The organism is Alloalcanivorax gelatiniphagus (assembly GCF_005938655.1).
GTDB lineage: Bacteria > Pseudomonadota > Gammaproteobacteria > Pseudomonadales > Alcanivoracaceae > Alloalcanivorax > Alloalcanivorax gelatiniphagus.
Genome location: NZ_VCQT01000001.1, coordinates 1 through 56,759 on the forward strand (window position 1 = coordinate 1; position 56,759 = coordinate 56,759).

At 57.6% G+C, this 56,759-nt stretch carries 52 protein-coding genes and 1 tRNA gene (1 of these 53 running past the window's edge); 24 read left to right on the forward strand and 29 right to left on the reverse strand.

What is annotated here, in order from left to right; all coding sequences use genetic code 11:
- Positions 1-129: 129 nt before the first annotated feature.
- Positions 130-489 (reverse strand): hypothetical protein, encoded by a 360-nt coding sequence (locus FGS76_RS00005; RefSeq protein ID WP_138770583.1) that lies wholly within the window; start codon positions 487-489, stop codon positions 130-132.
- A 441-nt stretch (positions 490-930) separates the two neighbouring features.
- Here FGS76_RS00005 and FGS76_RS00010 point away from each other — a divergent pair, with 441 nt between their 5' ends.
- The 3 genes from FGS76_RS00010 to FGS76_RS00020 all read left to right on the forward strand — a co-directional run bounded on the left by FGS76_RS00010 (position 931) and on the right by FGS76_RS00020 (position 2,990).
- Entirely contained in the window at positions 931-1,119 is a 189-nt protein-coding gene (locus tag FGS76_RS00010; protein ID WP_205717139.1) for an AlpA family transcriptional regulator, read from the forward strand.
- Positions 1,120-1,227: 108 nt separating this feature from the next.
- Complete coding sequence (locus tag FGS76_RS00015) at positions 1,228-2,154, forward strand: metallophosphoesterase (protein WP_138770585.1); 927 nt, start codon at positions 1,228-1,230, stop codon at positions 2,152-2,154.
- 23 nt (positions 2,155-2,177) lie between these two features.
- A complete protein-coding gene (locus FGS76_RS00020; protein WP_138770586.1) occupies positions 2,178-2,990 on the forward strand; it encodes a hypothetical protein in 813 nt (270 codons plus the stop codon).
- A gap of 105 nt (positions 2,991-3,095) precedes the next feature.
- Here FGS76_RS00020 and FGS76_RS00025 read toward each other — a convergent pair whose 3' ends face one another.
- A complete protein-coding gene (locus FGS76_RS00025) occupies positions 3,096-4,670 on the reverse strand; it encodes a DUF726 domain-containing protein (RefSeq protein WP_138770587.1) in 1,575 nt (524 codons plus the stop codon).
- Positions 4,671-4,816: 146 nt separating this feature from the next.
- Positions 4,817-7,600, reverse strand: a complete 2,784-nt coding sequence (locus FGS76_RS00030) for a PKD domain-containing protein (protein WP_138770588.1) — start codon at positions 7,598-7,600, stop codon at positions 4,817-4,819.
- A 257-nt stretch (positions 7,601-7,857) separates the two neighbouring features.
- On the opposite strand from FGS76_RS00030, the gene FGS76_RS00035 reads away from it, so the two are divergent.
- The gene (locus FGS76_RS00035) at positions 7,858-8,190 is read left to right on the forward strand and encodes a helix-turn-helix transcriptional regulator (RefSeq protein ID WP_138770589.1); all 333 of its coding nucleotides are present in this window, start codon (positions 7,858-7,860) and stop codon (positions 8,188-8,190) included.
- Positions 8,191-8,192: 2 nt separating this feature from the next.
- On the opposite strand, the gene FGS76_RS00040 is transcribed toward FGS76_RS00035, so the two are convergent.
- Positions 8,193-8,636: a hypothetical protein gene (locus tag FGS76_RS00040; protein ID WP_138770590.1), complete on the reverse strand. Its 444-nt coding sequence runs from the start codon at positions 8,634-8,636 to the stop codon at positions 8,193-8,195.
- Positions 8,637-8,943: 307 nt separating this feature from the next.
- On the opposite strand from FGS76_RS00040, the gene FGS76_RS00045 reads away from it, so the two are divergent.
- From FGS76_RS00045 to FGS76_RS00055, 3 genes are all read left to right on the forward strand, one after another.
- Entirely contained in the window at positions 8,944-9,912 is a 969-nt protein-coding gene (locus FGS76_RS00045) for a helix-turn-helix transcriptional regulator (RefSeq protein ID WP_240692324.1), read from the forward strand.
- A gap of 112 nt (positions 9,913-10,024) precedes the next feature.
- A complete protein-coding gene (locus FGS76_RS00050; protein WP_138770592.1) occupies positions 10,025-10,738 on the forward strand; it encodes a hypothetical protein in 714 nt (237 codons plus the stop codon).
- 22 nt (positions 10,739-10,760) lie between these two features.
- The gene (locus FGS76_RS00055) at positions 10,761-11,036 is read left to right on the forward strand and encodes a hypothetical protein (RefSeq protein ID WP_138770593.1); all 276 of its coding nucleotides are present in this window, start codon (positions 10,761-10,763) and stop codon (positions 11,034-11,036) included.
- Between the two features lie 471 nt (positions 11,037-11,507).
- Here the strand turns inward: FGS76_RS00055 and FGS76_RS00060 are convergent, their stop codons facing one another.
- From FGS76_RS00060 to FGS76_RS00080, 5 genes are all read right to left on the reverse strand, one after another.
- A complete protein-coding gene (locus FGS76_RS00060) occupies positions 11,508-12,224 on the reverse strand; it encodes a hypothetical protein (RefSeq protein ID WP_138770594.1) in 717 nt (238 codons plus the stop codon).
- A 1-nt stretch (position 12,225) separates the two neighbouring features.
- Positions 12,226-15,096, reverse strand: a complete 2,871-nt coding sequence (locus FGS76_RS00065) for an HsdM family class I SAM-dependent methyltransferase (RefSeq protein ID WP_138770595.1) — start codon at positions 15,094-15,096, stop codon at positions 12,226-12,228.
- Positions 15,097-15,143: 47 nt separating this feature from the next.
- Positions 15,144-15,350 (reverse strand): hypothetical protein, encoded by a 207-nt coding sequence (locus tag FGS76_RS00070; RefSeq protein WP_138770596.1) that lies wholly within the window; start codon positions 15,348-15,350, stop codon positions 15,144-15,146.
- A gap of 668 nt (positions 15,351-16,018) precedes the next feature.
- On the reverse strand, positions 16,019-16,564 hold the full coding sequence (locus tag FGS76_RS00075) for a hypothetical protein (protein ID WP_138770597.1): 546 nt from the start codon (positions 16,562-16,564) through the stop codon (positions 16,019-16,021).
- Between the two features lie 197 nt (positions 16,565-16,761).
- On the reverse strand, positions 16,762-17,652 hold the full coding sequence (locus FGS76_RS00080; RefSeq protein ID WP_138770598.1) for a helix-turn-helix transcriptional regulator: 891 nt from the start codon (positions 17,650-17,652) through the stop codon (positions 16,762-16,764).
- Positions 17,653-18,192: 540 nt separating this feature from the next.
- Between FGS76_RS00080 and FGS76_RS00085 the strand changes: the two genes are divergently transcribed.
- The 8 genes from FGS76_RS00085 (at position 18,193) to FGS76_RS00120 (ending at position 30,667) form a co-directional block, all read left to right on the forward strand.
- Entirely contained in the window at positions 18,193-19,416 is a 1,224-nt protein-coding gene (locus FGS76_RS00085; protein WP_138770599.1) for a tetratricopeptide repeat protein, read from the forward strand.
- Positions 19,413-22,223: a helicase-related protein gene (locus FGS76_RS00090; RefSeq protein WP_138770600.1), complete on the forward strand. Its 2,811-nt coding sequence runs from the start codon at positions 19,413-19,415 to the stop codon at positions 22,221-22,223. Before FGS76_RS00085 ends, FGS76_RS00090 begins: the two co-directional genes overlap by 4 nt.
- Positions 22,224-22,515: 292 nt before the next feature.
- Positions 22,516-23,139, forward strand: coding sequence for a hypothetical protein (locus tag FGS76_RS00095; protein ID WP_138770601.1), 624 nt, complete (start codon positions 22,516-22,518; stop codon positions 23,137-23,139).
- A gap of 154 nt (positions 23,140-23,293) precedes the next feature.
- Entirely contained in the window at positions 23,294-23,773 is a 480-nt protein-coding gene (locus FGS76_RS00100; RefSeq protein ID WP_138770602.1) for a HEPN domain-containing protein, read from the forward strand.
- 53 nt (positions 23,774-23,826) lie between these two features.
- Entirely contained in the window at positions 23,827-25,536 is a 1,710-nt protein-coding gene (locus tag FGS76_RS00105) for a class I SAM-dependent DNA methyltransferase (protein WP_138770603.1), read from the forward strand.
- Positions 25,529-26,851 carry a restriction endonuclease subunit S gene (locus tag FGS76_RS00110; RefSeq protein WP_138770604.1) on the forward strand — a complete coding sequence of 441 codons (1,323 nt, stop codon included), beginning with the start codon at positions 25,529-25,531 and terminating at the stop codon, positions 26,849-26,851. The genes FGS76_RS00105 and FGS76_RS00110 overlap by 8 nt, the downstream gene beginning before the upstream one ends.
- On the forward strand, positions 26,848-27,519 hold the full coding sequence (locus FGS76_RS00115; protein ID WP_138770605.1) for an abortive infection family protein: 672 nt from the start codon (positions 26,848-26,850) through the stop codon (positions 27,517-27,519). The genes FGS76_RS00110 and FGS76_RS00115 overlap by 4 nt, the downstream gene beginning before the upstream one ends.
- Positions 27,512-30,667 carry a type I restriction endonuclease subunit R gene (locus tag FGS76_RS00120; RefSeq protein WP_138770742.1) on the forward strand — a complete coding sequence of 1,052 codons (3,156 nt, stop codon included), beginning with the start codon at positions 27,512-27,514 and terminating at the stop codon, positions 30,665-30,667. Before FGS76_RS00115 ends, FGS76_RS00120 begins: the two co-directional genes overlap by 8 nt.
- Before the next feature lie 127 nt (positions 30,668-30,794).
- Here the strand turns inward: FGS76_RS00120 and FGS76_RS00125 are convergent, their stop codons facing one another.
- Positions 30,795-31,214 (reverse strand): hypothetical protein, encoded by a 420-nt coding sequence (locus FGS76_RS00125; protein WP_138770606.1) that lies wholly within the window; start codon positions 31,212-31,214, stop codon positions 30,795-30,797.
- A 158-nt stretch (positions 31,215-31,372) separates the two neighbouring features.
- A complete protein-coding gene (locus tag FGS76_RS00130; protein ID WP_138770607.1) occupies positions 31,373-31,873 on the reverse strand; it encodes a JAB domain-containing protein in 501 nt (166 codons plus the stop codon).
- A gap of 616 nt (positions 31,874-32,489) precedes the next feature.
- Between FGS76_RS00130 and FGS76_RS00135 the strand changes: the two genes are divergently transcribed.
- Complete coding sequence (locus FGS76_RS00135; RefSeq protein ID WP_138770608.1) at positions 32,490-32,930, forward strand: hypothetical protein; 441 nt, start codon at positions 32,490-32,492, stop codon at positions 32,928-32,930.
- A 58-nt stretch (positions 32,931-32,988) separates the two neighbouring features.
- Entirely contained in the window at positions 32,989-34,185 is a 1,197-nt protein-coding gene (locus tag FGS76_RS00140; RefSeq protein ID WP_170214366.1) for a PDDEXK-like family protein, read from the forward strand.
- Between the two features lie 257 nt (positions 34,186-34,442).
- On the opposite strand, the gene FGS76_RS00145 is transcribed toward FGS76_RS00140, so the two are convergent.
- The 5 genes from FGS76_RS00145 to FGS76_RS00165 all read right to left on the reverse strand — a co-directional run bounded on the left by FGS76_RS00145 (position 34,443) and on the right by FGS76_RS00165 (position 38,053).
- Positions 34,443-35,096: a hypothetical protein gene (locus tag FGS76_RS00145; protein ID WP_138770610.1), complete on the reverse strand. Its 654-nt coding sequence runs from the start codon at positions 35,094-35,096 to the stop codon at positions 34,443-34,445.
- A gap of 86 nt (positions 35,097-35,182) precedes the next feature.
- On the reverse strand, positions 35,183-36,166 hold the full coding sequence (locus FGS76_RS00150) for a hypothetical protein (RefSeq protein ID WP_138770611.1): 984 nt from the start codon (positions 36,164-36,166) through the stop codon (positions 35,183-35,185).
- 8 nt (positions 36,167-36,174) lie between these two features.
- Positions 36,175-36,495, reverse strand: a complete 321-nt coding sequence (locus FGS76_RS00155; protein ID WP_205717131.1) for a hypothetical protein — start codon at positions 36,493-36,495, stop codon at positions 36,175-36,177.
- Between the two features lie 81 nt (positions 36,496-36,576).
- Positions 36,577-37,794, reverse strand: a complete 1,218-nt coding sequence (locus FGS76_RS00160; RefSeq protein WP_138770612.1) for a coiled-coil domain-containing protein — start codon at positions 37,792-37,794, stop codon at positions 36,577-36,579.
- A 10-nt stretch (positions 37,795-37,804) separates the two neighbouring features.
- Complete coding sequence (locus FGS76_RS00165; protein WP_138770613.1) at positions 37,805-38,053, reverse strand: hypothetical protein; 249 nt, start codon at positions 38,051-38,053, stop codon at positions 37,805-37,807.
- Positions 38,054-38,562: 509 nt separating this feature from the next.
- Between FGS76_RS00165 and parS the strand changes: the two genes are divergently transcribed.
- On the forward strand, positions 38,563-39,012 hold the full coding sequence (gene parS, locus FGS76_RS00170; RefSeq protein ID WP_138770614.1) for a type II RES/Xre toxin-antitoxin system antitoxin: 450 nt from the start codon (positions 38,563-38,565) through the stop codon (positions 39,010-39,012).
- A complete protein-coding gene (locus FGS76_RS00175; RefSeq protein ID WP_138770615.1) occupies positions 39,009-39,473 on the forward strand; it encodes an RES family NAD+ phosphorylase in 465 nt (154 codons plus the stop codon). Before parS ends, FGS76_RS00175 begins: the two co-directional genes overlap by 4 nt.
- On the opposite strand, the gene FGS76_RS00180 is transcribed toward FGS76_RS00175, so the two are convergent.
- From FGS76_RS00180 to rpsU, 6 genes are all read right to left on the reverse strand, one after another.
- Complete coding sequence (locus FGS76_RS00180; protein ID WP_138770616.1) at positions 39,474-40,676, reverse strand: tyrosine-type recombinase/integrase; 1,203 nt, start codon at positions 40,674-40,676, stop codon at positions 39,474-39,476.
- A 206-nt stretch (positions 40,677-40,882) separates the two neighbouring features.
- Positions 40,883-40,959 (reverse strand) — tRNA-Ile (locus tag FGS76_RS00185).
- Between the two features lie 163 nt (positions 40,960-41,122).
- A complete protein-coding gene (gene rpoD / locus FGS76_RS00190) occupies positions 41,123-43,042 on the reverse strand; it encodes an RNA polymerase sigma factor RpoD (RefSeq protein ID WP_138770617.1) in 1,920 nt (639 codons plus the stop codon).
- Positions 43,043-43,187: 145 nt separating this feature from the next.
- Entirely contained in the window at positions 43,188-45,110 is a 1,923-nt protein-coding gene (dnaG, locus tag FGS76_RS00195) for a DNA primase (protein ID WP_138770618.1), read from the reverse strand.
- A gap of 56 nt (positions 45,111-45,166) precedes the next feature.
- A complete protein-coding gene (locus FGS76_RS00200) occupies positions 45,167-45,613 on the reverse strand; it encodes a GatB/YqeY domain-containing protein (protein WP_138770619.1) in 447 nt (148 codons plus the stop codon).
- Between the two features lie 39 nt (positions 45,614-45,652).
- Positions 45,653-45,868, reverse strand: a complete 216-nt coding sequence (rpsU, locus tag FGS76_RS00205) for a 30S ribosomal protein S21 (RefSeq protein ID WP_014993329.1) — start codon at positions 45,866-45,868, stop codon at positions 45,653-45,655.
- 196 nt (positions 45,869-46,064) lie between these two features.
- On the opposite strand from rpsU, the gene tsaD reads away from it, so the two are divergent.
- Positions 46,065-47,096 (forward strand): tRNA (adenosine(37)-N6)-threonylcarbamoyltransferase complex transferase subunit TsaD, encoded by a 1,032-nt coding sequence (gene tsaD / locus FGS76_RS00210; protein WP_138770620.1) that lies wholly within the window; start codon positions 46,065-46,067, stop codon positions 47,094-47,096.
- A gap of 80 nt (positions 47,097-47,176) precedes the next feature.
- Here tsaD and plsY read toward each other — a convergent pair whose 3' ends face one another.
- Positions 47,177-47,755, reverse strand: a complete 579-nt coding sequence (gene plsY, locus FGS76_RS00215; RefSeq protein ID WP_240692328.1) for a glycerol-3-phosphate 1-O-acyltransferase PlsY — start codon at positions 47,753-47,755, stop codon at positions 47,177-47,179.
- Between the two features lie 82 nt (positions 47,756-47,837).
- Here plsY and folB point away from each other — a divergent pair, with 82 nt between their 5' ends.
- Complete coding sequence (gene folB / locus FGS76_RS00220) at positions 47,838-48,194, forward strand: dihydroneopterin aldolase (RefSeq protein WP_138770622.1); 357 nt, start codon at positions 47,838-47,840, stop codon at positions 48,192-48,194.
- Complete coding sequence (gene folK, locus FGS76_RS00225; protein ID WP_138770623.1) at positions 48,194-48,685, forward strand: 2-amino-4-hydroxy-6-hydroxymethyldihydropteridine diphosphokinase; 492 nt, start codon at positions 48,194-48,196, stop codon at positions 48,683-48,685. Before folB ends, folK begins: the two co-directional genes overlap by 1 nt.
- Positions 48,686-48,688: 3 nt before the next feature.
- Here the strand turns inward: folK and FGS76_RS00230 are convergent, their stop codons facing one another.
- From FGS76_RS00230 to FGS76_RS00250, 5 genes are all read right to left on the reverse strand, one after another.
- Entirely contained in the window at positions 48,689-49,627 is a 939-nt protein-coding gene (locus tag FGS76_RS00230; RefSeq protein ID WP_138770624.1) for a hypothetical protein, read from the reverse strand.
- A 159-nt stretch (positions 49,628-49,786) separates the two neighbouring features.
- The gene (locus FGS76_RS00235; protein ID WP_138770625.1) at positions 49,787-50,713 is read right to left on the reverse strand and encodes a hypothetical protein; all 927 of its coding nucleotides are present in this window, start codon (positions 50,711-50,713) and stop codon (positions 49,787-49,789) included.
- Positions 50,714-50,794: 81 nt separating this feature from the next.
- Entirely contained in the window at positions 50,795-51,673 is an 879-nt protein-coding gene (locus FGS76_RS00240) for a hypothetical protein (RefSeq protein ID WP_138770626.1), read from the reverse strand.
- 334 nt (positions 51,674-52,007) lie between these two features.
- Complete coding sequence (locus tag FGS76_RS00245) at positions 52,008-52,745, reverse strand: pteridine reductase (protein WP_205717132.1); 738 nt, start codon at positions 52,743-52,745, stop codon at positions 52,008-52,010.
- Positions 52,742-53,974 (reverse strand): multifunctional CCA addition/repair protein, encoded by a 1,233-nt coding sequence (locus tag FGS76_RS00250; protein ID WP_138770627.1) that lies wholly within the window; start codon positions 53,972-53,974, stop codon positions 52,742-52,744. Before FGS76_RS00250 ends, FGS76_RS00245 begins: the two co-directional genes overlap by 4 nt.
- 158 nt (positions 53,975-54,132) lie before the next feature.
- Between FGS76_RS00250 and FGS76_RS00255 the strand changes: the two genes are divergently transcribed.
- Positions 54,133-55,056 (forward strand): DMT family transporter, encoded by a 924-nt coding sequence (locus FGS76_RS00255; RefSeq protein ID WP_138770628.1) that lies wholly within the window; start codon positions 54,133-54,135, stop codon positions 55,054-55,056.
- Positions 55,057-55,118: 62 nt separating this feature from the next.
- Entirely contained in the window at positions 55,119-56,096 is a 978-nt protein-coding gene (locus FGS76_RS00260; RefSeq protein WP_138770629.1) for an NAD(P)H-dependent flavin oxidoreductase, read from the forward strand.
- A 122-nt stretch (positions 56,097-56,218) separates the two neighbouring features.
- Here the strand turns inward: FGS76_RS00260 and FGS76_RS00265 are convergent, their stop codons facing one another.
- A protein-coding gene (locus FGS76_RS00265; RefSeq protein WP_138770744.1) for an ABC transporter ATP-binding protein crosses the window boundary here: on the reverse strand, positions 56,219-56,759 show its 3' portion. Its footprint extends 503 nt past the window's final position; only the last 541 of its 1,044 coding nucleotides appear in the window; its start codon lies beyond the right edge, outside the window — the gene reads right to left on this strand; the stop codon is at positions 56,219-56,221.

Genomic DNA, 56,759 nt, shown 5'->3' on the forward strand with positions numbered 1-56,759 from the left:
TGCGGGGGCAATGGACTGTACCGCCGCCCACAGCGACGGGTATTCGCCACGGTGCTCCTGCACCAGGCGTACCGCTCGCTCTCGAACCTCAGGGGAAAACTTTTTGGATTTGGTCATGGCTCCATTCTCTCAGATACTGGAGCCTCCTCGATACCCGGGGCGGTTCACATAGCCTGCAAAGTAGCCCTTGGTGAGCAACGCGCAGGACTCCACCAGTCGTGTCTTCTCGTTGCGGATGCGCTTTATTAACCCCTGGCCGGTTTCCTGGCGTCGACTGATGACCAGTCGCTTCTTGTGGAGTAATTCGTCGAGCAGTTTGGTGACGTCCCGCAGAGCCTCTGCCGAATGCGGTGGATTCACGAGGTAGGTGGTGTCCGCGTTGTCGTTTGGGTTGTAGACGTCCAGACCCTTGTCTCGGGTTAGATGGAAGTGGCTTAGAGCATCAAGTTGGCGCTGCGCTTCAGGCGATATGTGGTGCTGTTCGCACATACCTGTCTCCAGATTCCGATGGTTTGTTGAGATCGCTGGGTAGTCAGAACAGGCCATTGAGGAGGGGGCTTTTACAGATAAGCGGGATAGAGAAGTCATCATTTATATTAATCGAAATTAAAGAATAGATAGGTCCTGACTTTTAATGCGCCTGTTTGGTTCTGAGAGCCCCATGAATGCTGGTTCCCCCTCTCTATACTATGGGGATCCGGTGTACGTTCTTACGCAGCGGGCCGGGCACTGGCAAAAGGCCTGGCCTGCCGTCGGGCATGGGCCGATATTGGTGCTGTCCGCTAAAGGGATAGAGTAAAATGCCGCTATTTCCGCTACCTGTAGCGGAAATAGCAGGTTTTCTTAAACAGGTACCGTGGTTTTCCGGTTTTGCGCTGATTGTCTGGCTGGCCATGTGCCCGGATTATGGAGAGGCACCGAATGCGATTCATGCGTCTATCGGAAGTGATTGCTATAACCGGGCTTTGCCGGTCCTCTATTTACAATCGAATGGCGCTCGGCCAATTCCCAAGATCCGTTTCTTTGGGTGGGCGCGCTGTTGCCTGGGTGTCGGACGAGGTCGACCAGTGGATGGCCGCCAGGATAGAGGAGCGGGATAGTCACAAAAACGGTGACTAATCTACTTTACCTGCTCCGATTCGCGACCTGTTCGTCCGTTCAGTCTTCACCCTCCACCGCCAACCGCCTAAGCTCTGCCCCGGACAGGACGTCATTTTGGGGGAAGTCGTGTACGACATTATTGGGGATATCCACGGTCACGCAGGGTCGTTGAAGCGGCTGCTGGATCGGCTGGGCTATGTGGAGTCCGCCGGCGTGTGGCGCCACCCTTCCCGCCGCGCACTTTTCCTGGGCGATTACATCGATCGGGGGCCGGAGCAGGTGGAGGTGGTGCGTATCGTGCGCGCCATGGTGGATGCCGGCGAGGCGCTGGCGATCATGGGTAACCACGAATTCAATGCCGTGGCTTGGGCTACGCCTGATCCGCACCAGCCCGGTGCCTACCTGCGCCCGCATTCCGCCAAGAACCGACACCAACACAGGGCATTTCTGGACCAGGTGGAAGAGGACTCCCGCCTCCACCGCGAGATGCTGGACTGGTTTCGTACCCTGCCGCTCTATCTGGAGCTCCCTGAACTGCGCGCCGTCCACGCCTGCTGGCACCCGGAGCAGCTCGGGCGCCTCAGGCCCTATTTGGACCGTGGCGGCCGGTTGCGCGACAACGCCTGGGTCGCCGCTGCCACCAAGGGCGAGCCTCTGTTCGAGGCGGTGGAAACCGTTCTCAAAGGCCTGGAGGTGGCATTGCCGGACGGCGCGGCTTTCCATGACAAGGACGGCCACCCACGCCGTGAGATCCGCACGCGCTGGTGGCTGGACTCGCCTGCCAGCTATCGAGACCTGGCTCTGGTTCCCGAGATCACCCTGGCCAGCGTCCCGGATACGCCCGTCGCCGATGGGCTGCTGCCTGGTTATGACGGCGAGAAGCCGGTTTTCATTGGTCATTATTGGTTGCGTGGCGAGCCGCGCCCGCTCACGGCGGACGTGGCTTGCCTTGATTATAGCGTCGCCGCCCGGCAAGGGGGCCGGTTGGCGGCGTATCGGTGGGATGGCCGCCACCCGTTGAGCTCGGAGAGGTTCACCTGGGTGGAGGCCTGATAAACGCCGCCGGACAGGCGGCAATGGAAGTTGATAACCATAAAAAGGAGAACGCAATGAAGGTGTTAAATGCACTCGGCAAAACGCTCTGGGCCGTGCCTCTGGTTGTGGGGCTGGTGGCCTGTGGTGGCGACAGTAGCGATTCGAACGGCATGCTGCCCGACACGAGCGACCCGGCGCCAGAAGGCTTTTACGCGGGGACCAGCGACCTTGGCGCGCAACTGATCGGCGTGGTGCTGGATAATGGTGATTACTACGTCCTGTACGGCGAGGACAGTGGCGGCATCTATCAGCTTCAAGGGGTTGTTCAAGGCCGGGGCACCGCTCGCGGGGACCGCTTCACTTCGTCAAACGCCCGAGACTTCAATTTCGTGGACGGCCAGGTATATGAAGGTAGCCTGGATGCGACCTTTACGCGCAAGCAGAACCTTACCGGTGAGGTCGTGGAGGACGGAAGCGGGGACGAGGTCGGGTTCAGCTTGGCCTATGAAGACAGTTACGAGCAGACTCCGGACCTGACCGAGGATGCTGGCACCTATGAGGGTACGGCCCTAAACCCGGGCGGCCAGGGCGATGCCGAGGTTGATATCGATACTCAGGGCAACTTCTCAGGCGTGGACGACTTCGGATGCACGTTCAACGGCACAGTGGCCCCTCGCGAAAGTGGCGACGTCTATAACCTGAACGTAACGTTTGAAGGTGGTACCTGTACCTATGATGGAGAGACACTGCAGGGCATCGCGATTGCGCAGGATGGGGATTTGATTGCCGTGGCGCCCACTGCGGATCGGACCGGCGGTATCTTCTTTATCGGTCAGATCCCGCCCGTGATTTGATCGTTGACCGGCCCCGTTCAACCGGGGGCGGCTACTTACTTTGCACGGCGAAGCCTCAGGCCGCTCTGCCATGAGAAAGCGGCTTACCCGCACGTACGAGTGAAGTTAGTTCACCTGCAGCCGAGCGAGCACTTCTTTCAGGTTGGGCTTCCAAGCGTTGTGCCCATCAATGAGGTCGGAAAAATCGATGTTCCGGACCGAATCATACGAGCAGGATGCGGGGCCGAGCCCAGCGGGCTTCGAAAGGCCTGCGTTCGCACCTTGATACAGAAGCTGGAGCACCCGGTCTCTATTGGAGTAGCAGTTATAAATTCCCTCCGAGACCGCAGACGCAGCCGAATCCCAGGATTCCACATCAGTTCGTCCAACCGCGCCACCCATGAGAATGACTTTATCAACAAAGCGTTTCTCGGGATCTTTGGTGGCCAGGGCCAGCAGCGCAAAGAAAACCACGCGGGCACCCAGAGAGTGACCCATGAGTGTGAATGTCTGCCCTTCTGTGCGGCTTATGGCTTCGGCTAGCAAAGTGCCGGCCTTCTCGGCGTTTAGCATCGCTGAGTGCCAAGGATTGCTGGCGAGCTCGCTAACCGTGAGAGCATTGGTCACAAAAGACAGCCTTTTGGCTACTTGTTTGGAAGCCAAGCCGGCTGCTTTGGCGGCCACAGACCCCGACAACCAGTGCCCGCCAGTGCCTGAGAAGGTCTTACCTAGTTTAAGCAGTGTTTTGGATTCCCAGGACAAATACCAAAGCCCACTGTCCTCGGAATAACCTTCCAGACCTTCGCACCAGTCATGGCCGTCTTTATCTTCCTCCGTCATAAAGCCGTTTACGACGACTATCCGGTGGCCGCTGTCCTTTACGGGAGCCCGCCGATAAAAAAAGTCGTAGTCCGGGATGTCCTTAAGGTAGGAATTGGCGATGCCGAAACCGGCACGCCCCCCCAACCCCGCTCCGGTCGCTGTGATAATACTCAATCCCGCTGGCCCGATGGCGGACAACGAGGCACTGGTGAGCGCTGCGCCACTCAGGCTTGAAATTGCCGTTCCTGTACTGGCGGCCCCCAGAATGCCGGCGGAGCCCAGAGCCGCTGCTATACCGGGAGCCACCACGGCAGCGCCGGTGCCCACAGCCGCCACGCCACCAACGATCATGCTCGCGTTCTTGGCGAGTCCGTAGAGGTTGCGCGATTTGGGCTCCATCAATCGCCTGAACTCACCGAGCTCTCTGATTTTATCGTGGGCGCGCTCGAAGTTCGGTATGCTGCCGTCATGTTCCGCGCAAAGCTCGTGGTTCCAGTTATCTTTTAAGAGCTTGGCTATCCTGCTTTTCTTATTTTCGGATGGCTCTGAATCCTCTGTCTTTGAGGCAGCTTTGGCCATGTTCTTACAGTGCCGGCACCGTATTGTATTCAGCTCACAGTTTTGACAGACGTATGTAGATCGGCCCACGGTGCGTTTAACGCTTAAAACATGATCGCCATAGGTGCCGCACCAAGAGCACCATGAGGTGAGGGTCTTGGCCGGTTCCTCTGTGACCTTGTCACGAACACCTTCATAGACTCCGTCCACGGAGTTCCTGCCGATCTCGTAGGCGCCTTCCGCGCGGTCCTTTGCTTCATCGTAGACTTGGCCAGCGGCCCGTTGGGCAGCAGTTAGGCCTTTTTTGGCTTTATCGAGCACGATTTATCCCCCTGTGGAGTACTCACTGGATTATTATTGGCTTCTTTTAAAGACCGAAAAATATAGCTCTGGTGTCCACCGTTATCAAATAGAGGTCGGTACGTAGCGGTTAGGGCCCCATGCCAGTGGCATGAGGCCTATCACTGCTAGCGTAAATTAAGGGTGTAGCGGCTACTGAAGGCGTCGCCGGTCTCATCCACCCGGAAGGCGAACTCGACCTGCACGGACGCGTCAACGTGCTCCACCAGCAGGCTGAACGACAGCGTCTCATCGGCCTCGATGGTTTGCCCGCTGCTGATTCCGGAGAAGCGAGCGTTCAGGCCGGCCGGTAAAGGCCCGCCGTCGACTCTTGTCACCTGGACATTCCTGAGGCTATAGCTCTGGCCTTGGGCTTCCAGTCGGAACCGGGCCAGCTCGATGGTGCCGCAGGTGCCGGCACAGGTCCGGTTGATGGAGCTGTTACTGGTGTAAGGCAGGCCCACGTTTCTCCAGGAGGGAGGATTGAACACATCGCCTTCGTCGTATTGCTCCATGGCCAAAGCCGGTTCCAGAACGGTGATGCGGACGGTGTCTTCCTCGCTGTTGGCCTCCCCGTCATTCACGGTCAGCTTGGCCACGTAATCCCCCGCCACATCGGGTGTGAAGGAGGGGCGCGCCGTGGCGGCATCGCGTAATGACACCCCGCTGCCGGCGGGCAGGCTGCTCAGTGACCAGGCGTAGGTCAGGGTGTCGCCATCGGCGTCGGAGCTGCCGCTGCCGTCGAGCTCAACGCGGTTGCCGGTGTAGACCGTGGCATCTGCCCCGGCGTCGGCAACCGGAGCGCTATTGGCGGTTTCCGAGGTCACCTGGACCCGGTCAGTGCCTTCCAGCTCACCGTCGTCGACCACCAACTCCAGCACATACGTACCGTCCAGGTCTGGGGTGAACGCAGGCGTGGCAGAGGCCCCATCCACCAGTGTCGCGGCGCTCCCGGATGGCCGGGAGACAAAGCTCCACTGATACACCAGAGTGTCGCCGTCCGCATCGCTGCTGTTTGAGCCATCCAGAGTGACAAGCGTGCCGGTCATGGCATTCTGGTCACGGCCGGCGTCGGCCACTGGCGCCGTATTGGCTTCCGCAGCGGTCACGGTGATTCGATCCTCCGCACTGTCCTTCTCGCCATCGTTGACGACCAATGCTACGAGGTAGCTGCCAGCGACATCAGCGGTGAAGGTTGGGGCCACGGCGTCGGTGTCGGAGAGGGTGGCCGCGCTGCCACTCGGCGTGGATACGAAACGCCAGGTATAGGTGAGGGTGTCGCCGTCCGCGTCGCTGCTGGCACTGCCATCCAGGGTAACGGTTGTCCCCGCTACCACCGCCTGATCGGCGCCGGCATCAGCCACCGGCTTCACGTTAGCGCGGGTGGCCGTGATGGTCGTTGTCTGCGCAATGCTGTCGAGCTCCCCATCATTGACAACCAGTTCCAGCACGAAGGTGCCGGGCTGATCCGCAACGAACTCCGGGGACGCGCTGCTGGGATCGCTCAAGGACGCGGAACTGCCGTCGGGCCGGCTGACGAAGCGCCATTGGTATGACAGCTCGTCACCGTTCGCATCGGAGCTGGCGGACCCGTCCAGTCGCACGGTCTCACCTTCCACCACCTCCTGGTCGTCGCCAGGGTCGGCGATGGGCGCAGCGTTACGCTCGGTGGCAGTGACCGTAACCCGGACTGCTTCGCTCTCATCCTCGCCATCGCTGACCACCAGGCTGATCACGTAGCTGCCGGGCAGATCCGCCTCGAAAGACGGCGCCATGGTGTCAGCGTCCTCCAGGGACGCCAGGCTGCCATCGGGAGTGGACACAAACTGCCACTGATAGGTCAGCCGGTCACCATCCGCATCCTGGCTGTCCTGACCGTCCAGCGTGACCCGGTCGCCTGCGACAACGGCTTGATCGGCGCCGGCATCCGCGACGGGCACCGAGTTTGCTTCCGCAGCGGTAACGGTCACGTTATCGGGGGGGCCGTCGGCTTCCCCATCGTTGACGATCAGTTCAATCACGTAATCACCGGCGGCGTCCGCCTGGAAGCTGGGCCGAGCGGTCTCGGTATCACCCAGCGTGGCGGCGCTGCCACCAGGGCGTGACACGAAACGCCAGTGATAGCTGAGGGCGTCGCCGTCCGCGTCGCTACTATTGCTGCCATCCAGGGTCACGGTGTCACCTTCGACGACGTTTTGATCCGATCCCGCGTCCGCGACCGGAGCGCTGTTGGCAGTGGTGGCCATAATGACGACCTCATCCGCGCTGCTATCGACCAGGCCGTCGTTGACCACCAGGGCGAGGCGATACTCGCCATCCTGATCCGGCGTGAAGGAGGGCTGGACGGTGTCCGCTTCCTGCAGGTCTGCGGTGCTGCTCGCGGGGCGGTGGGTGAAGGACCACTGGTAGGTCAGGGTATCGCCATCTGCGTCGCTGCTGTCGCGGCCGTCGAGCTGGACGGCTGCTCCCGTGGCGACATTCTGATCCGGCCCGGCATCCGCGACCGGGGCGCTGTTTTGGACGGCAGCCACCACCTCAACCGAAGCGGCTTCGCTATCGGCCTGGCCATCGTTGACCACCAGGGTGACGACATAGCGGCCCGCCGCGTCCGCAGGGAACCGGGGTTTGGGAGTACTTACTTCCGTCAGCGTGGCGGCGCTGCTCTCCGGTAGCGTGGTGATTTCCCAGTGGTAGCTGAGAGTATCGCCGTCGGGGTCCCGGCTGGCACTGCCATCCAGCGTGACGGTGTCGCCGACTTTGACGTTCTGATCGGCCCCAACCTGAGCAACCGGGGCGTTGTTTGAGGTGCCGGAACCGCCGTCTGGCGCAGGCGCGCTCGAATCCGAGCCCCCGCCACCGCAACCGCTCAAAATCAGGCCCGTAAGCAGGCCGTAACCGATCCTTCGAATCATTGTTATTGCTCCCTATTTTATTGCGTTTCGGGTTTCAGTTATGCGCCGGCCGGGCTCAGCCCGGGCGCACGAACCCATGCCGGGAGTTCCCGGTTGGGTTAGGAGTGCTCTCGGATGCTCTGATATGAGCGGCGGGTCACAATCCCCAAACTCTAAAAGTATGGATTTACCACACATTAAGAGTCAAGATAACCTGTACGACAGAGGTTCGGGCGTGCCGTACTTTGTGAGGGCTGATCGATACCGAGGCCCCGCTCATGTCAGGTTTCCAGGAACGTCTCAAGTCCGCTCGACAGCGGTTGGGTTTGACCCAGGAAGCGCTGGCCGAGGAGCTTAATGTCACTAAAGCGTCCGTCTCCGCATGGGAGAACGGCCGCGAGAAGCCAGGCTTCCGGTTGCTGCCGAAGCTCAGGGTTGTTCTTGATGTCTCTTTGGACGATCTGATCTGCGGCCTGGATGCCGACCGAGAATTGCCGACCGAGCAGCCCTTGGTCGCCCGCAATGAAGGTGAAGCCGATCTGCTAAAGGCCTATCGCAAACTTCCCGCTAAGCGACGCAAGGCTTGGCTCGAGCTGCTTGGGAAGGGCTGACATCACTTGTCAGTTCCAGCACCAGGTTCAGCCCGGGCGCCGAAAAAGCGATCCACCAAATAGCGGATCACCGCATCGGCTTCTTTCTCGTCGGGCAGCTCGCCGTCGTTCAGAATCAAGTGGTAACCCAGCAGTTCGCCAAACTGTGTCACCACTTCCTCTTCGAAAGGGCGGTCGGGCCAAGCCACGTCCCGCAAGCGATCGCGACTGAGCAACCAAAGCCGATCCAAATAGCCGCAACTTTGAGTAATGAGCTCAGCTCGGCTCTCCTTCCAGCGCAGGAGCACATGCTTACGTCGCTCTGGATTGCGCGAGGAGACCATGAGCCCCTCGTAGAGGAAAGCGCCCCAGACCGCCGCCAGTGGGCGCGGTACGTGCTCCTCCCGCAAATCCACGGCATCGCTGGCCTGTTCCGTGGTATGGGGTCGATTCAAGTCCTTTGTCATTGCTTTCCTAACGCTGGTTGTCCGTTTCGCAGGGGGCGTGGGCCAATTGGGTTCGCCGCAGTGGGGGTGCGATCCAGGCTTGGGTTCATAAAGCATCGCTCTTTGCCTTCTACTGTTCATTACGTTTTGGTGTAATTGCCGTCCGCTGATCGTTGTCGGCGGGCGCGACATCGTTTGACCGCGATAACCCGAGTATGGATAGCGGGGCGACAGTATCTGTCGCAGCGGTCGAGATACTAAAAACATGGGAATTATGGGGATTTGTTGTATGCCGGCTAGCGCCTCTATCAGTAATAAAACTTTCCGGATGCTGGCTTTGCTGCATGCGTTGCCCCGGGCACCGAGGAAGGCCACCAGCGCGGAGCTCCAAGAAAAGCTGGCGAACGATGGTCACGAAATCAGCAAGCGCTCGGTGGAGCGTTACCTCGAAGAGTTGAGCGCGTCCCACGAGTTTGGGGCCATGCTTCGGTGTGATGACGCCTCGCAGCCCTACGGCTGGTCGATCCACAGTGAGCGCAATCTCTCCATCCCCGGCATGGATGCACAAATGGCGGCCACCTGGGACCTGGTTCACCGCTATCTGAAGCCTCTAATGGCGAAGGACGCGCTGGAGAAGCTCGATCCGGTGTTTCGCGAAGCCAGAAGCTGGTTCGAGAAGCACCGGCCCATTGGCAAACGGTACTGGTCGGACAAAGTCGCCTATGTGCCCCGGGGCTTTGCGTTGCAGCCGGCCAAGGTGGCGCCGGGTATCGCGGATCAGGTCTATGACGCCCTCCACCGCAACCGGCAGATGGACATTTGGTACAAGGACAACTCCGAATCTCAGCGCGTCCACCCGTACGCGCTGGTCGATCGCGGCGCGGTACGCTATCTGGTGGTGAGATTCTGGCAGTACGAGGACTACCGGCACTTGGCGCTGCAGCGGCTCCGGAAAGTCAGGGTGCTCGACGATGAGGTCGAGAGAGCGGGGGATTTCGATCTGGACCGTTATCTCCGGGATAGCCAGATGAATCTGCCGTACGGGGAGAGCATTGAAGTCGTGCTGAACTTCAAGGGTCGGGCCGGCGACCACCTCTACGAGACACCGATTAATGCCAGCCAAAGCTTGCAGAAACTCGACGACGGCACTCTTCTTACGGCGCACCTTGAACACACGCAGGAGCTGGTGTGGTGGATCCTGGGCTTCGGTGCGAGCGTAGAAGTGGTCGAGCCGCACGGCCTTCGGGAAGAAGTCGCTGACGAGGTCCTGCGCGCGCAGCAGCTGTATAAAAAGTAGCCGCCCGAGCGGAGCAGCCGACACAAGGGCTTCCTGGCCGAAAAGATATGTTTGCAATGTATCAATAATGGATATATTGTTAATGTATCTTAACTGCTCGGGAAGCATTCCAATGTTTGACGAATTGTTGTTCAAGGTCGATGGCATCTTTACGGCGGACGACCTGGTAAACGCAGTTGATGCGGGCTTTCAACACATGGAGGAGGCCGGTTACTTCACTAAAAGCGTGCCTTCGAGAGATCAACTTCTGGCTGCTCATTCGTACGCCTTCGGCGGCGAGCTCCCTCCTCAAGGTGATGACAAACCTTCGCTTTTCCCTGGATGGCACATGGATGACTGGCTGAGCGATGCGCTCAAGTTCGTCGGTGTTCTTGAGCCCCTGATCGAGCTCAGCGGTGGACCTGGTGAGCACCAGTCCCTCCTTCTACAGACCATTTGCGGCCTTTACGCTCGGGCCAAGCTGGACTGCTGGCTCGCCGGCAATCCGATGGAACTGCCAGACCATCCGCGAGGGGCCATCTTTCCATTGCTTGGATTCAACCTGGATTTGGATGAGATGAACTCGCTATCAGTGCTCGGCCTGCCGGAAGAAGATCTTTCGATCCGGGAAGTGGCGCTGCTGGCGGGGCTTAGTGAAATCACCGTAAGAAACGCCGCCTCTCCATCCCGTGGTGAAGAGTTGACGCTCCGGCGGACCAGTTATCGGGGGCGCGTTGGTAGCCGTTCAAGAAGCATGAGTCGTTCGGTGGCATCACCAAGGGATGCGTTGACCTACCTGCTAAAGCAGAAACGCTTTACGCCTACCCACTCGTCCAACGAATCATAATCAGGTCTTAAAGGAGATAGTCATGAAGAAGTTGTTGCGATCCGTCGAGGGTGCAAACCGTTCAGGTAAGAAGTGCCATCCCGTTTCACTTCGAGACGGGCGCTATGTGATCTATGCCGGACCGACCACCCGCGACACGGTAAAGGTGACGGCAAGCGAGCTGATAGAGATGCTAGAAGTCGGGCTTTTGGATGACAAAGGAACCATCCGCATGGCGCAGGCGGACGGTAGTCCAGCTTATGCACCCGGTGCGTTGAGGCCTTTGCGTGTTAACGGAGTGAGATTCCCAGCGATGTGAGTAGATTTTGCTTAGATGTTCACCTTTAAACAGGTGGGCGCGTTTTGTGTCCATCCTTTTTTCCTTCATCATGACTCCAGCGCCGCACTTCGCTGGACTACGGCTAAGCTTGCTATAGAAAGGTTGTCAATAACTTCGGCGAAATTACCTACACCATTGCTTCCCGAAACTTGGCCGGGGCCCCACTAAGCTCCTAACCTGCTCCTAGAAACGGGGCTTTCCAAGGAGCCAGTCCAGCTATCGCCAAGATTAGGCCCACTAAGTCTGAAATCGGCCCGGTGAAATCCAGACGCAGCCCGTCGAGCTCCGTGGCCTCTTCGCCCCGGATACCGTTGCGAAATCACACCTTCCGGTTGCGAAATTCTGAAGGTCCAGTACCGGAAGAACTCCGAGTGGGCGGTATATGGTATGGAGTGAGTGAAAGATGATCCTTAGACGGGCACTATTTACCAATTATCCAGTTTGAAAAATTCACATCTCTATCCAAAGATGGTCAATTCTAATTTTTTTCAACCCTAGTCCACGCATATGAGTAGACCGAAATAAAGCTGTTTTAGATACAGAGTCTTGACTAGTCATAATGAGCTTATCTTCGAGTGACCAGTCACCTTCCAAGGACATTTCTAATTCGTCAATCCATCGATCAAGTTGCTTAGCCCAAGTCCGGATATCTTTTTCCTGTATATATGCAACCATCACGGCTCTAACATGCGCTGAGGCATGGTGGCCAACTTTAAATCGATGGATGCCTCCAGTGCTGCTAAAGCTACTGTAAATATATTCTCTTCGATCACGTTTGCTTCCAGGAGGAGTTGGCAATCGTTTGCATTCGATCGGTAAGAGTGTTTGATATTTCGTGTACTGTCGCCCTTCGATCCAAATCACAGCCCCGCTTGGTGCCACGGCAAGGTCTATTTCGCGACCGGCGCCGACTTCATCGGGTTCTTCTCGTTTGAACTGAAGAAAATCCCAGCCGGGAGTGTGTCGACTCACACTTGCAAGGTGCGAGCAAAGCTGCGAGGTCAGACCATTCTCGTTGCTATGACTTGGTCTCATGGGATCATCACGCCAAGCAGGCAACTCAGCTCCAATAAACTCGATCAAAGAGTCGAACCATTCACCTTTAAGATGGACTTCGGGATCGAGAACCCCTGAATATGATTGAATTTCGGCTTCATCCGCAAGCAAGTCAAAACCCCTGTTCACGAAGGTCTGCGAGAACGTCATCGGCGTCACGAAGCGCGATTGAACGCATCCAAAAGCGATGACGATCTGGCTTTAGAAGAAACAGAAAGTTCTTGTCGTATAATCGAGTAATGCGCGTAACGGTGAGGCTGGATCCTCGTCGCTGATAAAGAAGAGCATCCAGACGATCACGCAGCTCGCCGGCGCCTGACCAATCCACCGTTCCATCACCAAATGCGTATGCTTTGCAAATGGCGCCTGGCCATTGCTCTGAAGGAAGTGCCTGAAGTTGGCCTTCTCCATAGACTCCATTGATCTGCGAAACAAGAACGCGATCAAACGCTTCAAGGGCGTCTGTCGAAACTTTCTGCATCGCAGGAGAGCTGGTGCCGAGTCTGATGAAATCACGCTGGAACGATACGATATCTTCCGCAATAATTTTCTCATTGGCACTTAAGTCTAGATCCCTTTCTTCTGGATAGGGGATGGAAAAAATATCAGCATTAAATATAGAGGTGGCTCGTTGCGTAAAGAGGCGAGAACTTATTCCGGCAACATAGGCGCGTAATGCAACTGACTCCTTTTTAAGCCAGTTGGCGATCTGCGAAAGCTCCTCGGGGTCGTCAGGGGCGGAAAAGCCAACGATTTCGTTCTTGTAAGTCAAATAACCGTCTTTCCATACATCAAAATAAAGATTTTCGTGCTCCTTAATGAGAAGAAGAGGAGCGGCAAAGCGATTGGCTGACTTAGGGTCTTTGACTGGATCGTCTGGAACGTCGATTATAAGGGAGCGATCAATGCCTTTAGCCCCCAGCGCTTGAGTGGGCAGCAACGGCTTACCAATCAAATGCTGAGTATTGTCGGAACTGTTTTTTTGCCCACCAAAATATCCTTCGCCAAAATCCCAGCCTCTCTCGGTGGCAAACTCTTTTAACGTTTTATAGCCGCGCAAACGGGTAATCATTTCATGGACGCGATTACCTCCTAGTAGGTTCGCTCGCCAAATATCCTGCGAGCAGGTTGCATCTGCGTTGCGTAGCCAGTGCAAATCGTAATAGTCTATATCGAAGCCCTGCTCAGCGGTGGCACGTCCATTTCGTCGAAAGACCGCATGTAGAACGCGGCCGTCTGGCTTAGAACTTGTTGCCTCGGCAATGACAATAATGATCTTGGGGTCTGCACCCCCTTTTTTGAAAAGTCCCCGAACTGATACAAAGTCTAAAATCTCACGCGTCTTCCAGCGACTTAAAAAAGATCGGCGGAACGAGAGCGAATGCTGGTTGTAGAGAAAGCCTGCTGGTTCGACCATTGCCAGCACGCCATTTTCTTCCAACATCTCCATTGCTTCATGGAGAAAGAGGTATGCCAATTGCTTGTCCGCGAGATAATCATGTTTTTTCTTATAAGAATCGTAGCAACGTCGAGCGCCCTCTGTTGTGAGAGACGACGCAAACGGTGGGTTTCCAACAATGACTGAAATTGGTGATTTTACCAGCTCCATTTGCTTCGCATCGAAAAAACAACTGTGGTGAAGAGTGACGTCGGCGAGCGGCGGGAATAGTTTAACGCTGGAGCGAATTTCTTCCGGCTGTAGCGCGTCACAAAGGCTGAGGCAGAGGCTAAACGCAGCAAGCTCAATGGCGCCGTCTTCAACATCAATGCCATGAACTCGCTCCAACAGTGAGCGCAAGTCATTTATGCTTGGGCGAACCCAGTCGTTGCGCCAACGCCAGTGCAGAACTAGTCGCTTGTAGGCCTCGACAAGAAAGACGCCAGACCCGCACGCTGGATCGAGGATCACACCTTCTCCAGCTGTTAGCTCGTCAAGCTTATCCCAACTCAACGTTTCTTCCAGCATAAGCCGAACTAAGGCCGGTGGTGTATAGATAGAACTTGATGCGTCTTTTACGAACAGTTGGTAGATATTGCTGATCAGCTCTATGGGCAGATCACGAAATGAATACAGACGCCAAAGACTCATCTGGCCATTTCCGTCTTCATATCCCTCGACCAGCCGGGCGTAGTTTACAAGCTCAGTATTGTTTACCAGTGACAAGTGTTCTTCTTTTGTGAGGCGAAATACATGGCCATTAAACCGTTCTTCCAGCGCTATAAGAAGTCTGGACAGCGCTTGGCCATCACCTAGGACCTCAAAAAAGCGTTTAGTTCCTCGACGCACCTTTTCAAAGTCAGAAGGCAGAAGAACTGAGCGCTCTTCAAGGTAGGCAATGAGCAACGAGAGAATAAGAAGCTTTCGGCTTAGCTGAGGTGCAAGTAGCTTCCTTTCCGATAGACTTGCTGCTAATGCTCTGACAGCCTCAACCAGGGTACGATGCGCGGCCTTCTGTGCGGAAAGCATGAGCTTACAGACTTCTGGGTCATCCCAGATTGTTCCGTTTCGTATTCTGTTGGCGTCCCACCATGCGTCCTCAGCGGCTATCTGTGCACCTATGGCAAGGGTGCGCACCGGCTCGCAAATCTGAGTGCCATCTTTGCCAACGAAATCCGGTGCGTGGGCGCAACGAAAGAGCTGAACAGAGCCAGGTAGTACTCGGTAAACGAGAGGGATGGCACCCCAGCTCCATAGGCGTTTATGCAGTTCGGCAAAGCCGGGATCATCTGGGTCATCACCAGAGTCGAATATAAAAGCTTGGGCAACAGGCGCCCTACCATGGCGGGAAGCCTCAAAAAAAACTGCACGCGCGCCATAGGAGCGCGCCTTTTCCATAATAGAAACTTCTTCCGGAGGCCTTCCTCTGTAATCGTAATCGCTGACGGTGACCAGTCCGTCAATATGGGATACGCGCCGGCCATCACCAGCCGGGAGCAACCAATCGACTGACGCTTGTGAGGCGCAGGGTTCGTCAAGTGTCATTTGGGGCACCGTTGAACTGAGATCGCCTGATTTTGGCAGACAGGGCCTTATTCATTAGCCTGGCCATTGTTCTGTTTTTTTTGTGACAGAAAAAAACCTTCTTTAAGAAGATCTGTCATGCTAATCCCTTGAGCGACCGCAAATCCTTTGAACTGTTTCTTGAATTCTGGGCTGACTTTGAAATTGAGCGATGCTCCTTTCTCAGCTTCTGCTACAGATTCACCGCTCTGTGCGGATGTCTTGCTGCTAGTCATTGGGCGATCTCCACTCAGTGCCTGGCCCTCATGCAAAAGAAAGGCAGGGCGATTCTGCCATATTTCTGGCTTTCAAGAAAGACAGAAAACCAGAAAGGCAGAAGGTATGGTGGCCCGTCCACCTTTGCCGCGAAGTGTTACACCGTTACCTTTATAAAGGCATGCCGCCATTGCAATCGACCGAACCAACAATGGCTCCGCTCGTTATTGGTGGAGTGTGCATCCCGGATCACAGCCCGCGCCCGACGGCGTCTCGCCTCTCTTGGGCTGCCATCCGTGACGCATTTGCCGGGCCTGCGAACTCTGCTTGCGTGTGACTGGCACATTGAGCCGGTTGCTGGCCGTCAAGCTAGAGGAAGAAGTGGTTACGGTGGTGGCCGGGGAGGGCGAGCACGGGGCGCGGGCGGCACCTCTCCTACGATGCCGGTGTTGATTGAGGGCTATCCGCGCAACCTGATGCTGGCCTTGCAGCGCCGGGAGCATACAGGGGGACGGTCAGACCTATGGGACCCCGGCCTGGTGCTGTAGAGCCACCGCTTTTGTTATGCGTTTAGTAGCATCCAGTCGCCCCGGGAAACCGCTGGGCGCCTTCTATGGCGCCTCTATCAGCCATTTTTTCTATCAGCAAGTGATCCCGAAACGCCTTTTAACGAGGTGGGTATTGGTTTCTAATCTGCTTCTAACCCATACAAATCTAGTAGGCGTTGGTTGTCTTCAAGCCAACGATTGAAGCGAATCTTCAGGTCGTCAATATTAGGGTTGTCGACGCCTATCCAGTCGCATCGCTGGTAAACAGCGCGCTGGTACGCCCCCCATATCCCGTACCGCCGCATGGAAAAACTCTTCTTCCGGCCCTGCTGCGCGGTCACCGTGATGTTCCAGTCTAGGGATTTGCCTCTTTGTACCGGCCGGATTCCGACCAGGCCGAATGGATTGGCCTCAGTTTTCTCGGTGAACAGCTTCAGAGGGCGCTGGTCGCCCATGGCGGCTTTGACTTCTGGAAGCGTAAGTTGCTCGTCCCTCCAGGCTTTTGCGGCTGCAAAAGCTGCATCTTTACCGCCGTGCTTCCGGTCTCTGAAATCTTTCCTTCTGAGCTTTCGATCGCCCTCCGAGTCCAGATGCGGGATGACACAGAACCAGAGTGCCGGGCTGTGCAATCTATAAAGATATAAAAACGGGTGAATGTGGGGAGGGCGTTTAACTAGCCTTTCCATAGCTCTAACTTCCGTTGGATCGGTATGTTGTTCTTTTTCATGGGGGATTGCCGCTCATCGCCTCTATCGGGATAGAGGTCACCTCTCGGGCCGACCATGGTGGCGAAAAGCTATCAGACGATTAGAAAATGATCTAATGGAGATTAATCAATAAACAGACCGGAAGGTCATGTTTATGCAGTATTTAGAAGGGCGAATTAATCCGCCATGGTGATCCAGCGTTCAATGTCCTGCAGGTTCTGAACGACGATTTGCTGCGCTTGCGGCGAGCGCTGTTCTGCCGGCAGGTCCACGCGGAGCTGCTGCAACAGATAACTGACCAGGGCGCCCCGAGTCTCAATCTTCAGTTGCTGGCGGACCATGCCGTAGTCCCTGGCGATCAACGCGCGCTGGGCGTCGGTGAGGCGCGGATCCGGCGTCAGGCGCACCGCCACCCGGGCACACCAGGCTGCATCGTCCTCGACGCCGCGGTCTGCCGGCAGAACCAGCTCCGGTCGATCGCTGATGCGGCTGAGCACGAAGTCTCTGAAGTCGCCGTTCTTCTCGCACCAGGCCCGTACATGCCAGCGGAAACCGGTATGTACCACGGTGTGCGGCTGGATCACCCTGAACTCGGGCTCAGGGTTCGCCAGCGAGGCGTACTCAATCTCCACTCGCTTCTTTTCCCGACAGGCCTGCAGTACCGGGCGCAACACCTCGGGACGCAGATCCCGAGCCGGCGGCAGCAGCACCTCGGTATTGAGCTCCCGTACCGTCAACGATTCGAGTGAGCAGGCCAGGTCCTCCCGGGCGTGCATCATCTGCAGGTATTCATCCGCCACGCCTCGGGTGAACACCGGTCGGAAGTCCTCGGCGGGCCGGTAGCCCTTGAGGAAGCGGTCGTACTCCAAGTTGCCAGGCCCATAGTCGACCAGATAGGTGTTGATGTCCTTGCTGGCCTGCTGCCGGCCGATACCGAAAGCCCGCTTCAGATGATTGGTGGTCAGCCGTCCTTCCCACAGCGCCACCACCTCGATCAGACGGTAGCGCAGCAGCAAATCCCAGCGCACCGGCCATTCGCCGGCACTCTTTCGCGCGGTACGGACCATCCCCGTCTCCTGCCTGAAAATACGACATGTTCATGTAGCCAGTATAGCCATGTCAATAGTAGCGCCATATATTGGTGCGTGTCACGGACGGAGACTTGAGGCAAGGACGCCAATATTTCATGACTTACCTAACGGGCTGGCATGAAGTAAAGGTTGTGATAAGGTTCTCAAAAAAGGCCGGAACACCGGTTTAAACGCGGCAGCACGCCGTGCCGCCCTATATTGGGCTGGAGGGGTAATGGAAAGGGTAATTCAAGGATTGAAGACGTTCTGGCACGCGGGGAAGAATTGTGGTTCCTCAGGATCGAGATCCTGTCCGCGTCCAATACGAATAGGGCGGAGGAAGTCGGACGTCGCTTGGAAAACTCCTCTGCCTCCTTTGAATGTGTCTTCATCGTTCCGGAAATTGATCTCATCCCGGAGCGCCGGTAAACCCGTTGATCATTTCCCTCCAGACTCTTTCCGCACGCTCCTCGACCTCTTTAGCCTCATGAAGATTCCGTCTCAGCGAACAAGCCATGAAATAAAAAGGTGCTGCGTGTGACTGTTTCGGTGCTTCAAAGGGCTGAACGCCTGTTCCGATCAGGTGAGTGGGCCGAAGCGATCGACTCACTCGAAGCGCACCTGAGAACCCACCCGTTGGACAAAAAGGCGGCTGGTGTGCTCGGAAAGATCTATGTAAAGACTAAAAAGCCAGAGTTGGCAGCATATTGGTTAAAATATTCCTTGGGAATAGCGGGCAATAGCCGCTGGCGTCGGTCTGCTGAGTCTAGCTCCCATGTGGAACAAAGCGAAATTGATCTATATGACCTCGAATACACCAAGAACTTAAATGAAGTTTCTAAACACTATAACCCTCATGACGGTTACGGTGCTGACATCGAAAGGTCCGATGATCAAGAGGCTGCGCAACTGAAGGCCTGCCCGGGAAAAGGCGATGTAGTCGGTCCGGATGATGCGGAAGATGACTTCGGACCTGAGCCTGACCTGGAAGTCGGATCCGACTTCGAAGTCGATGACGAAGACCTCAAGTTCTTCGCTGTAGATGACGATGAAGAAGCCGGGCTCGAGGAGGACACCGATGAGCTTCTGATAGATGCGGATCTCTATAGTGAATGTTCCAGCCATGCAGATTTTGAAGAGCCTGAAGAACTGCCTAGTCGACTAACCGATCTGGAGAAAGCACAGCAACTTGCGACGGCCCTTGCCGTGGATGCGGATTGGCCAAAGAAAGATCTAGGTGTTCTGGCTGAGATCCTGGCATACCACCGAAACAGTGGAAGGACACGAGAAGCCCTAGAATCCCTTTTGTTGAATGAAGGTGTTGACGTCTATGAGCTTGTGATGCTTCACGAGATTCGGTTGCTGTGGGGCGGAGCGGGGTATAGTCGATACTACTTCCGAGGAAAGGCCATAGACGGCGGACCGGCAATATCATGGGTTCTCGCTCTAAAAGTCGTGCGGCAACTCCAGGCCAGCAGCGCCGAGGAAGTGCTGTTGTTCATCGAAGACTGCTTCCAACAATGGAGCGACACCAGATACTTAATCTATCAGTTCGCGGCGTTCAGTCAGTACCTGAAACACATCATAGAGCATATGCAAGATGTGTCAGAGCGCTGCGGTCAGCCACCTCCGCCATTCATAGATTTTGATCTGTTTGGAGAGGTCGAGGGTACCTATGGAGGCTGGAGCATGCACAGGGAGAGCGTCCCTTATGGATATAATATTATAAGTTTGATGCCCGGAGACGGAGAGTGGAGATGATGGAGCCTGTAGGAGGGGCTTTAGTTGCGCCCGCCGCCGACAAAAATAATAGCACTTTAGGCGTTGTAAGGTCAGTCGGAGAGAGAGGCGCGAACAAGGTCAAGGTCTACTGGGTAAAAGATGATGACGTACGCTGGCATAATTTATCAGAGATTCGCTCAGCTCTTCGGGTAGGGCATCAGGTTCTTCATAAGCCGGCATATAGAGCGCAGCGATCTTTGGGTTGGGGTGTTGTTCGATCTACTCGAGAAATCGCCGGTAACGACCAAGTTTTGGTGGAGTTTCCCGAAAAGGATAAACGAGTATGGTTGCCATGGCAGCGCCTTATGATGATCCGGGGTGTAAAGCACGCATTCTTTACCGGAAAGCTGGGCGACGGTGATGCCGCCGAGCGTCAGAGACTGAGGATACTTGCCTGGGCAATTCGTCTCTGGAACGAAAATACTGGTGCTTTGGCGTCTTTTGATATTGACCCACTACCACACCAGATCCATCTTGTTCATCACATTCTGGCTTCTGGTCAATATAACTGGCTGATCGCGGATGATGTCGGCCTTGGGAAAACCATCGAGGTCGGCCTGCTTTTGTCGGCACTCCGGCAGCGTGGCGAAGCTCGTCGCGTCCTCCTCGTCACTCCGGCCGGATTGACGCGGCAGTGGCAGGAGGAGATGTCCGGAAAGTTCGGCCTGAATGAATTCTTGGTATACGGTGATGACTTCACTGTAAACGACCCAAGACACTGGAAGATGTTTGATAATGTTGTAGGTTCCATGGATCGCCTTAAACAGGATGAGCATCTTGACTCTCTCATGCAAGCAGAGCCATGGGATCTGATTATTGTCGATGAAGCACACCGGTTCACTCGCAGGCAGTATGGCAACAAGCTCGACGCTAGTCAGAGATATGAGATGTTGCAGAAGCTGAGACGTCGCACTGAATCCATGCTTTTGCTTACCGCCACACCGCATCAGGGAAAAGAGGATAGTTTCACAGCGCTTCTTGAGCTTCTTCAACCGGAAAGAAGGGAAGAACTTAACACCCTCTCAATAAATCCGGAAATTATTGGAGAAATGGTGATCAGAAATTATAAGGCGGACGTCACGGACATGGATGGAAACTTTATATTTTTTGGAAAGACGGTCACGCAGATCAATATCCCATCTTCAGAAGCCTTTCAGAACTTCGATAACATGCTCCGTGACTATTTGAAAAAAGGCTATGCGGCAGAATCAGCCCTAAATAGCAATAAAGGACGTGCTATCGGCTTTGTCATGGCTGTCTACCGTAAGCTTGCCTCCTCTAGCGTTGCCGCCATTCACAATGCGCTAGTTAAGCGTAGGGAGCGTCTCCAGGGCCGGCTGAAGGAAGAGGATGGCGACGACGAGGACGGTCGCTATCAAGGTGAAGTGGAGGAGCGGGCGGTCTATAAAACCGAAGCAACTCCATTTTTTGAGGGGGAAGAGGCGCTCCTCGAGGATTTGATTGACGAAGCACATTACCTAAAGGGCGTGGATTCCAAAATCGATGCTTTCATGAAATCGATAGTTGATGTGATCGTTGCGAGCAATATAAAAGAGAAGGTTTTGGTGTTTGCGGAGTATCGTAGTACACAGAGCTGGATTGAGCAGGCACTTAAGTCTCGTTTTGGAGAGAGCAGCGCCGTGTTAATCCATGGCGGCATGAGCATGGACGAAAGACGTTCAGCGATCGACAGCTTTGAAGATGCAAGCGGAGCCCAGTTCTTAGTCTCTACGGAGGCTGGCGGTGAAGGCATAAATTTGCAACATCAGTGTCATATCATGGTCAATTACGATTTGCCCTGGAACCCTATGCGGTTGGTGCAACGCATGGGGCGCTTGTACCGATACGGTCAGGAAAAGCGAGTGATCGTTTTTAATATGCACCAAAGTGCTAGTGCGGACGATCAAATTATAAACATTCTGTATCAGCGTTTGGATAAAGTTGCTGAGGATATGGCGAATGTTGAAAAGCATGAATATAACGAGGCGTTAAAAGACGATGTCTTGGGTGAGCTGGCTGATCTCATTGACATAGAGGAAGTCTTGATTTCCGCAAGTAATGAAACGATCGCTCGGACAGTTGAACGAGTTGACGAAGCTTTAGAGCGTGCAAGAAATGCTTCAAGTAAGCAGCATGAATTGTTCCAACATGCTGCAAGCTTTGACGGAAAAGAGCTAGATGGTGTTGTTAGCATTTCCGCTGCCCATTTGCAGGCGTTCGTTGAAGGAATGTGCAGAATTCTAGGTATTGAGATCCTTGAAAAGACCCACAAAGGGCTGGTGTGGCAGTTGCGGTTTTCCGATGAAGTCAAGGAGGCGACGGGGGTTTCTCGCAGCCGGTGGGGTGTTGTGTTCGACCGGATGCTTGCAACCCGAAGGAAAGACTTGCTTCCCATCACCACAGATAACTGGTTCTTCCAGTATTTGCTGAGTACGGCGGCAGACTATGAATTTGGTGGCGTGGCTGCGGTTTCGGGGCAGCTGGGAAGTGATTGGCTGCTGACGGCGGTAGCAAGGTGGCAAACCGATAGGGGGCGCCGCGCGCGCCAAGAACTGGCTCTTATCGGGGTTGAGAATGGTAAAGCTATCTTAAATCCCAAATGGGTCCCAAGCTGGCTATGTCAGCCGCTCTATGATGACCAGTTAAATCTGCCAGATAAAGCACAGGCTAAGCAGGCGTTCGAATTGGCCCAGGACAAAGTGGAAAGCTTCCTCGTGGAAAAAAGCAGCAAAGCCTTGTTGCCGGATGAGGCTCAGTGGCTGGCAGGAGCGGGAAGGGCAGTTTAAACGTTGCTGTCGACCGATCGATCCATTGCTAGCATTCATACGGCGCCGCCAGATTCCGATCTTCTGCCTGAAAATACGACATGTCCATGTCGTCAGCATGGTCATGTAGATAATGGCGTCATAAAGTAACTTCTGTCACGGAAGACGTTTCGGGCAGGGATGCCCCATTCCGCTGGCCGGGTTGGCCGGGCTGGTATCCACGGAGAGGATCGTGGGCCTATATGTTGGCCAGTCAGCCGGCATGGACAAGAAAGGGCCGCTATCGGTCTCAAAAATTGAAGGGGGAAGGCTTATGAAGCACTACATTGGTATTTCACTAATGCTTTTAGGACTCTGGGGCTGCACCGCCGCGCCCGTGAAGGAACTTCCAGAGAACGTCACGCTTTCGGAGCCGCAGTCGCGCATGGGATCCACGGTCCGCTTGGTGGACGCCGTAACCTTCGAGCGCCAGGGCGCCGTGAAGCAAAGCCCGGCTACCTGCGTGTCGCTTAATGTGGACAACAGCGAGGTTACCCTGAGCGATAGCTCGGCGTCGTTCGTCGGCGCGTATACTGGCACCTACTACGACATCGAGAGCAGCCGGAAAGAAGGGGGAGGCGCCACGCTACAGCACGCCGATGAGGAGAGTGGCGTCGTGGTGGCCAAAGGCGTCACCGAGTACACATCGGGCGGTTTGATGCCCATCGGTCACGCGGCCAGGTACAAGCTGCTAGTCGCCCCCATGCCGGGCAAGACGGTTGTTCAGTTCAAAGACATTGAATATGCCCAGAAATCAACTGGTTACATGGAGAATACGGGATTTCAGCGGCTGGGCACCTGGTGGGGCTCAGGGGTGATGGATGCCTACGCGGCGATGGAACAGCAGGCAGACAAGGTGCTGGACTGCATCTACTCGGAGTCGCTGGTCGGCGAGTGATCACTCACTCTGCCCGCTCTTGGCATGCTGTTGCATCAATTGCCTTGACCAGGCTGGCGCCCCATTCAGACTGTGATAAGGTTCCAAAAAAAGCGTTATTGGCCAGAAGGTCGCGGAACGCTGTGTCGCTCGGAGCGGGCGATTAGGGAGGGGCATGCAAAGGACTCATCAGGGGCTGAAGGCGCGCCAGCGCGCCGAACGGGTCGGCTATTCCGACAATCTGGGGCTGCGCGTCCACCGAGCTTTAAGCTGGCTGGACCGTGCCGAGCATGAGGCGGATCCGGATAGTCGCTTCATTTTCCTGTGGATTGCCTTCAACGCCGCCTACGCCAAGACATTGATGATCGGTTTCACCTCAACGAGCCAGCCAGCTTCAAAGCCGCCAAGAAAGCCGCTAACCACTCCCTGGCCAGACAGGATACACCGGCGGTGCCTATCTATCGTCTCCAGCCGCATTTACATCCTACGTAACCAGATCATCCACGCCGGCGCGACTTGGAACGGTAGTGTCAACCGTGTGCAAATTCGCGATTGTGTCGCGATCCTCGGTGATTTGGTGCCTCGGGTCATCGAAGTGATGATGGACAATCCCGGGGGGCTCTGGAGCGAGGCCGGCTACCCAGTAGTAGGATAGCTCCGATACGAGCCGATACCTTATAAACTGAATGTAGTATCAATGGGACAGAAATGAAGCAAACAGAACAGGAATTCCTTAAAAGTCTAGACGACAAGCTCTGGAAAGCCGCCGACAAGCTCCGCGCCAACCTGGATGCCGCCAATTACAAGCACGTGGTGCTGGGCCTAATCTTCCTGAAGTACGTATCCGATGCGTTCGAGGAACGGCAGGAAGAGCTGTTGGAACAGTTTAAAGATGAGAACGACGACGTCTATTACCTGCCGCCGGAAGACTGCGACGACGAGGAGGACTACCAGCAGGCCCTGCTGGAGGAGCTAGAAGTACTGGACTACTACCGCGAAGCCAATGTGTTCTGGGTTCCGAAACCCGCCCGCTGGAACACCCTGAAAGAAAAAGCTGTGCTGCCTGTGGGGTCCGTGCTCTGGCAGGACGATGCAGGTAACGATGTGAAGATGCGTTCCGTGTCCTGGCTGATCGATAATGCCCTGGAAGAGATTGAACAGAATAATCCCAAGCTCAAGGGCATTCTCAATCGCATCAGCCAGTATCAGTTGGAGAACGAAAAGCTGCTGGGCTTGATCAACACCTTCTCTGATACTTCGTTCACCAAGCCAGTGTTCGGTGGCGAGAAGCTAAGCTTGCAGAGTAAAGACATCCTCGGCCACGTCTACGAATATTTCCTGGGCCAGTTTGCTCTGGCTGAAGGCAAGCAGGGCGGCCAGTACTACACGCCTAAAAGCATCGTTACCCTTATTGTGGAGATGCTTGAACCTTACTCCGGCCGAGTATACGACCCCGCTATGGGCTCCGGCGGCTTCTTTGTTTCCAGCGACAAGTTTATCGAAGAACACGCCAAAGAGCAGCACTACGACCCCAGCGAACAGAAGAAGCACATTTCCGTATACGGCCAGGAGTCCAATCCCACCACCTGGCGGCTAGCGGCAATGAACATGGCCATTCGGGGTATCGATTTTAACTTCGGCAAGAAAAACGCGGATACCTTTCTGAACGACCAACATCCAGACCTTCGCGCCGACTTCGTGATGGCCAACCCACCCTTCAACATGAAGGACTGGTGGAGCGAATCCCTGGCCGAAGACAGTCGCTGGAAATACGGTACCCCTCCCAAGAGCAACGCCAACTTCGCGTGGATGCAGCACATGATCCACCACCTGGCACCCACCGGTAGTATGGCGCTGCTCCTCGCCAACGGATCCATGAGCTCCAACACTAACAACGAAGGCGAGATCCGCAAGCGCTTAGTGGAAGAAGACCTGGTGGAATGCATGGTCGCCTTGCCCGGTCAGCTGTTCACCAATACCCAAATCCCAGCCTGTATCTGGCTCCTAACCAAAGACAAAGCAAACGGTCTGGTGCGTAACGAGAAGAAGCGCGACCGTCGAAAAGAGCTTCTGTTTATCGACGCCCGCAACCTGGGATTTATGCGAGACCGGGTACTGCGAGACCTCGCCATCGAAGACATCGCCAAAATCGTTAACACCTTCCGAAGGTGGCAACGTGGAGACGGCTACGAGGATGTCAAAGGCTTCTGCAAAGCTGCCAGCCTGGACGAAATCAAAAAGCATGATTTTATGTTGACACCTGGTCGCTACGTCGGTGCACAGGAACAGAAAGAGGATGACGAGCCCTTTGCCGAGAAAATGGCACGGCTTACCGGACAGCTGCGTGACCAGTTTGCGAGTAGCGACGAGCTTAAAGCCGAAATTATGCGAAATTTGAAAGGGCTGGGGTATGAGTAGGGGAAGACTATCTGAGCTCGTTGAATTCAATCCCAAAAGGCCTTTAAAAAAAGAAAGTTTGGCGCCTTTTGTTGACATGGCCTCTTTGCCTGAGTCAAGCAGGGATATCTCCAGTGTCAGTAAACGTGAATTTAAGGGAGGGGGAGCCAGATTCATAGATGGAGATACTCTTTTTGCGCGTATAACCCCATGCTTAGAAAACGGTAAGACTGCGAAAGTGTCCGGGCTTGGGCACGGTGTCGTAGGTCATGGGTCGACTGAATTTATTGTGATGGCGGCTAAAGACCCGACTGTAGACGAGGACTTCATTTACTATTTGGCCAGAACGCCGGAGTTCAGAGCTTATGCTCAAGCAAGAATGGAGGGCACATCCGGTCGCCAGCGTGTCTCCTGGCAATCGCTCTCAGACTTCGAACTTGAGATACCTGATGCGAATGTAAGAAAGCTGGCTGGAGATATACTGAGAGCATTTGACGATAAAATTCAGGTAAACCGGAAAATTAACGAAACCCTTGAAAAGGTGGCTCAGGCTATTTTCAAAAGCTGGTTTGTTGATTTTGAGCCGGTCAAAGCCAGAATGGCGACTCTGGAAGCTGGGGGCAGCGAGGAAGATAGCGTGCGTGCCGCTATGCAGAGCATTGCCGGCAAGACGAACGACCAGTTAGCCCGCCTCCAGGTCGACCTTCCAAAGCAACACGCCGATCTCCGTGCCATTGCCCAGCTATTTCCATCCGCGATAAAGAATAGTGAGTTGGGGGACATTCCGGAAGGATGGCAAGTCACGACCTTTGGCGAGGTATCTACTTGTATGGATAAACATCGAATTCCCCTTTCAAAGATTCAGCGCGAAAAGAAGAAAGGAAGCATACCGTATTTTGGTGCAACATCGATTATGGACTATGTCGACGAATATATTTTTGATGGTGTTTACTTGTTGATTGGGGAAGATGGTTCGGTCCTTAAAGAAAGCGGGGCGCCATTTACCCAATATGTTTGGGGTAAGATGTGGGTAAATAATCATGCTCATGTGATTCAGGGCGTTTCTCCCGTATCTACTGAGCAACTTTTGCTTTTTATCAAAAATAAGAATATCGCCCCCTATGTTACCGGTGCTGTTCAGCTCAAGTTGAACCAAAAAAACATGAATAGCATACCTTTTATAAGAGCGGGGCGTGGGGTTTGCGAGGCTTTTGATGAAATTGCGAAGCCGATTTTCGAAGAAATTAGAAATCGGTATGATGAATCATATGTCTTGGCAAGAACTAGAGATTCATTACTGCCCCAGATTTTGTCAGGCGTTAGGGTTTTCAAATGAAAGTCGAGGTTTCTTATTGCCTGGTGAAAGCTGAGGCCAACGGCGACAAATATAAGATCAAGAAAACTATTGCTGCTATCAATAGTAGCCTTTTAGAAGGTGAATCTGGCTTGGTGGTCGGTCAGTGCAAAGCGCTAATTGAAAGGCTTTGCAAATCCGTCCTAAAGGAAAGCGGAGAGGATGTTGAATCGAGCATCTCAATGGGTCGGCTTGCAAAGAAAGCAATCACAGCGCTTGGCGTGGAGAGAACGGGGAATGAAAACCAAAAGACTCGAGAGGCTTTTATAAAGTTAGTTAATTCATTCTCTTCTCAGCTTGAAAACGCGGCAGGTGCTATAGGCACATTACGGAATGAATACTGTCCTGTTGCGCATGGTCGTGGTTATGATGAGCCCCAGTTGCATATGCTCTATGCCCACTTGGTTGCCTCGCAAACAGATTCATTGGCAACGTTCATATTGGAACTTGTGGAGCACAAGATGAACTTCGTGCCACAGATTAGGTTTTCTGACAACGAGGACTATAACGAGCATCTTTATGAGCAGTTTGGTGAGATCGAGGTATACGGGGACCTCTACCAAGCACCTGATATTCTTTTCAAAATGAATCCGTCGGTTTATAGGCGCGGCCTTGAGGAATACCGGGAGGGGGGCGTCGATGATCAATGAAAGTACTCTTGAGTTGAATTGTTTAGCTTGGTTTGAGCAAGGCGGGTGGGAGGCCGTAAATGGAGCTGATGCTGCACCGGATAGCTCAGACCCGGCTCGCGCAACATATCGTGATGTTTTGTTACTTCAAGATCTCCGCGCAGCGCTCGAGCGAATTAATCCTCATATGCCAGCACAAGCGCTCCAACATGCTGTGGATATCGTGCGGAAGCCAGAAAGCTTGGATGTAGCGTTCAGTAACCGAGCTTTCCACCGTCTTCTTCTGGATGGCGTACCGGTTGAGTATAAAAGTGACGATAAAGTGGTTCACGACAGGGCGTTTCTGGTGGACTTCGCCGATCTAGATGCCAACCGATTCCGAGCCATCAGCCAGTTTACCCTTGAAGGGACCAAGCAACTGCGCCGACCGGATGTCGTCTGTTTCGTCAATGGTCTGCCATTGGCGGTACTGGAGCTGAAAAGCCCCGGTATCGAGAATGTGAATATCTGGGACGCTTATAATCAGATTCAGACCTATAAAGACGAAGTCCCCGACCTGTTTGTCTACAACGAGGCCGCGATCATCAGTGATGGCTACCTCGCCCGGGTAGGCTCGCTTACGGCCAACCAGGAGCGCTATATGCCCTGGCGCACTCTTAAACACGAGGACGATAAGCCCCTGCTGGAATGGCAATTGGAAACCATGGTCCGGGGGTTCTTCGACCGCGAGTTGTTCCTGGATTACATCCGCTACTTCGTGATTTTCGAAACGGAATCCGACAACCTGGTCAAGAAGATTGCAGGCTACCACCAGTTTCATGCGGTGCGCGAGGCCGTTCGAGCAACCGTCATTGCGGCTCAGGACACTGGCGGCTACGGGATCAGAGAGAAGCGGGCGACTTACGGCGACGAGGTGGTTCCCGGTAGCAAGAAAGCGGGCGTGGTTTGGCACACCCAGGGCTCCGGTAAGAGTATTTCCATGTGCTGTTACGCCGGCAAGCTACTTCAACAGCCGGAGATGAACAACCCTACCCTGATCGTGGTAACCGATCGCAACGATCTGGATGGTCAACTCTTTGCGACCTTCAGCGGGGCCCGGGAGTTGCTCAAACAAGAGCCGGTACAGGCTGATGACCGTGACGCGCTGCGCCAGCTTCTATCGGAGCGGGAATCTGGCGGCATCATCTTCACCACGGTTCAGAAGTTCGCCCTGCTGAACGACGAGACCGGGCACCCTGTTCTCAATGATCGACACAATATCGTAGTGATTTCAGATGAGGCTCACCGCAGTCAGTACGGCCTGAAGGCGACTCTCAAGAAGGACGGCACCTACAAGTTCGGCTACGCCAGGCACATGCGCGATGCCCTGCCCAATGCCTCCTTCATCGGTTTCACCGGAACTCCTATCGAAAGCGAAGACAAAGACACTCGCGCGGTGTTTGGCGATTACGTTTCCATCTACGACATCCAGGACGCGGTGGACGATGGCGCGACGGTGCCGATTTTCTACGAATCGCGCTTGGCTAGGCTGGACATCAATCGCGACGCGATCGAGGAGCTGTCCGAACAGGTCGAGGAAGTCGTTGAAGACGAGGAGGATGTTGGCAGCCGTGAGAAAACCAAAGGTGAATGGAGTCGGTTGGAGAAGCTGGTAGGCGCCGGACCGCGCCTGGAGCAGGTGGCGGAAGATCTGGTGAGCCACTATGAAACACGCTCAAGATCAATCGATGGTAAAGCCATGATTGTGGCTATGAGCCGGGAAATCGCCGTTCACCTGTATAACGAGATTGTCGCTCTCCGCCCCGAGTGGCACGACGACGATCCGGAGAAAGGCGCCATCAAGATCGTGATGACCGGCTCCGCCTCCGACCGCGCTCTGCTGCAACCCCATATCCACAACAAGAAGACCAAAAAGCGGTTCGAGAAGCGCTTCAAGGACATTAACGATCCGCTCAAGTTGGTGATCGTGCGGGATATGTGGCTCACCGGCTTTGATGCACCTTGCTGCCACACCATGTACGTGGACAAGCCCATGAAGGGCCATAATCTGATGCAGGCCATCGCGCGCGTAAACCGTGTGTTCAAGGACAAGCCGGGCGGGTTGGTGGTCGATTACATTGGCATTGCCAACGAACTGAAACACGCTCTGAAGACCTACACTGACTCCAAAGGAAAGGGATCGCCCACCCACAGCGCCGAAGAGGCCTACGCTATCCTGCTGGAAAAGCTGGATATCGTCCATGGCATGTTCGCGCCTGGACCACAGGGTAAGGGATTCGACTACAGCGCCTTTGAAACCGAACCGCATAAGCTATTGGTGCCTACCGCCAACTATGTTCTCAGCCTGGAGGGTGGGAAGAAGCGATTCCTGGATACCGTGCTGGCCATGAATAAGGCTTTCTCCCTGTGCGCCACCCTGGACACCGCCCAGGCACTACAGAAGGAGGTAGCGTTCCTATCCCAGGTAAAAATAGCCATTACTAAGTTCACCAGCGTGGACAAAAAGCTGACGGAAGATGAGAAGAACACCGCCTTGAAGCAGATCCTGGACAATGCGTTGGTCGCCGAGGGCGTAACCGATGTATTTGCGCTATGCGGCCTGGAGAAGCCGAATATCGGGTTGCTCTCCGACGAATTCCTGGAAGACGTTCGACAGATGCCCTACAAGAACTTCGCCGTGGAGCTTCTGGAGAAGCTGCTCAAGGATGACATTAAGGCTAAGACCCGGAACAACGTGGTGCAGGAGAGGAAATACGGCGACCGGCTTCAGGAGACGCTGCGCAACTACAACAACAGAGGTATCGAAACGGCGCAGGTCATTGAAGAGCTGATCGCCATGGCCAAACAGTTTCAGGCGGAGATGGAGCGGGATGCTGCTCTCGGACTCAACCCGGACGAGGTGGCCTTCTACGATGCTTTGGCCAGCAACCAAAGCGCAGTTCGCAAGTTAGGTGACGAAACCCTGAAGAAGATCGCCGTGGAGATCACCGAGAAACTGCGCAGGTCCACTACCGTGGACTGGCAAGTGAGGGAAAGCGTTCGGGCCAAGCTGCGGATTTTGGTGCGGAGAACATTACAGCGCTACAAATATCCGCCGGATAAAGCGCCAGCGGCGATTGAGCTGATCATGGAGCAAGCGGAAGCGTTATCGAACCACTGGACGCAGTGATGCGCTGGTCGAAGGACTTCGCCACGCGGACGAAGCCCCAGTCGGGCCGACATCACAGCGAAACGCCGGCGGATGCCATTATCACGGTACTCGGCGGGGTGCTTCCCTGCTCAGACGCTGGCCCCTCTTAGGGAGCATCTTCACGGGTAAAAAATGCATCGACCAGGTCCCGGATGATCAAATCGGCTTCTTCGTCGGATGGGAGCTCACCGTGATTTAAGATCAGATGCACGCCCAGAAGATGACCGAACGCGGAAATGACCTCGTACTCGAACATACCGTATTTGGGGCTCAGGTGGCCCCAACGGCGCCGGCTGTACGCCCAGATCCGGTCCAAGTAGCGACAGCTCTCTATCATCAGTTTCATGCGGCCTGAGCTCCAGAAGTTAAGTAAGCGCTCACTCCGATATGGGTCTCTTTGGGATGTCATAAGCCCTTCGCAGAGAAAGGCCCCCCAGATCGGGGCGACGGCTCGAGGCAGGACCTCGCTTTTCAGGTCCGCCGCCAGCGCTAACCGGCGATAGGGCGATGGATCGTTGGAAGACATGGCGTTTCTCCGGTGGAAGATGGATGTTCAGCCAGTGAAGAGGCTTCTCTAGCTCGGAAGGCTTATGGCGCAGTATTAAGCTGGCCATAGGCGGCGCCCCAGCCGGTCTGGCGGGGCGACATCGGAAAGACGAGTCGAGCCAGTAGGCAGGGCGCAGTTCAGACCCAGCCGCGCCGGGACAGGCTTTCCCAGCCGGACTGAGACACAACCAGATGGTCCAGGACACGAACGTCGATCAGGCTCAGAGCTTTGACCAGCTGCTGCGTGACGTCCCGGTCTGCTTGGGACGGCTCACAGTGTCCGGAGGGATGGTTGTGCGCGAGAATTACTGAGGCTGCGTTCCATTCCAGGGCTTTCTGCACGACGATCCGGGGGTGAACAGTGGCCCCATCGACGGTGCCAAAGAACAGCCGCTCAAAGCTGAGCACCTGGTGCTTGTTGTTCAGGAACAGCACCGCGAAGTGTTCGTTCTTCTCGTTCGCCAGCGCCATTTGTAGGAACTTGGCGGCGTCCTGGGGGGTGGAAAGGGCCTCGCCTCGAGTCAGGCTCTCCTGCAGGATGGCGGCGGCGGTGCGGATAATATCGTCCGAGGTGATCGGACCGAAGGCGTGATACAGGCCCTTCTCACTCTTTACGAAGGTCTTGTCGCAATCGCACATAGGGGGTCTCCAGAAGCAAAAAAGCCCGCGTGAGCGGGCTTGGAAGGGGAAAACAAGGAATCAGTCAGCGTTAGGAGGCTCCGAGGGCACCGCGAACCGGTGTCCGCACCGCAGGCACTCCAGCGAATCCAATTGGGTTTGGTCGATCAGGTCACCGAGGGCGGCTCCGCCGGCACCTCCGACAAGGCCGCCAGCCAGCCCTCCGAGTAGCAGCGCCATAGCCATGCCGGGCGGGCCTGCAGCCACGCCCAGAGCGACACCGAGTTGCATGCGACCGGCGCCGGTTGCTACTCCGCCTACTACGCCCGCAATCGTGCCGGCAGCGCCGCAGGCTTTCCTGGCGTCATGACGGGTGCCGACATGGATCGAGCTGCAATTCGGGCATTGCAGAATCATTGATACCTCCAGTTGGTGGTCACCAAGGGTTCGATTCCCTGGGCTCATGGAAGTAATGTGTACCTGAAAAAATCTCGAATAGAGCGCCGATACCCCAGGCGGGCAGCGTGTCCGGGCGTGCTGTACGTTGGCTGGAGTTTTAGAGCGCGGTGGTGCGACAAAATCTGTCGCGATTAGACGGGATGATCGAGAGGAAATGGCGTTAGCGCGAAGGGGAAGGATGAATAACTATCAGAACGTGCGAACAGCGGTGAACCGTTGGGCCCAGGGCCACTACCGTGCCATTCAGGACTCGGGCACGGAGCTGAGCGATGCTGGTGTCGATCTGGCTAGAAGTGTGGGCGTGCTCGAGCCTACTCATATCAGAGTAATGCTGGTCGATCAGGTGCCGATCATGGAAGACCCGGTGATTAGCTGCCTGGCCAAGAGCGTTGGTATGCTGAATGGGACGATAATGGGGATGACCTTCGGGCATTCGATCTACATAGCCAGTGGCTTTGAGTCAACGCGTCTGTATTCCCATGAGTTTCGTCACGTCTACCAGTATGAAACGTTCGGATCGTTAGAAGCCTTCATGGAGGAGTATCTCCATCAAGTTCTGACGTTTGGGTACAGCAAGGCGCCTTTGGAGCTGGATGCGAAGGAGTTTGAGATTGAGTGATTGTGGGAGCGATCTATCTTGGTTTTGGGAATCCGATCTGTGTCAGAGCCTCCGGGCGATGTCGTATACAGAGAAGCCTAACCTTCTAACGCTGCTTTTCGCGGTACACGATGAGGTTCGCTTGCACACACCGCTACTGGGGTGGTTGCTGGACCCGAAAGGGGATCACGGCTTAGGAAAGGAGCCTCTGAGCCGCTTCTTATCCATGCTGGAAATTGATGACGCTGGCGCCGACTACGCCCAGGTCTGGCGTGAACGGTCTTTCCCTGAGCATGGTCGGGTCGATCTGATGATCCGGCTGCCCGGTTGCTGCTTGGTGATCGAGAATAAGCTATACGCGGCCGATCAAGAAGCTCAGCTATGGCGCTACCAGCAGGTGCTAGCAGCCGAGGCGGTACCACCCGTAACCTCACATCTGTTTTATCTGACGCTAGACGGCTGTGAACCGTCTCCCATCTCTGTTTCAGCCCCGTCCGGGTCCGGCGATATGCCGGGGCTGGAAGAAGGCAGCTATCAGTGCATCAGCTACGAGACTGAGATTCACTCTTGGCTAACTGGCCTGTTGGAATGGACGTCCGATAAGCAGGAAAAAGGCCGGATTCACCATATCCTGACGCAGTACAACGAAGTTCTAATGGAGTCTATCGGCATGCACTCGCGAGAAGAGGCATTGAGCGAACTGAATAGCAGCGGGTTGATGGATCACGTAGTCGCTAATCAGGGCGATGTAACCACATTGGCGAGCCTAACCCGCTCCGTCTTCTTCTTGCACGCCAGGCTGCTTGAGGAATTGATCGAGGGAGTACATCAGGCGCTAGAGAAAGAGCCTCGCCTGGAAAGAGTAAAATCGCCGGAGCGCTGGAGCGAGCTTGACTGGGGGATCTATGAAGGCTGGGCGAGGGGAAGGACGCCTAGTGGCTACCGGTTCTACCGTATACATGGTGTGCGCGACCGAAAACTAGAGAACCTGCACTTGGTTGTGGGCCTGGACGCGTCAGACAGGTTTTGGGTAGGTCTGGGGCGTTTCGAGGGAGGGAAGCACGCTGAGGTGCCCGCTGACCACAATCGCTTCGTGGACATCGAGGGAGCGACGCACAATAACTGGTGGCTGAGCTGGGTTACGATTCAGGAAGTGGACCCAGCGCAGTTTGATGGCGACATCGGAGTCGGAAGGTTGGCAAAACCGGAGGTAAAAACTGCCATTATTAACCGAATAAAAGATATTTTCAGGCATTATGTAAGGGAAATCGGATAATGTGATCTTTAATATGACGTTTCCATGCCGTGCTACAAAGAGCAGGGGATCCAGTGGCCAAGGAGCACTATACAGCAGGGATGTCTATCTCTATAGGCATAGAGAAAGCAACCTCCCTGTAGTCGAGTGAGAGGTTTTGTCTAGAAAGTCCTGCCTATCCGATAAGGGATTTTTGGGTGTGACATTTAATCGGAGATCGATAAATAATTGGGTAGACGATGTTTATTAAGGGCGCAAGTTGTATGGTGGCGATTAAGTCACCGCATTAGCCTTTGTCTTTCCATGAACCCAAAGTGGGTCGAGTACCAATTTTTATATATTTCGTAAAAGCTATCGCGTGGGTCGGTAAGAACCCGGCTATAGTATCCAAAGCCCGTCATTAAAGGGATATGGTAAATGTCCTTCGCACGACCGAAGTAATAGAAGCAGTCTCGAAGATTTAGAGCTTCCCGCGCTTCTCTCCTATTCATTGAAGCCAAAATAGTGGCATCGATGATCTGGCCGTTTTCAAGCGTAATCCACGCATGTGCATCAGCCGGCACACCAACTGGTTCGCCAGAATCATTAAATTTAATTTTATAGCCTTCCCGAAGTTCCTTCTTAAGTTTCTGCTTCGACATTCCGACATAAAGGTCGTCTTGTATCTGGACATCTCCGATAGTAACGACATGCCGGATCTTGAGATCGAAAAGAACATACGATACTTCTCGTATGGCTGGGAAGCAGTTCCCTGGAAGAATGTCGGTGCTTTTTACGAAATCGGAAAAGTCTTCTGCCAGAGCGCTTACGACCTGATCCATGTCGATCTCCAGGCGGTCGTCAATTTTAAGCGGATAATTTAACTGAGGGTCGGTATGCTTATTTGTCCAGTCTTGCGCAGCGTAAAATTGTTTTGCGTAATCATTAAACATTATGCATCCCTACAATACGGCTGATCTTGTAATGTGAAAATCGATAATTGTCTGCAGCATCGCGCTAGAGTTTTCCTGCTATGATGCTATCGTCGAATGTCGTCAATAATAATTTCATCGGGCGCGGCCCACCACCACTCTTTGGGCAGTGGCGGCGACCATGTAGATGGGTCGCATTCCCAAGAACCGTAAGGGTCCATGACCGTAAAATTCATCTTTAAATCCTGCCGGTCTGCGGCGAAAAAGCCACCTTTCGTACCCGTTGTACCATACGGGGGCTTCCAAAGATCCCGGCGCGCCACGTCATGTGATCGCCAGTGCATCTTGTTCATGAGCACGTCATAGGCGGCCTGTTCCATCCTTGGAATACACGCTGCGACGTCCGTCTCTATAAGAAAATCATTTCGCTTGTCCGCGTGAGTCAAAGGATCTCGCATCTGAATCCACTGGCCTATTTCCGACTTTGTGTAGCCATACTCCTCATGGAGAAAATCAAAGAGAGGCTCGACGAGGTTTCTTGATGTCTTAGAGAACCCTCGTTCGAACAGCCGGTATATATCATGGAACTTTCCAACCGAATGCTCGTGCGTGATTACCTCCGAAAGAAGCGAAACACCATCAGGCCGATCAGAGAGCCTGGTAACAACTAGCTCGAAGGGGATATTTAACGGAGAGCATTGAAAAAAACGCGGCGCCTGGGGATAGAGAATGCCGCTGGACTCATTAAGCCAACTGCGTTCACCCGCCGAATCCGGGATCAAAGCGACGGCAGGAAGTGGTGACATAATTCGGCGTTTACAGCCGGTAGACACAGTTAGAAGGTTTGCGATATTCTCTATCGCAAACTCAAGCGCCTTTCTCGCTTTGTCATTGATGACAACCCGTCCCTCGAGCGTGCGCTTGGGCTGGTAGGCAAGAGGGCCTGTTGCCGCGAGTAATAGCTGTATCTCATCGCCGGCATCTCTTGCTCTGAGAACTTCTACCTTCATGAGTTTTGACTCGAAAGCCCAGCGGCGCCGATCCTCTGTCAACTCTGGTAGGTAGACGGTTGCTAAGCGTGCTAATTGCATTCTCTGCTTTACTTAATGTGAAACTCAGTTGCCGCCGGAAGACGCATGCCGTCCCCGGTCGTCTGAGCATATGAGCGATCCGTTATAACCCAAGGATCAGTGCAGATTAGAAGCTCAATGCCTTCGTCATGAATAGTCTTTTTGGCCTCTTCGAGCGCTGCCGCCTCGGTTTTGAATTCGTCATCCCAGATCGTGGATGTACCAAACTCATCGATGATCTCCAGATTCCAACCGCCATCATCACCACGACAAATCTCGACCTTGACGGTTTTGCCATCAGCGCTCAGGTACTGGCTTAAAGGGCTCATCTCAATTTGATGATTTTGCATTTTTACTCTCCTGACTGACTCATTATAAATAAGGCCACCGTCGCTGGGAAAGCTACGGAGTCCGGTCGAGTGATGTTGACTTCACTCTCTGAACGTTTCTGAGATGTCAAGGTCGTGGATTAGGAGCCGTCCCGCGACGATTTCATGACGAATCACCCGGCGATCCCGAATGGCTGCCTTCTCACCAAATTCCGCGAATCTATCATTGCTAACTATGAAAGTAGTGTTGTCAGAATCTGCGAGATCTATGATGGTTTCATCTGCCATGATACCAGTCGCAACGATGTGTACTTGAATATCACCACCTAAAATATCCCGAATATCCGAATCATCACTATCGAGTGCTCGCCGGATTGAAGCATCGAATATCAATACAACCTCATATTCAGAAGCAAGAATGGGAACCAACGGCTTCAAGGCTGAAAGGCCTATGAATACGTCGCCTTGGTAACTCAGATTGTTGCCGTCAAGTATGAGTTTTTTAATATGTCTTGCGGTTTTTTCCGCGATATTTTTTGCTCGTTTTTCCAGTTTTTCAATATCGCGGTCGAGGCGACGTATTTCGGATTCCTTTTTTGCGATTACTTTCCTTGGGCTGCCTGTTCCGAAAATCTCCTCGCATTTCTGGTGTGACCTGGCGCGCTGATACGGAGATTCTGCATCTGATAATTCCCCATCCAATCTCTGGGCCTGGCGCTTGGCGGAGGCAGCTTCGGCCTTTTTCTTCTTCGTGTCGCGAATTTGGTTGACTACAGGGGCCAGTGCTGCATCCACTTTCTTCTTTTTTTGGGCTATCCGTTCTAATTCTATTTCTTGTCGATATAACTTGCTTTCAAGTGTGGTGCGATTTGCGATATAGGCGCTGAAATCAAAGTTCTTGTATTTCTCGATCTCCTCAGTTTTGGTACGGCTCTGTTCCTCCAGGTCTTTCAGTTGAACTTCTGTTATCGAAGCATTTTTCTTCGCAGACTCTAGGTTTTTCTTCATCGCCTCTATGAGGCCGCGAAGATCTCGCTGCTTTGCATCAAACCAATTCTTAGGATTCCACAGGCTGGTAAGGGATTCCGATTTTTTTCCAATGGCTTCTTCAATTCTTTGAATTTCGCTGCGTATCCGTGTGTAGTATTTAGACTGGAGCTGCAACTTATTTTTTAGGCCATCGTGGATGTCGGTTAAAATGTTCAGGTCGGTGCTCTCATACCAGTCCGCCTCGTCTCTAATCGCTTTGAGATTAGAACGTAGTTCTAGAGCCCTAGTTTCACAATTCTGTAGTTTATTGTTAAAGGGGTTGAGCGTCATATGGCCAATCCTAAGCCGTTGCGGCAGTAAAACCAGCAGTAAGCCCAGTCATCGAAGCAATTGCCCGGCCAGTCCCAACAGTCGCGACAGCGCTATAGATTACACCTCCTATTGCGCCTATACATACCCCCCAGGCAACCTTCCCGGCGGCTCGAAGTTTGAACGTTTTTTTGGCTAGATCTCCTTTAATCTCTATTGTTTCTTCGTTATTTTTTGAGGCCTCGCCAAGCTCGGCTTCAGTTTTTACTTTCTTGGCCATGGTCAAATCTCTAATCGACTCATTCATCTTTAATAGGTGCTAGGCCGCGTGCGCGCATATTGAATACGGCGCGATCTATCATGGCGTTAGCGTTTCTTTCTGCCGACCCTCCGGGCAGACCGTCAAAGAATAAAAACGTGACCGGCCTCACAAGTCAACACTTGTAGCTGTGTGTCGCGAAAGCACAAATACCTGTCGGCAGGTCGCTAGAAAAGTAATGACGAACTAGCTCTAAGAGCGCCTATCGCCCATTCAATACAGCGATTACTCTCATTACTCGCTATCACAGCTGCTATCTTTTGATGTGTTTTTCTCTTTCGCAAGGTTGTGGGTCGGGCGAGAGGAGCGCTTTTGTCCGGAGGGAAGGTAGTGTCCCTACCATTTGATCGAGGAGTGTCCGTTATCTGGCACGCACAGGGGGAGTGACAGGCCGGTAAACGGGTAATTGCTTCCCATGGTTGAAGTGATACCATGGAGTGGTATCAGGTGATCAAGGCAGGAAAGGAAAGATGGCAGCCGATCTGAGCGAGTATCAAGCGACCCAGAAGATGAATGCTGGTTTCTGGAAGTTGGTTGGGATTCCCGCGCGCGGCGCGGAGTTACACAAAGCTTTGCGTGAGGGGGTTCCCTACGTTGTTTATAAGCAGTTGGTGTCGGTGGCCGGTCTGGAGCACCAGGAGTTGGCCCGGTATCTGGTGATCCCGCCCGCCACGTTGCGACGACGGGCCAAGGCCGGGAAGTTCAAGGTGGAAGAGAGCGATCGCCTGTACCGCTTCGCGGAGGTGCTTAAAGCGGCCATCGATCTGTTTGAAGGTGATCGTGAGCGGGCTGTGCACTGGTTGTCTAACCCCGTGCGGGGGCTGGGAGATCGGCGCCCCGTGGACATGTTGGCCACGTCCGCCGAAGTGGAGGCCGTACTGGACCTGATCGGCCGGCTTGAGCACGGCGTCTTCGCATGAGTGGGATTGCTGCGTATCGGCTGGTTAAGCGTAAGTGGCTGGATACCGTCTTCGACGGCGAAGGCGCGCGGCGCTTTGGCGGGCGGTGGAACAGTCGTGGCAAGTCTTGCGTGTATCTGGCGGGCTCTGAATCTCTGGCGCTGCTGGAGGTGATGGTCCATTTGGATGATTACAGTTTGCTGCAGCACTACGCGCTGCTGGAGGTGCGCTTACCGGAGGACCAGGTGCTGCGGTTGCCGGAATCCGACCTGCCTGGCGATTGGCGTGACGAACCGGCGCCTCCGTCCACGGCGGAGTTGGGTGATGGTTGGTTGGACGGCCAGAGCAGCCTGGTGCTCGCGGTGCCGAGCGTGGTGGTGCCCCGTGAGTGGAATTACCTGCTTAACCCGGGCCATCCTGGGTATGAGCGCCTGGTTGCGGGCGCGAAGGAGGTGAATTTCGAGCCGGATGTTCGTCTATAGCTAGCTGCGGACGTTCCGCAAACCTTCCAGATAGTCGGCCCACGTTTGCATCATTTTGCGGCGCTCCTCCAGCCACTGGGTCCGGTTGTAGGCCCGGCCGTGAACGTCGCGCACCCGGTGGGCCATCTGCATTTCGATGATGGCCACCGGAAAGCGCAGCTCTTCTTCCAGCAGTGTTCTGGCCGTGGCGCGGAAGCCGTGCCCCGTCATGGTGTCCTTGTAGCCGAGGTTGATGAGGGCCGCTGTGACGGCGTTTTCGCTCATGGGGCGTGCTCTTGAGCGGGCACTGGGGAAGACGTACGGGCTTCGTCCATTGATAGGCTCCAGCTCCCGGAGGATCTCGATCGCCTGATCGGCCAAGGGCACGATCAGAGGGTCGCTATTTTTCGTTCTTTGCGCGCTCCACTGGGCTTTCTGCCAGTCGATCTGATCCCATTGCATCTGGCGCAGATCGCCAGGGCGCAGGAAGAACAGCGGCGCCAGCTTCAGGGCGGCAGAGACCGTGGGCGTGCCCTCGTAACCCCACAGAACGCGCAACAGATCGCCGAGTTGCTCGGGGTCGGTGATGGCGGCGTAGTGCTTGACGCTCGGGGAGCGCAGCAGACCACGCAAATCCACGGTGATATCACGCTCGGCTTTGCCGATGCCCACGGCGTACCGGAAGACCTGGCCGATGATGGTCTTGAGTCGGTGCGCGTTGTCCACATGGCCTTTCTGCTCAATGCGTCGAAGGGTGCTGAGTGCATCCGGTGGGGTGATGTCGCGGATCGGCATGCGACCGATATAAGGGAAAAGATGCATCTCCATCCGGCGAAGATTCTTGGGGTGCGTGGTGGCGCCTACCTCATGTTTGTGGATGGTTTCGTACCACTCCAGGGCGATGCTCTGAAAGGTGTCTGCGGTTTCCGTCTGTCGCCGTCGCTGTTCCATACGGCGGTAATCCACGGGGTCGATACCTTGATCGAGCAACTTGAGAGCTTCGTCGCGCGCGGCTCTGGCTTCCTTGAGGCTGGTGCGGGGGTAGCTGCCGAGGGTGAGGGTGCGCTCTTTGCCGTGGAATCGGTAACGCAGCCACCAAGCTTTAGAGGTGGGGCGAACCACCAGGGTGAGGCCACCGCCATCCGCCAACTTTCTTTGCCGGGCGCCTTCCGTGGTGGCGTTCCTGGCCTCTTTGTCCGTGAGTTTATGGATACCCTTGTTCATAGTTTTCCTTGTTGTGGGTATGGCTCCGATCATCCGGTGAAATCGCTGTGGGTATGGACCTTAGCAAGGGCGCCATACCCACAGCAATACCCGCACTCAAGTCGGATGCCACAGGATGCTATCGGAAGGGATAGGAACAAAATTCTTTAATTATCAGATACTTGCGAGGGCTTTTGGGCTTTGCGGGAATTCTTCGGAAGGGGAGATGGTGGGCCCACCAGGACTTGAACCTGGAACCAACGGATTATGAGTCCGCTGCTCTAACCAATTGAGCTATAGGCCCTTTGGAAGGGTTGTTATCGCGACTGAAGCGGAACGCCGCCCGGTCGCTCCTACGGGGTAGTGGAGCTTTGGTAGGAGCGGCTTTAGCCGCGATTGTTTTTCTGTCCCCTAAAAACAAACGGCCCGGGCGGCGGTGCCGTCCGGGCCGGTAGTTATAAACCAGCTTACATGTCCGCGTCCAGGAAACTGCGGAGGTGCTCGCTGCGCGAGGGGTGGCGCAGCTTGCGCAGGGCCTTGGCTTCGATCTGGCGAATCCGCTCCCGGGTGACGTCGAACTGCTTGCCGACTTCTTCCAGGGTGTGGTCCGTGTTCATGTCGATGCCGAAGCGCATGCGCAGCACCTTGGCTTCCCGGGCGGTGAGGTTGGCCAGCACTTCCCGGGTGGCTTCTTCCAGGCCCAGGGAGGTGGCGGAGTCCACCGGGGAGTCCATGTTGCCGTCCTCGATAAAGTCGCCCAGGCTGGAATCCTCGTCGTCGCCGATGGGGGTTTCCATGGAGATCGGTTCCTTGGCGATCTTCAGTACCTTGCGGACTTTGTCTTCCGGCATTTCCAGGCGCACGCCCAGTTCTTCCGGGGTCGGCTCGCGACCCATTTCCTGGAGCATCTGGCGCTGCACGCGGTTGATCTTGTTGATCGTCTCTATCATGTGCACCGGAATCCGGATGGTGCGGGCCTGGTCCGCGATGGAGCGGGTGATGGCCTGCCGGATCCACCAGGTGGCATAGGTGGAGAACTTGTAACCACGGCGGTATTCGAACTTGTCCACCGCCTTCATCAGACCGATGTTGCCTTCCTGGATCAGGTCCAGGAACTGCAGGCCCCGGTTGGTGTACTTCTTGGCGATGGAGATCACCAGACGCAGGTTGGCCTCGACCATTTCCTTCTTGGCGCGGCGGGCCTTGGCTTCACCGATGGAGATGCGACGGTTGATCTCCTTGATGTCCGCCACCGGCAGGCCGACGATTTCTTCCAGGGTGCTGATCTTGCGCTGGTTGCGCTGGATGTCTTCCTTCATCAGCGACAGCTTGTCGCTGTAGTCCTTGGCTTTCTTGCCCTTGAGCTGGCTGTCCACCCAGTCGATGTTGGTTTCGTTGCCCGGGAACACCTTGATGAAGTCGCGGCGCGGCATGCCGGCGCGGCGGATCGCCAGGGTCATGATCTGGCGTTCGAACTTGCGGGTGGTGTCCAGGTGGTTACGGGCGGCGTTGAGCAGCTCGTCATAGATGCGCGGCACCAGCTTGAACAGGGTGAAGTGTTCAGCCAGGGATTCCAGGGCCTTGCCGGTGCTGGCGTGGTCGCGGCCGTTACGCTTCAGCGAGCGCAGCACTTTTTCCTGGCGCTTGCGCAGTTCGGCGAAGCGCTCCGCGGCCAGAATCGGGTCCAGACCGCCTTCATCTTCCTCGGACTCGTCGTCGTCCTTGTCCTTTTCCTTATCGTCCTCTTCCTCGTCGTCGTCCTCTTCCTTTTCCTTCTCTTTTTGCTTCTTGGCGGCCTCTTCTTCCTCCTTCTTCTTCTGGCTGAAGCGAGGCTCCTTGTTGGCGTTGGTAGCGGCGGCGCCGTCGTCGTTGGGGTCCAGGTAGCCGGCGATCACGTCGGTGAGCTTGCGCTCCTCGTCGGTGATGCGCTGATATTCGTCGAGCACCATGTCCACCGCGCCGGGCCAGTAGGCCAGGGCGTGCATCACTTCGCGGGTGCCTTCCTCGATGCGCTTGGCGATTTCGATCTCGCCTTCACGGGTCAGCAGTTCCACGGTACCCATTTCGCGCATGTACATGCGCACCGGGTCGGTGGTGCGGCCGGGCTCGTTCTCCACGGAGGCGAGCACGGCGGCGGCTTCCTCGGCGGCCATCTCGTCGGTGCTTTCGGCACTCTCGTCCATCATGATCTGATCGGCATCGGTGGCTTTTTCAACCACGGAGATGCCCATGTCATTGATCATCTGGATGATGTCTTCCACCTGGTCCGTATCGGTAATGGAGTCGGGCAGGTGGTCGTTCACCTCGGCGTAGGTCAGGTAGCCCTGTTCCTTGCCCAGCGCGATCAGCTGCTTCAGCTGTGATTGCTGCTGTTTTTGAGTGCTCATGCGTAAAGCCCGTAGGTTGACGAGGTGTCTTTGGGAAACGGCGTATTATACGTGGATATGGGGGTCGGAGCCAGTTTGCTCAAGGCCCCGTGCCTGTCTTGGCGTGGCGAGGGCACCCGGGCCGGCCTTCACGCGGGCGGCCGTTTCAGCGGTCCCGGGCCGACGCCTCGCGGGCCCGGTGCCGTGCGTCGGCCAGGGCCCGGATCAGCTCGCCGAGCCGGGAGGCATCAGGGTTGGGGCGCCGTTGCTCATCTTCAAGGGCCTGCTCCAGGGCCATGGTGTGCAGATGCTGCAGGGCATCTTCCCAGTAGAGGCGCGCCACCCGGGCGTCCATGGGCGGTTTGAGCGCCTCGCGGAGCAGGGTGGACAGGTCCTCGCCCTGGTCCAGGGCCATCGCCGAACCGAGCAGCGCCGCCGGCGAATCCGGTTGCTCCCGGGCGGCGCCGGCCACCTGGATCAGCAGGTCCTTCTGCGCCAGGTTCAGGTGCTCCAGCCCGTCCGGCAGCGGCCGCTCCTCCAGCACCTGGGGGTGGGAAAGCAGCACCAGCACCAGCCGTTCCACCAGGGTCAGGCCACCGCCGCTTCTGGGCGCGCGGCGCGGGCGGGAGGGACGGGCCTGGTGCTCCGGTGGGGCGGGCTGGTCCCAGTCCGGCGGCGGGCCCGGGTCATGATCCGGCGGCGGGCCGTCCTGCCAGGGGGCCGGGTCCTGGGCGTCCCGGCGCGGCGGCGGCGCCTCGGCGGGGGCGCGCCGGGTCGGCAGGCTCTCGCGCAGCTTCTCCAGGGAGGAACGCTCCAGGCGGGTAAGCCGCGCCAGTTCTTCCTCCAGCAGGGCCCGGTAGACCGGGCCCGCCGGCTTGTCGAGGAACGGCAGCGCCAGCCGCGCCAGCCGCGCCCGGCCGTCCACGGTGTTCAGATCCAGCCCCTCTGACAGGTGACTGAACAGGTAGGTGGCCAGAGTATCGGCCTTGTCAGTAAGTGCTAACAACGCCTCCGGGCCTTGCGCTCTCACCAGGGTGTCCGGGTCTTCCCCCTCCGGCAGGAACAGGAAGCGGGCCTGCTTGCCGTCGTCCAGAGCCGGCAGCGTCGATTCCAGCGCCCGCCAGGCGGCGCGCCGGCCGGCGTTGTCGCCGTCGAAGCAGAACACCACTTCGTTGACCTGCCGGAACAGGGTGTGGCAGTGGTCCTCGCTGGTGGCGGTGCCCAGGGTGGCCACCGCGTTGGGCACGCCGTGCTGGGCCAGGGCGATCACGTCCATGTAGCCTTCCACCACGTAGAGCCGGTCGGTTTTGTCGCGGCTCTGGCGCCATTCCCAAAGCCCGTACAGCTCCTTGCCCTTGTGGAACACGGGGGTTTCCGGGCTGTTCAGGTACTTGGGTTTGCCGTCGCCGAGCACCCGGCCGCCGAAGCCGATGGTGCGGCCCCGGCTGTCGCGGATCGGAAACTGGATGCGGTCGCGGAATTTGTCGTAGGTGCGGCCGCTGTCTTCCTTGCGCACCAGCAGGCCGGCGGTGAGCGCCTGTTCGATGCCATCGTTGTCCAGGCTCAGGCCCTGGCTCAGGTTGTCGTAGCCCGGTGGCGCGAAGCCCAGCCCGTAGCGGGCGGCGATCTCGCCGGTGAGGCCACGGCCTTTCAGGTAATGCACCGCCTTCTGTCGGTCCGGGGCGCTCTTGAGCTGCTGGCGGTAGAAGCGTTCCGCCCGGGTCAGCAGGTCGTAGAGGGTCTGCAGCCGGTCCCGTTTGGCCCTTTCCTTGCGCGGGTCGTGACCGTCCTCCCGGGGAATTTCCAGGCCGGCGCGGGTGGCCAGCTGTTCCACCGCCTCGGGAAAGTTGAGGTGGTCGTATTCCATCAGGAAGCCCACCGCGTTGCCGGAGGCGCCGCAGCCGAAGCAGTAGTAGAACTGCTTGTCCGGGGCCACCGTGAAGGAGGGCGTTTTTTCCTGGTGGAAGGGGCAGCAGGCGGAATAGTTGCGGCCGGTCTTCTTCAGCGGCACACGGGCGTCGATCAACGCCACCAGATCGGTGCGAGCGAGAAGATCCTGGATGAAGTGTTCGGGAATGCGGCCGGCCATGGAAGGAAATCTTCCTCTTGGTAACGCGCCGGATCAAGCTATGGCGCGGGCCAGCGCTAGTTCAGGCGTTGTTTGACCTTGCCGCTGACGGCGCCGATGTCGGCGCGGCCCTGCAGTCGCGGCTTGAGCACGCCCATCACCTTGCCCATGTCCTGCATGCCGGCGGCACCGGTTTGCGCCACGGCGTCGTCGATCAGGGCATCGATTTCGGCATCGGTGAGAGGGGTGGGCAGGAACTCCTGGAGCACCGCCATTTCCGCTTCCTCGGTCTCGGCCAGATCGTTCCGGCCGGCGTCGCGGTACTGCTGGGCGGCGTCCTTGCGCTGCTTGATCTGCTTGTCGAGCAGCGCAAGGATGCGCGCGTCGTCCAACTCAATCCGTTCGTCCACCTCGACCTGTTTGATCGCGGCGGTGGCCATGCGCAGGGTGCCCAGCCGGGCCTTGTCCCGAGCGCGCATGGCGTCCTTGACGGCGGTGTTGAGTTGATCCTTGAGCGCGCTCATTACAGCATCGGCACGCCGGGCGGGCGCCCGGCGGAAGCCTTAGTACAGGCGCTTACGCGCCAGCTGTTCGCGCTGGAGCTTCTTCAGGTGACGCTTTACAGCGGCGGCACGCTTGCGCTTACGCTCCTGAGTGGGCTTCTCGTAGTTCTCACGACGACGGACTTCGGAGAGCACACCGGCTTTTTCGCAGGAACGTTTGAAACGGCGCAGGGCCACGTCGAAGGGTTCGCCTTCTTTCACTTTCACCTGAGGCATGAAGTATCACCTACCTTAAAGATTACGGTTAATTGGAGCTGCCGGGGCTCAGGTGTCCCTCGGGCAACCGGTCGGCCACCCGGGCAGCAGGGCGCGAATTCTACCTTAGCTCGGAGAAAATGCAAAGCCGGGGCCGGAGCGGTATCATGCGCCCCCGGCGGGGCATTGCGCCCGGGCCGGTGAAACGGGAGCAAAAATGCGCGTATTGGGCATCGAATCCAGCTGCGACGAGACCGGCGTGGCCCTCTATGACACCGAACGTGGCCTGCTCGGCCAGGCCCTGTTCAGCCAGATCGACATGCACGCCGCCTACGGGGGCGTGGTGCCGGAACTGGCCAGCCGCGACCATGTGCGGCGGTTGCTGCCGCTGGTGCGCCAGGTGCTCAGCGAGGCGGGCTGCGGCCCGGAGCAGGTGGACGGCGTGGCCTTCACCGCCGGGCCCGGGCTGGCCGGGGCGCTGCTGGTGGGCGCCGGCGTGGGCCGGTCCCTGGCCTACGGCTGGGGCGTGCCGGCGGTGGCGGTGCATCATATGGAAGGCCATCTGCTGGCGCCGTTGCTGGAGGAAGACGGTCCGGCGTTCCCGTTCGTGGCGCTGCTGGTCAGCGGCGGCCATTCCCTGCTGCTGGAAGCCCGCGCCCTGGGCGACTATCGCCCCCTGGGCGAGTCCGTGGACGACGCCGCCGGCGAGGCCTTCGACAAGGTCGCCAAGATGATGGGCCTGGGTTACCCCGGTGGCCCGCGGGTGGCCGCCCTGGCGGAAAAGGGCCAGGCGGGCCGGTTCCGCTTTCCCCGGCCGATGACCGACCGGCCCGGCCTGGACATGAGCTTTTCCGGCCTCAAGACCTTTACCCTCAACACCATTAATGACCTGGGCGGCGCCGAGGCGCTGTCCGACCAGGACCGGGCGGACATCGCCCTGGCCTTCCAGGACGCGGTGGTGGATACGCTGGTGATCAAATGCCGGCGGGCCATGGAGCAGACCGGCGGCGAGCGGCTGGTGGTGGCCGGCGGGGTGAGCGCCAACCGGGCGCTGCGCGAGAAGCTGGACGCGGCCATGGCCAAGCGGGGTGTGCGGGTTTTTTATCCGGGCCTGGCCTATTGCACCGACAACGGCGCCATGATCGCCTACGCCGGTGCCCTGCGGCTGGTGGCCGGCGAACACAGCGGCCTGCCCATTGCCGTGCGGCCGCGCTGGCCGCTGGCGGAATTGGCGCCGCTGCCGGCCTGATCGCGGGCCTTTTCGCGACTGAAGTCGCTCCTACGGGTGGGGCCGTGCGCCGTAGGAGCGACTTCAGTCGCGATCCCCTCCTATCCCTTCCGGCGAAACCCCAACTCCTCACCACTGAGCAGCTTGGCCAGATTGCTGCGGTGGCGGAACACCATGATGGCGGTGAGCGCCACCATCGGCCAGAACGCCGCCGGCAGCCAGAACCACAGGCTGATCGGCGCCGCCACGAAGGCGCTCAGCGACGCCACCGAGGAAATCCGCGTTACCGCGAACACCACCAGCCACACCGCGCCGGCCACCAGCCCGCTGGGCCAGTGCAACGGGAACAGCAGGCCGAAGGCGGTGGCCACGCCCTTGCCGCCCCGGAACTGGAAAAACACCGGAAACAGATGGCCGAGAAAGGCGCAGAAGCCCACCATGGCGGCGCCGAACGCGTTCATGCCCAGCCCGTAGGCCACCGCCACCGGAATCGTGCCCTTGAGCACATCGCCCAGCAGCGTCAGGGCGGCGGCGGGCTTGCCGCCGATGCGCAACACATTGGTGGCGCCCGGGTTGCTGGAGCCCTGGGTGCGCGGGTCCGGATAGCCGAACAGCCGGCACACCAGAATGGCACTGGAAATCGATCCCAGCAGATAGGCCGCCGCGCACAAAGGCAGCAACCAGACTCCGCTTTCCTGTAATGCTAAGGTGTCCACCGGCTATAATCCCGCTACGAAATCCCGGGCATTATCAAGGACCAGCATGGACATCGTCTATATCAGCGACCTGAAGGTCGACACGGTGATCGGCATCTACGACTGGGAGCGCCGCATCCGCCAGACCGTCAGCCTCGACCTGGAGATGGCCACCGACATCCGTCGTGCCGCCGCCAGCGACCAGATCGACGACGCGCTCAACTACAAGGCCATCGGCAAGCGCATCATTCAGTACATCGAGGACAGCGACTTCCAGCTGGTGGAAACCCTGGCGGAACGGGTGGCGGAGCTGGTGCGCGACGAGTTCGGCGTCACCTGGCTGAAGCTGCGGCTGAGCAAGCCCGGTGCCCTGCGCGGTTCCCGGGACGTGGGGGTGATTATCGAGCGGGGGGAGCGCGCCTGATGCCCAGGGTTTATCTGAGCCTCGGCTCCAATATCGACCGCGAACACAACATTCGCTCCGGCCTCAACCAACTGGCCGCTGAATTCGGTGAGCTGGGCCTGAGCCCGGTGTACGAAAGCGAAGCGGTGGGTTTCAGCGGTGATGCCTTCTATAACCTGGTGGCGTCCCTGGACATGGACCTGCCGGTGGGCGAGCTGGCTGAGCGCCTGCACGCCATCGAGCGGGCCCACGGCCGGGTACGCGGCGAAAAGAAATTCGCCAGCCGCACCCTGGACATCGACATCCTCACCTGCGGCGACCTCACCGGCGACATCGACGGCGTGGAACTGCCCCGGGGCGAGATCCTCAAGCACGCCTTCGTGCTGCGTCCGCTGGCCGATTTGGCTCCCACCGCCGAGCATCCGGTGCTGAAGCGCACCTATGCGGCGCTGCTCGAGGACTACCGCTTCCCCGAACAGCGCCTGTGGCAGGTGCCGTTCGTCTGGCCTTGAACCCTAGAAGATGAAACTGCCCCCGGCCCACGCCAGGAAACCGTCGCAATCGTAGGTTTGGGTGACACCATTCAGGGTCACCAGGATGGTCTCGTTGTCGGTGATGGCCAGGTTCAACGAGGTGCCTTCGCTGCCTTCGATGGTCACGTCTCCGCTGTCGGGGCAGTTGATCGCCATGTCATCGTGTGAATGGTAGAGCGTGATATGGGTGGTGAGCGTGACGCTGCCCTGCAGTGGGGTGTCAGAGCCCAGTTGCCCGTTCATAGTCAGCGATTCGGGGCCGCGCCCTCCCTCTCCGATTTCAAGATTGAAGTCCTTGAAGCTCCAGTTTGCAGAGACCTGCTCCGGGCTTTGGCTGTCACCTTGCCGGTAGGTGGTCGTCAGGGTGCCGCTGAGATCACGGATCCCGCTGATTCCCGAGCCATAGGGTGACGGTGTGATATGCGCGGTGCCGTTTGCCGTGAATGTCTCCTCCGAATACGGATCCGAGTACAGAGTACGCAGCGAGTAGTCTTCCATGGTCATGGTGAACGGTGAAAGTTGCTGTTCGTTGTCGAACGAAAACCGGACCAGGCCATCCGCGAAGATCATTTCGTAGAAGTCCTCGACCAGGCAGTTGTCAAACAGCACACGGTCGGGGAGTTCACCGGTCATGGCGCTTTCCATGGTTCCCTCGGGGTCGTTCACGCAGCTGCCCCGGCTGGCGCCCATGCTGGTGTACATGATTAGCTCGAACACTGTCCCGGGGATGCGGTAGGGCATATCCATCAGCGTCAGTCGCAACGCCTCCGCGGCGTTTTCGTCGCTGAGCACCAGGGTGTTGGCGTTCGCCGGGCTTGGTTCGGGTGCCCGGTTATCGGACGAATCGTTACAGGCGGACAGCAGGGCGCAGAGGCCGAGCAAGCCCACGGATGATGCAGAGAGAGATTTTTTGATAAGCATTTTTTGTTGCCCCCAAAGGCAAAAGGGTTCGGATCGCTGATACCCGTGGGCATCCGCTTCCGAATCCGGTTTCGCAATCAATTATGGTAAAAGCGTGGAGAGGGGCGCCGGCTTTCACCGGCGTCCCGTGCTGATGAATTCCGCCAGGCGGGCTCAGCCTTAAAGCAGCAACGGGCCGATGGCCTCCGTGACCCACTGCTCGAATTCCTCGCAGGTGTAATGGGTGCCCACGCCGTTCAGGGTGATCAGGATGTCATCGGGCTCCACCACGGTCAGGTTCAGGCTGGTGCCCTCACCGCCTTGCAAGGTGAGGTCCCCCTGGGTCGGGCAGAGCTGGTAGACAAACGGGGTGATCGGTGCATGGGTGACCAGGGTGATGGAGCCACCGGTTAGACCCACCTGGCCTGAAAGCTCCATGACCGGGCCCGTGCCCTGGTCGGACACTCGTTGGGTGTAGTCTTTCAGCACCCAGTTAAAATCTCCGCCTTGTCGCTCGTTGTTTTGCTCAACATCAATCAAATAGCTCATGGTGCCGTTCATATTCTCGAAATTCGGGCTTTCCAGGCCGCTCTCAAAGTTGACTGGCATGACACCGTCGAAGCGAAAGACGATGCGGCTATTCATTTCACTCTGAGGGTTCCCGTCCTCGATCAAGACACTATAGTCATCGGCCTTGATCAGGCTGGGCGGGGACTCCCCGTCATCGCTGGAATATTCGATACTCAGCGCCCCGTCCACGGTGATGCGATTGTCCGGGCCGTTTTCCTCCACAACGCAATCGTTCGCCGTCAATCGCGCCGGACGTCCTTGTTCATCCTCGACCACCGAGCCTTGTCCGCTCAGACAGGTGCCCTCGTCCATTAGATTATTGATCGGGAAGAAGAGCGTCTGCGGGCCGAAAAGCAGGAAACCGTTCAGCACCAGAATGTCACCGGTGACCCGGGCCGCATTGTCTTCGGTGAGGACCAGAGCGCCGGTGGATGCCTCCGGCTCCGGATCGGGTCGATAGTTGTCATCGTTGCAAGCGGACAGCAGCAAGGATGCGGCCAGAAGTGCCGCCATGGCGTGGTGTTTTTCAAGTTTCATTTCAAATTGCCCCCCTCAGAGCGTGGACCCGGCCAGGCTGAGCCAATAGTGGGTGGCCATGACCGGGGTTGGTGGTAGTAATCAGTGATTGATAAAGGCCAGGTATTCGGCGCAGGTGCGTTCTGGCTGCGCCACGCCGTTAACGGACACCACGATATGGTCTTCGCCATTAAAGGTGGCGCTGGTGTAGCTGCCGTCCGCGGCGGTGAGCGTCATAGTGCCGGAGATGGCACAGGATGAGTTGGACGGGCGGCGCAGGCCGTCGCTGCCGGTGTCCACGATCAGGTAGGTATCGCTGCCCGGCAGGCTGATGCCGCCGTTCATGATCTGGATGATATCGGTGCCGCTCACCGAGCTCTGGACCTGGAAGTCCTGGAAGCCCATGGCCACTTCTTGGCTGTCGGAGGGAAACTCGCGGACAAACTCATACTGGCCGTTAGCGGTGTAGCTGGGCGGAGAGGCCGGGCCATCTGGAAAGTCCATGGTGCCGTCGAATCGGACCACCTGATGCTCCGCGCCAAGCACCGTCTCCTCGGAAAACTCGCCCATGATCAGGCGCACCAAAGTGCCTTGCGCGTCGTACTCGAACGTCACCACGCCGTCGGTAAGTGAAGAAAAGCCGGGGCCGAAATCTTCGCTGCAAGCGTTGTAGGTGATGCGTGAAGCGCGCTGATTCCCATCGGTCTCCACCAAAACGTCGCCACCACTGAAGCACGGGCCAGTGGTCGCCTGGTTGGCCAGCACGGGACCGTAATTGATGATCTTTGGTGCCGCGAAAAAGCTCTCGGTGGACTGTTCCAGCGCCGCTGGCGCGCTGGTTTCGGTAACGGTGGGTTCTCCCGGCGCCGGGTCCGGCCGGTAGTTGTCGTCTTCACAGGCGGTGAGCAATACGGACGCGCACAGCACGGCAGGCACACCCCAGCCGATCGCCGGAGTGCGACAATAAGAATAAAGTCTCATTTTTCCCTATCCCAAGGCAATTTTTTATTAATTTCTGTATTTTTTGAGCAATAAAAGCTCTCAAAAGAAGGTTAGCCGCGAAAGAGCCAAAAGAGAACCGAATTTTTGTGGATACAGGAATGCCGCCGGTGCCGCTCGGGGTGCCGCTCGGGGTCGGACCTCGGCAAGTCATTGAATTAATTGAGTTAGATGAGCTTTATGGCGGGTATTTTGGGGCTTGGAAGGCTTTTGGGCTGTCGTGCAAGCAGCCTAAGGCCTGTGAATCTATCCGTTATATGAGGTTTTTTCTTATAAATCAGCGGGTTGTGGTGGTCCGACCCGGTCAGGTGCCCGGTCAGGTGCCGGCCAGGGCGAGGGAGCGGCCGCCGTCCACGGCCAGGATCTGGCCGGTGACGTAGGGGGCGTCCAGGGCCAGCCAGGTGACGGCGCCGGCGATGTCTTGCGGGTCGCCGGCCCGTTTCAGGGCGCTGGCCTTGAGCACGGCGTCCTGGTCGGCGCCGCCCTGTTCCGGCCACAGGATCGGGCCCGGGGCCACGCCGTTGACGCGCACCGCCGGGCCCAGGTCGCGGGCCAGGCTTTTGGTCATCATCACCAGGCCGGCCTTGGCCATGCAGTAGAGCGGGTGGTCGGCGAGGGGTTTGTCCGCGTAGACGTCCACCAGGTTGAGAATGGCGCCCTGGCCGGAGCGGGCCAGGTCGTCGGCCAGGGCCTGGCTGAGCAGGAAGGGGGCGCGCAGGTTGCTGTGGATCAGCGCGTCCCAGTCCTGGTCGGTGGCTTCGGCCAGGGGGGTGGGGTAGAAGCTGGAGGCGTTGTTGATCAGCAGGTCCAGGCCGCCGAAGCACTGGCGGGCTTCGCTGGCCAGCCGGCGTACCGCCACCGGGTCGCTCAGGTCCGCCCGCAGGCAGGCAGCGCTGTCCGGTCTGTCGGCGTTGAGTTCCGCCGCCAGGGCGAGGGCCTCGGTTTGGCTGTCCCGGTAGTGGATCACCACCCGGCAGCCTCGGGCGTGCAGGGCGCGCACGATGGCGGCGCCGATGCGTCGGGCGCCGCCGGTGACCAGCGCTATGGCTGTCATCGTTGGAGAAACTCCTTTTTGTATTCCTTGATGGTCTTGAGGCGCTTTTCGTCCAGGGCATGGCCCAGGGCCTGGCCCGCCAGGCCCGCTTCGCGCAGGCCGGTGACGTCCACCTTGCGCACCGCCTCGGCCACGCCGGCCAGGTACTCGCCCTGGGGAAAGGGCGCCCTGGGGTCGGCGGCGCAGGTGCGCGCGTCCGCTTCGCAGGCGGACAGGAAAAATTTCAGCCGCCGGGGGCGGCGCAGCACGTCGAGATTGTGCAGCATTTCCCAGACGTCGGCGGGGCGCAGTTTCAGGGCGCGCTGGGCGCGCCGTTGCCAGCGCACCATGGTGACGGCGGCGTCGGCCAGCTCCCGGGACACTCGCAGGCGCTCGGACATTTCCCGGGCCAGCTGTTCGCCGCGCCGTTCGTGGCCTTTGTGTTCGGGCCAGCCGTCCGGTGGCGTCTCCGCCTTACCCAGATCGTGGCAAAGCAGGGCGTAACGGGACGTCAACGGCAGCTTCTGGCGGGCGGCCTGGGCCAGGCAGCGGTATTGGTGGGTGAGCACGTCCACGGTGGGGTGGTGGTCCGGGCACTGGGGCACGCCGTCCAGGTGCGCCAGCTCGGGAAACAGTTCCGCCAGGGCGCCGCAATCGTGCAGGGTCTGGAAAAAGGCCTGCGGGGATTTTTCCATCAGGGCGCGGTTGGTTTCCTTCCAGACCCGTTCGGCGGGCAGGTGGGCCAGTTCGCCGCTGATGGTGATGCGGGTCATCAGCTCCAGGGTTTCCTCGGCGACCCGGAAGCCCATCCAGCGGTAGCGGGCGGCCAGCCGGGCCACTCGCAGCACCCGCAGCGGGTCCTCGGTGAAGGCCGGTGACACATGGCGCAGCAGGCGGGCCTTGAGGTCGCGCTTGCCGCCGAACGGATCGATGATCTTGCCGTCGGCGGTGCGGGCCATGGCGTTGACGGTCAGGTCCCGGCGGATCAGGTCCTGTTCCAGGGTCACGTCCGGCTCCGCGTGGAACAGGAAGCCGGTGTAGCCGTGGCCGCTCTTGCGCTCGGTGCGCGCCAGCGCGTATTCCTCCCGGGTTTCCGGGTGCAGGAATACGGGGAAATCCTTGCCCACCGGCTTGAAGCCCTGATCGATGAGCTGCTGTGGGGTGGCACCCACCACGACCCAGTCTCGTTCCTTGACCGGCAGGCCCAGCAGTTCGTCACGAACCGCCCCGCCTACTAAATAAATATCCATTTGTTGTCACTCACCCTTTGCAGCAGAATATCTCGCGAGCCGCGGTGCTGTACAAGCCCGCGGCTTTTTTTATGGGTTGTCGTTACAAGCGCATTGTCCCCGGCCATGCGGACCTTCACAAGCTCGCCGGACGGGCTGCACCCTACGCAAGGATTGACATGAATACCTTGGCCGCCTATCTCATCGTGATTGCCGTTTGGGCGACCACGCCATTGGGCATCAAATGGAGTGGCGAAGCGCTGCCGGCGTTCGCCGCCGCCGGCGGGCGGATGGCATTGGCGGCGCTGCTCGGGGTGCTGTGGCTGATGGTGCGCGGCCAGGGGTTGCCGCTGCATCGGCGCGCCCTGTCCAGCTACGGGGCGGCGCTGCCGGGGATTTTCGGGGCCATGGGCTGCAGCTACATGGCGGCGCGGGATCTGCCCTCCGGGTTGCTTTCGGTGGTGTTCGGCATGGCGCCGCTGATCTCCGGGGTGATGTTGCTGGCGGTGCGCGGCGGCGCCCGCTTCAACGGCTGGCACTGGATGGCCTGCCTGCTGGGGCTGGTGGGGCTGGGGCTGGTGTTCGGCGACAGCCTGGCGGCGCTGTTCGGCGGCGGCGCGGCGTTGGAGGGGCGTGGCCGGGGGATGCTGTGGATTCTGGCGGCGGTGAGCCTGTTCGCCCTGTCCGGCATCGTGGTGCAGCGGGTCGGTGCCGGCCTGGCGCCGATGCAGCAGACCGTGGGCGGGCTGATCGGCTCGCTGCCGCTGTACGGTCTGGCCATGCTGATCACCGGGCAGGGGCTGCAGTGGAGCGGCGACCTGCGCGGCCTGGGGGCCATCGTCTATCTGGCGGTGTTCGGTTCCCTGGTGGGGTTCTACTGCTATTTCCTGGTGTTGAGCCGGTTGCCGGCGGCCACGGTGGCGCTGGTCACCCTGATCACGCCGGTGCTGGCCCTGTCGTTGGGGGCCTGGCTCAATGACGAACAGCTCGGGCCACGGGTGCTGGCGGGGGCGGCGGTGATCGTCGCCGCCCTGGGGTTGTATCTGTTTGGCGACCGGCGGGTACGGCGGCAGGTCGTTTCCGCCACAGTCGGTGACGGATAAGATCATTGTATGGTGCCCGGCGGCTGGGTAGGGTCGAGCAACAACATGGGAGAGAGACCTTCATGAAAACGCGTCTTACCGAATTGCTGGGTACCCGTTACCCGATCATCCAGGGTGGCATGCAGAACGTGGGCTACGCGGAGCTGGCCTCCGCGGTGTCCAACGCCGGCGCCCTGGGCGTCATTACCGGCCTGACCCAGCCCACGCCGGAGGACCTGGCCCGGGAAATCGCCCGCTGCCAGGAGATGACCGACCAGCCGTTTGGCGTCAACCTGACCTTGCTGCCGACCATCAAGCCGGTGCCCTACGAGGAATACGCCCGCGCCATCGTCGAGTCCGGGGTAAAAATCGTGGAAACCGCCGGGCGCAGCCCGGAGCCGTTCATGGCGCTGTTCAACGAGCACGGCGTCAAGGTGATCCATAAGTGCACCTCGGTGCGCCATTCCCTGAAAGCCCAGAGCCTGGGCTGCGCGGCGGTGTCCGTGGACGGTTTCGAGTGCGCCGGCCACCCCGGCGAGGACGATGTGACCAACCTGGTGCTGCTGCCCGCCGCCGCCAAGGTGCTGGATATTCCCATGGTCGCTTCCGGTGGCATCGGCACCGGCGCGCAGATGGCCGCTTGCCTGGCCCTGGGCGCCGACGGCATCAACATGGGCACCCGCTTCATGGCCACCAAGGAAGCGCCCATCCACGAGAACATCAAGCGCGCCATCGTCGAGGGCTCCGAGCGCGACACGGCGCTGGTTTACCGGCCCCTGCGCAACACCGCCCGGGTCTACAAGAACAAGGTGGCGGAGCGGGTCAACGAGATCGAGCGCGAAGCCGGCAAGGACATGAAGTTCGAGCTGATCAGCGACATGGTGGCCGGCGCCAAGGGTAAGGTGGCGCTCAAGGAGGGGGATGTGGACTACGGCATCTGGACCAGCGGCATGGTGCAGGGCCTGATTGATTCCATTCCTTCCTGCGAGGAGCTGGTGGCCTCGATCATCGAGGAGTGTAATCAGACTATTCGGCAGCGGTTGGTGGGTCTGCTCGATTAGACTTATCGCGGCTGAAGCCGCTCCTACAAGGACGTGGGGGCGCGGATCGCCGCCCGGCCGCTTGGCATCGCTCCTACGGCGATCGGCAACGCTTGTAGGAGCGGCTTCAGCCGCGATCAGGTTTAGCCACGCCCCCGCGGGAACACCACCAGGTGTTCCAGATCCAGCCGCACCGCCACGCTGGTGCCCGGCCCATGGGCGTGGTGGCTGGGCGCCAGGCACGGCAGCCGTTGTCCGTTTTCCAGTTCCAGGGTGTAGAGCATGCGCGCGCCCCGGAACAGGCATTCCACCACCCGCGCCCGGCGCGGGCCCCCGTCGTCGATCACCAGATCGTCCGGGCGGACCAGCACATCCACATCCGCGCCCGCTGCCAGCCCCGCCGGCAGCGGCCCGCGTAGCGGGCCCAGGGCGGTTTCCACGCTGTCCGGGTCGCGCACCCGGCCGGGCATCAGCACGCCGCCACCGATAAAGTCCGCCACCGTGCGGTCCGCCGGCTGGTGGTAGACCCGGTAGGGACTGTCCCATTGCAGCAAACGTCCGCCGTGCATCACCCCCAACTGATCGGCCAGGGCGAACGCCTCGTTCTGGTCGTGGGTGACGAACAGGGCGGTGATGCCCTCGCGCAACAGGATCTGCCGCACTTCGCGGCTGATCTGCTCGCGC

What these genes read in the sequence shown, in the direction of transcription:
- FGS76_RS00115 (WP_138770605.1), top strand. Translation starts at nt 26,848, where the DNA reads ATGAAAGTCGAGGTTTCTTATTGCCTGGTGAAAGCTGAGGCCAACGGC.
- FGS76_RS00050 (WP_138770592.1), top strand. Translation starts at nt 10,025, where the DNA reads ATGTTTGACGAATTGTTGTTCAAGGTCGATGGCATCTTTACGGCGGAC.
- FGS76_RS00135 (WP_138770608.1), top strand. Translation starts at nt 32,490, where the DNA reads ATGAATAACTATCAGAACGTGCGAACAGCGGTGAACCGTTGGGCCCAG.
- FGS76_RS00250 (WP_138770627.1), bottom strand. Translation starts at nt 53,974, where the DNA reads ATGGATATTTATTTAGTAGGCGGGGCGGTTCGTGACGAACTGCTGGGC.
- FGS76_RS00260 (WP_138770629.1), top strand. Translation starts at nt 55,119, where the DNA reads ATGAAAACGCGTCTTACCGAATTGCTGGGTACCCGTTACCCGATCATC.
- FGS76_RS00070 (WP_138770596.1), bottom strand. Translation starts at nt 15,350, where the DNA reads ATGACTAGCAGCAAGACATCCGCACAGAGCGGTGAATCTGTAGCAGAA.
- FGS76_RS00140 (WP_170214366.1), top strand. Translation starts at nt 32,989, where the DNA reads ATGTCGTATACAGAGAAGCCTAACCTTCTAACGCTGCTTTTCGCGGTA.
- FGS76_RS00100 (WP_138770602.1), top strand. Translation starts at nt 23,294, where the DNA reads ATGCAAAGGACTCATCAGGGGCTGAAGGCGCGCCAGCGCGCCGAACGG.
- FGS76_RS00005 (WP_138770583.1), bottom strand. Translation starts at nt 489, where the DNA reads ATGTGCGAACAGCACCACATATCGCCTGAAGCGCAGCGCCAACTTGAT.
- rpoD (WP_138770617.1), bottom strand. Translation starts at nt 43,042, where the DNA reads ATGAGCACTCAAAAACAGCAGCAATCACAGCTGAAGCAGCTGATCGCG.
- FGS76_RS00055 (WP_138770593.1), top strand. Translation starts at nt 10,761, where the DNA reads ATGAAGAAGTTGTTGCGATCCGTCGAGGGTGCAAACCGTTCAGGTAAG.
- FGS76_RS00040 (WP_138770590.1), bottom strand. Translation starts at nt 8,636, where the DNA reads ATGACAAAGGACTTGAATCGACCCCATACCACGGAACAGGCCAGCGAT.
- FGS76_RS00145 (WP_138770610.1), bottom strand. Translation starts at nt 35,096, where the DNA reads ATGTTTAATGATTACGCAAAACAATTTTACGCTGCGCAAGACTGGACA.
- parS (WP_138770614.1), top strand. Translation starts at nt 38,563, where the DNA reads ATGGCAGCCGATCTGAGCGAGTATCAAGCGACCCAGAAGATGAATGCT.
- FGS76_RS00095 (WP_138770601.1), top strand. Translation starts at nt 22,516, where the DNA reads ATGAAGCACTACATTGGTATTTCACTAATGCTTTTAGGACTCTGGGGC.
- FGS76_RS00150 (WP_138770611.1), bottom strand. Translation starts at nt 36,166, where the DNA reads ATGCAATTAGCACGCTTAGCAACCGTCTACCTACCAGAGTTGACAGAG.
- FGS76_RS00105 (WP_138770603.1), top strand. Translation starts at nt 23,827, where the DNA reads ATGAAGCAAACAGAACAGGAATTCCTTAAAAGTCTAGACGACAAGCTC.
- rpsU (WP_014993329.1), bottom strand. Translation starts at nt 45,868, where the DNA reads ATGCCTCAGGTGAAAGTGAAAGAAGGCGAACCCTTCGACGTGGCCCTG.
- FGS76_RS00010 (WP_205717139.1), top strand. Translation starts at nt 931, where the DNA reads ATGCGTCTATCGGAAGTGATTGCTATAACCGGGCTTTGCCGGTCCTCT.
- FGS76_RS00075 (WP_138770597.1), bottom strand. Translation starts at nt 16,564, where the DNA reads ATGGAAAGGCTAGTTAAACGCCCTCCCCACATTCACCCGTTTTTATAT.
- FGS76_RS00110 (WP_138770604.1), top strand. Translation starts at nt 25,529, where the DNA reads ATGAGTAGGGGAAGACTATCTGAGCTCGTTGAATTCAATCCCAAAAGG.
- folK (WP_138770623.1), top strand. Translation starts at nt 48,194, where the DNA reads ATGCCCAGGGTTTATCTGAGCCTCGGCTCCAATATCGACCGCGAACAC.
- FGS76_RS00255 (WP_138770628.1), top strand. Translation starts at nt 54,133, where the DNA reads ATGAATACCTTGGCCGCCTATCTCATCGTGATTGCCGTTTGGGCGACC.
- FGS76_RS00175 (WP_138770615.1), top strand. Translation starts at nt 39,009, where the DNA reads ATGAGTGGGATTGCTGCGTATCGGCTGGTTAAGCGTAAGTGGCTGGAT.
- FGS76_RS00090 (WP_138770600.1), top strand. Translation starts at nt 19,413, where the DNA reads ATGATGGAGCCTGTAGGAGGGGCTTTAGTTGCGCCCGCCGCCGACAAA.
- FGS76_RS00180 (WP_138770616.1), bottom strand. Translation starts at nt 40,676, where the DNA reads ATGAACAAGGGTATCCATAAACTCACGGACAAAGAGGCCAGGAACGCC.
- FGS76_RS00035 (WP_138770589.1), top strand. Translation starts at nt 7,858, where the DNA reads ATGTCAGGTTTCCAGGAACGTCTCAAGTCCGCTCGACAGCGGTTGGGT.
- FGS76_RS00125 (WP_138770606.1), bottom strand. Translation starts at nt 31,214, where the DNA reads ATGTCTTCCAACGATCCATCGCCCTATCGCCGGTTAGCGCTGGCGGCG.
- folB (WP_138770622.1), top strand. Translation starts at nt 47,838, where the DNA reads ATGGACATCGTCTATATCAGCGACCTGAAGGTCGACACGGTGATCGGC.
- FGS76_RS00080 (WP_138770598.1), bottom strand. Translation starts at nt 17,652, where the DNA reads ATGGTCCGTACCGCGCGAAAGAGTGCCGGCGAATGGCCGGTGCGCTGG.
- FGS76_RS00045 (WP_240692324.1), top strand. Translation starts at nt 8,944, where the DNA reads ATGCTGGCTTTGCTGCATGCGTTGCCCCGGGCACCGAGGAAGGCCACC.
- FGS76_RS00065 (WP_138770595.1), bottom strand. Translation starts at nt 15,096, where the DNA reads ATGACACTTGACGAACCCTGCGCCTCACAAGCGTCAGTCGATTGGTTG.
- FGS76_RS00230 (WP_138770624.1), bottom strand. Translation starts at nt 49,627, where the DNA reads ATGCTTATCAAAAAATCTCTCTCTGCATCATCCGTGGGCTTGCTCGGC.
- FGS76_RS00130 (WP_138770607.1), bottom strand. Translation starts at nt 31,873, where the DNA reads ATGTGCGATTGCGACAAGACCTTCGTAAAGAGTGAGAAGGGCCTGTAT.
- FGS76_RS00155 (WP_205717131.1), bottom strand. Translation starts at nt 36,495, where the DNA reads ATGCAAAATCATCAAATTGAGATGAGCCCTTTAAGCCAGTACCTGAGC.
- FGS76_RS00020 (WP_138770586.1), top strand. Translation starts at nt 2,178, where the DNA reads ATGGAAGTTGATAACCATAAAAAGGAGAACGCAATGAAGGTGTTAAAT.
- FGS76_RS00160 (WP_138770612.1), bottom strand. Translation starts at nt 37,794, where the DNA reads ATGACGCTCAACCCCTTTAACAATAAACTACAGAATTGTGAAACTAGG.
- FGS76_RS00245 (WP_205717132.1), bottom strand. Translation starts at nt 52,745, where the DNA reads ATGACAGCCATAGCGCTGGTCACCGGCGGCGCCCGACGCATCGGCGCC.
- FGS76_RS00240 (WP_138770626.1), bottom strand. Translation starts at nt 51,673, where the DNA reads ATGAGACTTTATTCTTATTGTCGCACTCCGGCGATCGGCTGGGGTGTG.
- FGS76_RS00235 (WP_138770625.1), bottom strand. Translation starts at nt 50,713, where the DNA reads ATGAAACTTGAAAAACACCACGCCATGGCGGCACTTCTGGCCGCATCC.
- FGS76_RS00165 (WP_138770613.1), bottom strand. Translation starts at nt 38,053, where the DNA reads ATGGCCAAGAAAGTAAAAACTGAAGCCGAGCTTGGCGAGGCCTCAAAA.
- dnaG (WP_138770618.1), bottom strand. Translation starts at nt 45,110, where the DNA reads ATGGCCGGCCGCATTCCCGAACACTTCATCCAGGATCTTCTCGCTCGC.
- FGS76_RS00030 (WP_138770588.1), bottom strand. Translation starts at nt 7,600, where the DNA reads ATGATTCGAAGGATCGGTTACGGCCTGCTTACGGGCCTGATTTTGAGC.
- tsaD (WP_138770620.1), top strand. Translation starts at nt 46,065, where the DNA reads ATGCGCGTATTGGGCATCGAATCCAGCTGCGACGAGACCGGCGTGGCC.
- FGS76_RS00200 (WP_138770619.1), bottom strand. Translation starts at nt 45,613, where the DNA reads ATGAGCGCGCTCAAGGATCAACTCAACACCGCCGTCAAGGACGCCATG.